This window comes from Lysinibacillus sp. EB271-A1-10B, assembly GCF_058791335.1.
This window is the reverse complement of record NZ_JBYTDL010000001.1, coordinates 519,901-577,571: the sequence shown is the minus strand read 5'-3', so window position 1 is coordinate 577,571 and position 57,671 is coordinate 519,901. Positions and strand designations below refer to the sequence as shown.

Sequence of the window (57,671 nt, the reverse complement as noted above, 5' to 3'; positions counted from 1 at the left end):
TAAATGAAGATATGCAGCAATTATTGATTGACTCTTTAGTTTGAAGTTTATTTCTTCAATCCTCTTTTATTCCCGAAGTGTGAAACCTATTACTGAATCATGTTATATATTTAAGGAGATGTTCGCACAAACGGGCATCTCTTTATCATTTTATAAGTTATCTTAAAAACATCGTAACAGAACAAAAAGCGATTTGTAGGGTATAGTAGAGTAGAGGATTTACCATAACGAGTGGTTGATTTCCGTTCCGACTGGGCGCTTTGCTGCTGCCGCTTCGCTTTCGCGGCAGCAGAGGGTTTTGATTGTGCGAAAGCGCAGCGACAGTAACAACAACAGCACCGATGTTGGTCACGAAGGCGTTATCACAGGATGTGATGCTTTTAGCCTCCGTCCTCTATCGCTGATCCCCAAGGAGTTGCCCAGTCGGAACGAAGTTCAACTATTTATGGCATACGGTTAATAAATGTCATCTCCAACTTTTGGTGAGGAGCTAGTTTTTATTCAGTAAAGGTGAAAAACGGAAACTTTTATCTACAGATTTATCCAATTAGATTGCGGAGATGTTGTAGGATGCTATGTAGTAAAAAAAGGGTTTGCAGAAAAGGCATCATACGCTCTATTATATAAAAGGTAGATTTACGGAATTGCCCGTATTAATGATTTAATGCTCGGAAGGAGGGGACAAGCATGATAGAGGAAAGAAATGAAAGGGATGATGTGCAATTCGACGAGGCTCGTTTGCGAGAAATGCTCGAAGCACATGATATAAACGCATTCCGCGATGAGTTTTTAGAGCTTCATCCATATGATCAGGCAACGTTTTATGAGAAGGTGGAGCCTGATATACGAAAGACCATCTATTCGTTCTTGTCTCCGGCGGAAATGGCTGATATTTTTGAGGCAATCGAAATAGATGATGATGAATACACAGCGTATCTGGCTGAGATGGATCCTTCATATGGTGCAGAAATGCTTTCTCATATGTACGCAGATGATGCAGCAGACGTTTTAAATGAATTGGATACGGAACAACGTGAAAGCTATTTAGGCATGATGGATGAGGAAACAGCTGAAGAGATTAATGAGCTTTTAAGATATGACGAAGGCACAGCTGGTTCTATCATGACGACTGAATATGTAGCGATACCAGAAAATTCTACTGTTCGTTCAGCGATGGCGATTTTACGAAAAGAAGCACCGGATGCTGAAACCATTTATTATATTTTTGTCGTGGATGAAGCACATCGATTAACAGGTGTTATTTCGCTTCGTGATTTAATCATTGCGGATGAAGATACTCGTATACGCTCGATTATGAATGAACGTGTTGTGATGGTGCACGCGGGGGATGACCAAGAAGAGGTTGCCCAAATTATGAAGGACTATAACTTCTTAGCTACACCAGTTATTGACGATAAGGGTGAATTACTAGGGATTATTACAGTCGACGATATTATCGACGTTATTGATGAAGAAGCATCGGAGGATTACTCTAAATTAGCGGGTATTTCCGATATGGATAAATTTGATACAACCTCGTTCCAAGCGGCTAAAAAACGTTTACCATGGCTTGTCATATTATTATTTTTAGGGATGTTGACAGCAAATTTGATGGGACAGTTTGAGGCAACGTTAGAACAGGTAGCGTTACTCGCGGTGTTTATCCCTCTTATTTCAGGTACTTCTGGAAATAGTGGAACACAGGCATTAGCGGTAGCTATTCGAGGAATTGCAACAGGAGATGTTGAAGAACATAGCAAGTTAAAATTACTCCTACGTGAAGCAGGCACGGGTTTAATGTCTGGAATTGTTTGTGGGCTGATTGTGATCGGCATCGTCTATATTTGGAAACAAGAGCTTATTCTTGGAATGCTAGTAGGAGCAGCGCTGTGTGGTTCAATTTTAGTAGCAACACTTGCAGGTTCTTTCATTCCATTGCTTATGCATCGCATGAAAATTGATCCAGCTGTTGCATCAGGTCCATTTATTACAACATTAAATGATATTACAAGTATTTTAATTTACTTAGGTTTGGCGACAACATTCATAAGCAAAATAGGCTGAGAACCAATTTTCTTCCTTTCGCATATTGTATGAAAAAAAGGGAAGTGAGTAATGTGGGTCAAGAGCCACGCTTATTTATAAAGTCACCATCCTATTTTCTGAATATTTCTAAGGCACTACATGAACTTGATTTGGATGAAAGTACGTCAGTGTATCTAAAGGACGGCTATTTCAATGAACAGACAATTGAAGAAAAAGAAGAAGAAGTGGTTGAAGAATTACAAATAGATCCGTATTTACTAAAGCAACTTCAATTTTTAGAAAAGCCATTTCGGCAAAAAGCTTATCAACCGTTAGTCGTAAGTTTAAAGGATGGCCGAAATTTACGAGGTAGTGCGTCTAATGTAGAGACGGATTCATTGATGCTTACTTCTTTTGAATTAAAGACACAAGAAATTATTTATTTTGAGGACATAGAACAAGTATTATGGCGAGGTAAACAATTACCTACTTTATGAAAAAAGTGTACAGCAGAGGATGCTGTACACTTTTTTTTATGTGTAGTGTGTCAAAGGAGAAAAAGATTATTCACAAATCCCTAAGTCTACATCAGCAATACATTGTACAGCACAGAAGCACGATAAATCTACAGTGATACAGCTCTCAGTGGAATTCCAATCATCTACTTTGCATATTTTTTTCATGTTGACACAGCAGCCATCTCGACTTAATAGATCGACTGTACTTTCACTGGAGTCAAATGAACATAAAGGTTCTAAAACACGCAAGGTAGCGCAGCACTCATCAAACATATCTTCTACACGGAAAAATACGGATGTACATATACATGGATCTGCTGTTGGAGAACTGAAAAATGCTTTAAAAGGAGTACCATCTTTTGTAATTAACATAAATACACGTGTATCTGCATGAGAGCGTGCTGGACTTACGATGCCTCCCAGTGGTTCTAGGAAACAGTTAGCTGTACATGGTTGACATTCTTCTCTCACCGCTTGATTCTGAATGTCTAAAATAGCGCGTACTACGTCACAAACGCAGCCTGCTGAATGGATTGGTCCAATAGGATTTGTTGGCTTGCCACAACCCATATTGTCACCTCCTTTCCTTGTTACTACTTCTACAATATGTACTTAAGAAAAATGGACTCGGGCCTTTGTATATATAGTTAAATGAATAGTTTTTTTATGGTTGGAGAAACTTTAAAGAAAAGGAGGGTAAAACTTGAAGCTATTAGGAATGATGTTACCTCTATTAGTCAGTTTATCGCTTTTAAGTGGGTGCGGTGAAAAAGAAAAATTTATTGTCTACGGTTCACCGGAAAATGAAAAAGAAGTTGAATCCATATTAAAAGAGCAGAAATATGTAGACAAAACAACGGTTATCCAATACGACAATAGTATGCTTGTAGCAGTGCAAATTAAACCATGGGATAAATGGAAAAAGGCTAAATTAGAGAAAAAGTTGCAAAAGAAATTTGATGAAAAATATCCAAATAAAAAGGTTTTTGTCTCAACCGATTATAAAATATTTTATGAAGCCAATAAAATAAAAAGGGATCAAGTTGAAGATAATAAACTGAAAGATAAAATTAACGAATTGAAAAAGCTAGCAAAGGAGAAAGCATAGTGGAAAAAGAACAATACCATCAATTAGAACAGAATGTCACGCCGAAACCGCCTTATTTTAAAAATGTTGCAAAGGCATTTTTTGTAGGTGGACTTATTTGTACAATCGGACAGGCCGTTTCACTTTTTTATATCATTTTCTTTAATTTTACTGAAGAGACAGCTGGAAATCCAACAGTTGCAACAATGGTGTTCTTTGCCATGATTTTAACAGGTTTTGGCTTATATAAGAAGATTGGTCAATTTGCTGGAGCTGGATCAGCTGTGCCTGTTACGGGGTTTGGTAATGCTGTTATTTCTGCTGCCATCGAGCACAGATCTGAAGGATTAGTACTTGGTGTTGGTGGGAATATATTCAAATTAGCTGGGTCCGTTGTATTATTTGGTGTTGTCTCCGCTTTTTTTGTTGGACTTATTAAATACATTCTCGTAACGCTAGGAGTGGTTTCATGGTAATTATCTTTCAATCGAAGCCATCCATAATAGCAGCAGGTGTAGTCGCAGGTCCACTAGAGAAACGAAGTATATTTAGTCAACACTTTGATGCGACCTATGATGATGAACGTTGGCAAATGAAAACAAATGAACAAGGTCATCGAAAAATGGTGGAAGAGGCCTGTGAATTTGCCATGAAAAAAGCGGGCGTAAAAAATAAGGACATTGATTACTTTATGGGCGGCGATTTAGTAAATCAAATGACACCGACCAATTTTGCAGCTAGAGACTTAGAAATTCCTTTTATTGGACTCTTCTCAGCATGTGCTACCTCTATATCTTCAGTAATCGTTGCGAGCCTTTTAACTGAGGCAGGTGCCGCAAACTTTTCGCTCGCTGGTGCATCCAGCCAACACAATGCGGTTGAGCGACAATTCCGTTATCCAATCGATTATGGTTCACAAAAGCCCCAAACTGCTCAATGGACGGTAACGGCTGCTGGATATGCTCTAATTGGTAAACATCAAGAGGAATACCCTTCTATTGAAGCAGCAACTGTTGGAAAATCAGTTGATTATGGTATGGATGATCCATTTCACATGGGTGCAGCGATGGCACCAGCCGCTTTTCAGACGATTCAATCACATTTAGAGCAACGTAATCAAAAAATTTACCACTATGATTTAATTTTAACAGGTGATTTGGGTCAACTTGGCTTAAAACTTTTAAAAGGCATGTTTGTTGAAAATGGCATCAAAAGTGAGGATTTAAAACCTTTACGTGATGCAGGTGCCGAGTTTTATGGACAGGATGAGGCATTTCAATCCGGTGCAAGTGGTGCAGGTTGTTCAGCAGCTGTTTTTTTTAGTTATGTAATTCAACAGATGCGAGCAGGTACTTATAAACGAGTTCTTCTTGTAGCGACAGGAGCATTACTGTCTCCGCTTACTTTTCAACAGGGCGAGACGATTCCATGTACGGCACACGCGATTGAAATTACAATGAAATGAGGTAAAAGCTATGGTAATGACATTTGTATTTGCATTTATTGTAGGTGGCATTATTTGTGCCATCGGTCAATTACTAATGGATGTTGGAAAATTAACGCCAGGACATACATTGAGTACTCTAGTCGTAATTGGTGCAATTCTAGACGGAATGGGCTTGTATGAGCCTCTCATTAATTTTGCAGGTGCTGGTGCAACAGTTCCTATTACGTCCTTTGGAAATTCTTTAACGCATGGTGCGCTTGCTGAGGCAGAAAGGCATGGGCTTGTAGGCGTGTTGACTGGGATGTTTGAAGTAACCAGCTCAGGAATCAGTGCTGCCATTGTCTTTGGCTTTATCGGAGCATTACTTTTTAAACCAAAAGGAAATGTTGACTAGACGAATACCCCACCCATTTTTACAACCAAAACATATTATAGGTTGTAGAAGGGAGGGGTATTTTTATGGGATATCAAGGCTGGGGCTCGTATGGAGGGCACTCTGATGGTTGCTACGGAGGAGATTACGGCGGATATTATGGCTGCGGATATTATGGCTATGGACATGGTCAGAGTTCAACGTTTGTTCTAATCGTTGTTCTATTCATTCTCCTAATCATTGTTGGTGCTACTATCATTTAATTTCTTTCAGCATATGTCTTTAGTACCGAAAGGGTAGCGACAGGTACAGAAGTCTTCTGAGATGAAGGGGATTTAAGCTGCTTTTCAGTGAGTGTCCAAATACCTGCTGAAAGAAGTTAAGCCTCCGGCGGATGCCATGGAATCGGAAAGGAGTTCTTTGTGCAGGCACAAAGCCGATTCCTGACGCAATTATGCCGAGGCATAATTGATATGTGACAGTCGATAAGAGGCTTTAGCTTTTCTTCAGAGTGCTTTATTATCTGAATAAAGTTTAAAGCCTTCACTATTTTTTGAATGTTTTGTGCATAAAATATGAATGGAAATAAATTAATTTTAACTGATAGGAGGGGGAACATGAATCGCGGGTTTTTTAATTCAATTGAACAAAAAACTGGGGTATCGATGGATGAGATCTTCGCATTAGCAAATGCAATCCAACATGCTGATTTTAAAAGTGAAAAACAAGTAAGAAAAATCGTACGACGCGTAAGTAAGGTGTCCAATAGACAAATTACGCAAGAGCTTGAAGATAAGTTAGTTCAATCTATTATTCAAGATGGTGCTTCACTAGACTTCGATAAAATTACTAAAATGATGAAATAATTTGATATTTAAAAGGTTGGTTAAATGGACTTTCATTTATAAATCAACCTTTAAAGTTTTGTAGAAAAAATAAAAAAGGTGTTACGATATGCCGTAGCATTTTCGTAACACCGATTTGAGGTGAAAGAAATTAAATCGTTTTTTCCATAGCACGATGTGGGATACCAGCATCCATAAATTCGGGAGATGTTACCGCATAGCCAAGCTTTTCATAAAAAGGAATAGCATAACTTTGTGCGTGGAGTTTTAGTTTTTTCTTATTTATTGAAATAGCGTACTTTTCCATTTCTTTCATAATTAAAGCACCTAGTTTTTTGCCTCGCTGATCTTGTAAAATACAGACACGTTCAATTTTTGCAGCATCGTCCACGATATTACGTAAACGTGCAGCACCTACAGGATCATTGTCTTCGTACATAATAAAATGTGTTGCGGATGCATCCTCAGCATCACATTCTAAATGCAGCGGCACACCTTGTTCTTCAACAAAAACCTGTTTGCGAACTGCGAACGCATCCTCGTGCTCTTTTGCTGTTTCCACAATCTTAACGTTGTACAAGGATTACTCAGCTCCTGACAATCGGAATGTTTCATATGTTGTCCATGAGCCATCTTCCAATTGGTATAAAAGATGAATACGATCAATTGTATCTTTTTCGTCAACGCCTGTCATACGTAATTGCCCAAAGATGTCATCATGCTCGGAATCCGTCATTTTTTGAGCAATCGTGATATGTGGTACAAATACATGTTTTGACTCACCAAAAGGTACTTTTTCTTCAAGTGCTTGGTGGAATGCTGTTAATTGTTCAGTTGGTTCAATGCGGAAATAAATCGCATTTGTTGTAGGGAAAAATGAACTTATGCGTAATGCATGAACGTTTAAAGGTGCATAGTTGGCAACAAGTTCATCTAATTGCTTAATAATAGATTGAATATCATCATCTGTCGCATCAAAGCTGTCCTTTAATGTAATATGCGGAGTAATTTTCGCATAATGAGGATCGTATCGTTTGCGATACGTATTCGCTAAATCTTGCAATTTTTTTGATGGAAATGCCACAATACCGTACTTCATAGGCCATTACCTCCCGAAAGTAAACAATTTTTTATTTAAGTATAACAGAAATTTCCGATTTCGTAATTTGATTCGCCTATATTAATTGAAATTTTCAATTAATGCGCGACGTAGATCAGGTTTCCAATATTTCCATGTATGATTGCCATTAAACTCTTCATAGAATAAAGAAAATCCTTTGTCTAACATGAGATTATGAAGCTGACGATTTGGTGTTAAAAAATCTTTAATGGTTTTATCCATTGTGACAACTTTATCTTCTTCTTTTCCAACAATATGGTAAATAGAGATTGAGCCTGGATCTTTAAAATTCTCTACAGCTTGCAAAACATTTTCATCAACATACGGTGATTGTAAAATAACCTTGCCAAAAATACTTGGATATTTTAATGCGGCCATTAAAGATGCGGTAGCAGCCATTGAGTCACCAATGACTCCACGACCCATTCCCATTTGATAGGTTGCATATTCAGTGTCTAAATAGGGCACAAGCTCGTGTGCTAAAAAACGAAGATATGCTTCATGTTGCTCTCCACTTGGAATATATTTAACACGTCGATCCTTTATGTCCTTATAAGGAACGAATGCAATGATTAAATTTTCGATTTCATAGTCATCGATAAGTTCATCAGCAAGTTTTGTAATACCTCCAAGCTGGAAATAATCTTTGCCGTCTGATGCAATTAAAATATTATATTTATATAGTGGAGAATAATTTGCAGGAACATAAATATAGAGCAATAATTCCTCCTGTAAAGCTTCACTATAGAACTTTAAATCTTGTACAGTTCCCTTATCCACTGATGACACTCCTTCTCATGTTTGTATCGAAATTGTACCATATAGCTAAAGTAAAGGTATAATAGGTTGGGCTAGCACTATTCTAGCAATCAAATCGAAGTGAGGGATAGTTATGCATGATAAAAGTACTCGCATACACTCTGAAGAAGTAGCGAAGGCAGCTCAAGCTGCACTCATTCGTCGTGGTGTATCGCTAGAGGATATTGCTAAAATCGTTTATGAAATGCAAAAATCCTATAATGAAGGTTTAACATTAGACCACTGTATTCATTCTGTCGAGCGTGTATTACGTAAGCGTGAAGTTCAACATGCTTTATTAGTAGGGATTGAATTAGATGAACTTGCAGAGAAAAAGTTATTGTCGGCACCGTTACAGCAAATTATTGAATCCGATGAGGGGTTATTTGGTGTGGATGAAACAATCGCACTTGGATCTGTTTTTACATACGGTAGCATAGCGGTAACAACTTTCGGTCACTTAGATAAGCAAAAAATCGGTATTATTAAGAAGTTGGACACAGAACCTGGACATCATGTAAATACGTTTTTAGATGATTTAGTTGGCAGTATTGCTGCTTCTGCCGCATCACGTATTGCCCATCGTATGCGTGATTTGGAGGAAGAGGGCGAGACCTTTGCAGATATTGAGCCCGAAGATCTAGGACCAAAACCAAAATCACATCATGAAATTTAAAAGAGTATTAATAAAGATAACAGAGCCTTCTCCAATAATATGAGGAGGCTCTGTTTACGTTGTAAATAAAATAGGGCTTTTTGGCAAAGCGAGGGGTTGATTTCCGTTCCGACTGAGCGCTTTCCTGGGGGCGTTCCAATGAGCCGCTTTTGGTGCTGCCGCTACGTTAGCACTACGCTTTCGCACAGAAAACATCCGCTACGCTGCAGGGTCTCGGGCCAACAGATGTCTTTTGCGCGAAAGCGTGAGTGCAACGTAGCGGCAGCAGAGGGTTTTGGTTTTGTTTGTGCGAAAGCGCAGCGACAGCAACAGCACGATGTTGGTCACGAAGGCGTTATCACAGGACGTGATGCTTTTAGCCTTCGTTCCTCTATATCGCTGATCCCCGAGGAGTCGCTCAGTCTCCACTCCAATCAACCACTTCACTCATCATGTACCTTATGACGCGTCCAATTTTAAAGTGATAAGTGATAAATAAAACGGGAATTACAAGACAACATTCAGAAAAATTTCTTAACCATTTTTTAACAATACGAACAGAGCCTCCTCGATAATTTGAGGAGGCTCTGCCTATTTAGTGTCTATGAATTGTTTTGTATACCGATAATTAATCGTTATAGGCTTTTAAATATTCTTTTACCTTTTTACTGTCTGCTTCAAGCTTCAATCCAGTATTAATGAGTGGTGAAACAGTGGATACAGCAGGTTTTTTATTGCCTTGATAATAGCTAATAAATTCATCTTGATTTATAGAGTAAAGAATTGCTTTACGTAGGTCTACTGAAACTGAAACAGGGCGACCAGATGTATTCATTTGTAGGTATGATACGGCATTACTATCAGCAGTATTTAACGTTAGTTTCGTATCAGATTTTACAATGTCTAGCTTTGTTTCTGGTACTGACTGAAGTACATGAATCTCACCATTACGTAATGCTGATAATGCACTATCGTTATCAGCGATAAAACGAACATTAATTTTTGCGATCTTCGGTTCATATTCACTACCTACACGGTAGGCAGGATTTTTCACAAATTGTGCTTCATAATCATTTTTCTTTATAAGAATGTAAGGACCACTAGCGTAAAGATGGTTGTTGTATGTTGCTGTGCCTTCCGTCACCGTAGCTTGGTCACCATAGGCAATATCCTTGTCTGGATTATAGGCTGCTACATCATATGTGTTAATGCTTGTTACTTGTTTTTCAGAAACGATACCACCAGATTGGTGTGCTAAATAATTTAACACTTGTGGGAATGGTGTTGGTGTTGTAATTTTAACGACTTGGTATGCTCCAGCTGCATTATTCACAGTCCCTTTGTCTTTTGCTAATTGCGTTACAGAAGCAGGGAGGTTTTGGGATAATGCATCTAATACAGACTGATCAGAGCCTGCAATTTTTTTCTTTTGTAATTCAGCTAAGTCAGAAACGATTTCGACTGTTTCGATATTTTCATGAAGACTATATGTGCGATGGTCTGGAACTGACTTTGAATCTTTTGCACGATTTAATGAGAATACAACGTCTTCTGCTGAAACCAATTCACCTGTATCAACGGCAGTACCATCTTTTACAGCAGCGAAGTTAAGATCATCACGTAAAATGAAATAATATTCTTGGTTCCCTTCAGCAATAGCATGATTATAAGATAATGAACCATCAGAAATGACTTCATCTGTATCTGTTAAGTTTACAAGTCGTACATACATATTCGTATTTAATGTATTAATAGAACCGTCATTCCCTTTAATAGGATCAAGAGATGTTAACGAATCTATTGTTTGATGTAAAATCAACGGTTCAGTTGCATTTTTGGATGAATCATTGAATTCGATATTTTCCCATACTTGCGCACGGGATTTTGGTAGATGTACAGTTTTTGGGTTTACTAATTCAGAGTAAATGCCTTGATATTTATTTGAAATATATAACGGAGCAATATAAGCTTGATCGAATACTAAAAGCTGTTCTAATTCTTTATATTTTGCAGCGGCTGCATCACCTGTCAACGTACTCGCTTCCTCGATGAGCGCATCTAAACTTGAATCAGATACAATACTATAGTCACCGCCCGTTTTAAACAAACCACGAACAGCATAATCAGGGTTTCCTGTTACTGTTGTCCAGCTAGAAAGAGCTAAATCATAATTGCCAGCATCTTTTTGTGCTGAAAATGAACCATAATCAGGTTGAATATTTAGTTTAACTTCAAAGCCATTTTTAACTAGTTGATCTCGAACAATATTCATATCTTCCTCAGAAGCGGCCATCCCTAATACTTCAACTGTCTTTTTACCTTTCTCTTTTGAATCTTTACTACCTTCTACTTCAGTTTTTGTCTGTACACAGCCTGCTAATGCTAAGACGGCAATGAATAAGAATACAAGTAATCTTTTCATGTAAGAACCTCCATTATTAATTTGATTTTGGATCTAAAGCATCTCGTAACCCATCTCCTAAGAAGTTAAAGGAGAGAACGAGAAGCATAATACAAAGACCTGGGAAAATAGCGACATAGGAATGTGTTTCCAGATACGTACTACCGACTTTTAGGATATTGCCCCATTCAGGAATGTGTGGCTCAATGCCAAGCCCTAAAAAGCTTAAACTACTTGTTGAAATTACAGCACCACCGATGGTTAATGTGGCTTTGACAATCATCGGTGCTAACGAGTTAGGGACAATATGTTTAAAAATGATTGCAGCATCAGATGCTCCTAAAGCTCTGGCTGATTCTACGAATTCGAAATTAGAGAGCTGCATTACATTAGCGCGCATAGTACGAGCATAAGTTGGAATGGCTCCAACACTTAGTGCGATAATTAAATTCATAGTATTGGCACCAAACGCTGCGATAATAGCAATAGCTAGTAGAATTCCAGGAATGGCATATAAAATATCAAGACTTCGCATGATGATGTTGTCAGTCGCTTTCCCGTAATAACCAGAAAATGCTCCAAGGGTTCCGCCGATTAATGCAGGTATAATTGTTGAGAAAAATCCGACAATAAGCGATATTTGTGCACCGAAAACAATGCGAGAAAATAGGTCACGCCCGTAATTATCGGTGCCTAGCGGATATTCTAACGAAGGTGTTTGTAATAATGCCCCATAGTTATTTTCAATAGCGAAGTCATAGTCAAATGTCCAAGAGCTTGTTACGGACAAAGAAAACATTAGCACTATGAAAAATAATCCGAAGACGGCCATCGTATTGCGTAAAATCTTTTCCCAAATTCTTTGCCATTTTTCAATTGTAGAGGGATTCGCCTTTCGAGCTTTTTGAATAAGGCTATACCCTAGCAATGTGGCAAATAGATTGCCAGTCAATGAAGCAATAAGCAACAAAATACCAGGTAACAGCATCCATTTTGGCGCAGCCTCGGAAGTCACAAATTTTGTACATAGCATTAACATCACGATATAAAAGATTGCAAGGAGTAAGAAAAGACCCATTGCAAGTAAATAAGTATCTGTGACGTACGGTTTAAATAAGTTCAGTGCTGAAATACCGATAATAAAAAGCTGAGTGATCAAAGCATAAGCAGCAAAAGTATATTCAGCTGTCTTACTTCTTGAAATAAGTAAAAAAGCAAAAGATGTAGAAAAAATATTACCTGAAACAATTGTTAATAACAGTGGATAACCAAGTAATCGAGTGCTTTTTCGTATGTCACTATAGCTTGCTAAATCCTGTTTAATGCGTAAAGTCAGGAAACCAACATAAGCTGTGGTAATTGCATAAATGACAAAAAAGATTAAGACGATTGGTCGCCAACTTTGAGTAGAAAAATTATAGCTATATGCTAGAAACAATAAAGAAAATAGCAAGGAAAAGACAAGTGTAAAATGTGAATTGACATATTCCTGTGTTATCTTCAAAAGTAGTTTGACATGTAAGCTGTTTTTCACGGGTGATCCCCCCTTTAAGACTTCTTCATTTTCGAGCGAATGCGTGGATCGAAAAAGGCATACATAATATCGATGAATAAATTTACGATCGAAATTGTAATAGCAATATAGACGACCCCACCGAGGATAGCTGGAATGTCCGGAATAAACTGCTTATCAACAATATAGCTACCGATACCACTAATATTGAAAACTTTTTCTGTAACAGATGCCCCACCTAACATTCCACCAAAGAGAAGTCCAATCACTGTAATTATAGGAATCATGGCATTGCGAATAGCATGCTTTGAAATCACCTTAAATTCATTCAAGCCTTTAGCTCTCGCTGTAATAATGTAGTCCTCATGTATCACCTCAAGCATACTGGATCTGGTCATACGGGCAATGGAAGCCGTAATGGATGTCCCTAAGACAATAATCGGCATTATTAAAGAAAGCCAGTTTTGAGGATTATATGTAGCTGGGAACCATTGCAGCTTTAAGGCAAATGTTAAAATAAATAGTAAGCCTTGCCAAAAGCTGGGGATGGATAATCCAATCAAGGCGATGAACATAAATGTATAATCCAAATATGAATTTGGACGAACAGCGGAAATAATGCCGACCGGAATAGCAATAGCGATAGCCATTAATAGTGATAGGATGGCTATTTCAAGTGTGACAGGAAACTTGTTTACAATGCTATGTGTAATAGTTTCTTTCCCTGCAAAGGAAGTACCTAAATCAAATGTGAAGAGACCGGATAGTGCATTCCATAATTGAGATAAATACGGCTGATCCAAACCATGAATATGATTAAAGTTAGCAATTTGCTCAGGCGTTGCCGCAACACCAAGTAAGTTTCTCGCTGGATCGAATGGCGATAAATACAAAATTGTAAACACTAGTGTCGCGACACCTACAATAACAATGAAACTCTGTAGTATTCGTTCAATGATAAATTGTAGAAATGGATTCGCACACAATAGAAGGACTACATAAAATAAAACAGCTGGTAAAAAAGTAAGAGCAACGAAGTTTTTATTTTTAAGTTGCTGACTAAAAAATTGTAAATAGGATGGATCTTCTAAACCATCCTTCAATAAATCTTGCTCTACTAACTGCTGTATTTTTGAATCTGCTAATTTCGAAGCAGTTTTTTGTAATTGTTTTTCTGACACAAATTCATGAAAGAACTTAGCTTTGGCTAATTCTTGCTCAGCAAATTTAAATTGCCATTGTGCGAACAAACCCTTTTCTTTGTAATACTGACTTCGTAGCTCAAAAGCTTGGCGGTATTGATTTGAATGTTTTCTTTTCCAATAAGATAAGTATGTAAAAGGGTGTACTAAAATACTTAAAAGAAAGAGTAGCACATTGTAAGGCTTATGGTGCATGAGCTTTTGATAAACTGAAAAAAAGAATACATGTTCCTTAGTTGTAGAATGATCTTTTGAAATAACCATGCATTTCCTCCAGACGTAAATAAAATAATAGATTCTAAAGTGAGGACAAAACAGCATCAACATACGCGTTGTAGCCGACTCATTTTTGTAAGGCCCTATTGAACAGATTGCAGGATGAAAGATTCAGCTTCTTTCAGTAGAAAGAAGTTAAAGCCTCCGGCGGATGTCACGGAAATCGGAAAGGAGTTCTTTGTGCAAGCACAAAGCCGATTCCGGACGCGATTATGCCGAGGCATAATTGATTATAATTATATTGTATAATTCCTATCAGTATTGTAAAGTATGGATTATACAAATAATTAAGTCAATCACAAAATTTACAAAAGGATGGATTGAATGAGTGAAAAGCTTCTAGAAATAAGCGATCTTCGTGTATCTTTTATTACGGGAGAAACAGAATTTGAAGCCGTTAAAGGCGTTGATTTTCATTTAAATAAAGGTGAAACACTCGGAATTGTAGGAGAGTCAGGTAGTGGGAAAAGTGTAACGGCTCGTTCAATTATGCGTCTATTACCATCACCACCTTCATTTCTAAAGTCAGGAAATATTTTGTTTAAAGGACAAGAGATTACTTCATTGAGCGAAAAACAAATGGAGACAATCCGCGGACAAGATATTAGTATGATTTTTCAAGATCCAATGACATCTACAAATCCAACTATTCGTATTGGAGAGCAAGTAGCTGAAAGTTTAATAAAGCATCAGTCAATGTCCAAAGCTGAGGCCTATAAGCAAACAATAGAGTTATTAAAGCTTGTAGGGATTCGAAATGCAGAGGAACGATATAAACAATATCCGCATGAGTTTTCAGGAGGAATGCGCCAACGTGTTATGATTGCCATGGCACTTGCCTGTCAACCATCTTTACTAATTGCAGATGAACCGACTACAGCCCTTGATGTAACTATTCAAGCGCAAATCTTAAAATTAATGCGAGACATGCAAAAAAAGATGGGTACCTCAATCATATTAATTACCCATGATTTAGGTGTTGTTGCTGGCATGTGTGATCGAATTATTGTTATGAAGGAAGGGGAGATTGTTGAGCAAGGTACAACAGAGGAAATCTTTGAAAATGCTCAACATCCTTATACTAAAAAACTATTGAATGCATTACCAAAGCTCCATGAGAAAAAGCAGCCTAAGCAAATTACGAATGTACAGCTCGAAATAGATAAAAATAAACCATTAATCGAAGTGACACATCTTTCAAAGGAGTTCACATTAGGGCATGGTCAAATGGTAAAGGCTGTCAACGATTTGTCATTTCATATATATCCAGGGGAAACGTTAGGTTTGGTAGGTGAATCGGGCTCAGGAAAATCTACGACAGGTCGAACAATTTTACAGCTTCATCAGCCTACGAATGGAGAAGTTTTATATCAAGGTGTACCAATTACAAGACTAACGAAAAAGCAACTTAAAGCAATGCGGCGTCATATGCAAATTATTTTCCAAGATCCATATTCCTCGTTGAATCCTCGAAAAAAAATAGTAGATATTATTGGGGAAGCTCTAGATATTCATAAACTCGTTAAAAAGAATGAAGAGCGTCATCAGCGTGTGGAGGAATTACTTGAACTTGTAGGCTTAAACAAAGAACATGCAATGCGTTATCCGCATGAATTTTCAGGTGGACAACGCCAACGTATTGGCATCGCAAGAGCATTAGCAGTGGAGCCAAATTTTATCGTTTGTGATGAACCACTTTCAGCCCTTGATGTTTCTATTCAAAAGCAGATTGTAGACTTGTTAAAGGATTTACAGCAGCGCCTAGGATTGACATACTTATTTATTGCTCATGATTTGTCTATGGTTAAACATATTAGCGATCGTGTAGCAGTCATGTATGGAGGGAAGATTGTAGAACTTGCAGAAAGTGAGGAGCTGTACACCAATCCAAAGCATCCGTATACACAAGCTCTATTACACTCAATACCAATTCCAGATCCTGCGATCGAAAAGAAAAAATATATGGATACCGAGCACAAAGACAAACAAACACACTATGAAATAGAAAATAGTCAGCTTGTTGAAGTTTCTCCAAACCATTGGGTTGCTGTTGCAACTACATAGCTTGAATGTAGTAGCCTGATATTTTACAATAGAAACATCGTGAAACTTTTAAGGATTCTTTTAGAATCTTCCTTAAAATGTAATAAAGATGAAGTTGTGAGGGAACTACTACATGAAAATGCAAGATATAAAAACGTTAATTACGAGTGGTACAATCATTATTGCAGTTGCATTGTATATGATTTTTGGCAGATCACCAGCCCAGGAGAAGGATACAACATCAACTAACCAAGATAGTACTATTTCTATTGAACAGGTTGAAGAAAAAACAGGAAATAAGCGCTTTGATGTAGATTATATTAAAGCATATGATGGTGATACGATTCAGACGACAATAAATGGCAAGAAACAAAAAATTCGCCTATTGATGGTAGATACACCAGAAATGAATTATAACAAGGGTGAAGCACAGCCTTATGCTGAAGAGGCAAGGGACTATACGATTAAATTGCTACAAAACGCCAAAAAGATTGAAGCGGTTTACGATGTTGGACCAGAAACAGATCATTATGATCGTTTATTAGCCTATGTCTTTATTGATGATGTAATGCTACAGGAATCCTTACTAAAAGAAGGACTTGCAGCAGTGCGCTTTATCCATAAACCAAACAATACGTTTGAGGATGAATTTAGAGACATTCAGCAAGCTGCAGAAAATGAAAAATTAAATATTTGGTCACGTGAAAATTACTTCCAAAAAGATGGCTTCCATCCTGAAGTATTAAAATAATGGTTAACAAACAAGGGACTGTCCCAAAAGGCTATGAAAAATGCCTTTTGAGGACAGTCCTTTCTCTAATATAAAGAGGTGAAAATAAAGTGAAGCTTGTAGAGTTTGTCAACAGGCTTTACTTTTATTTTTGGTTAAAAAGCTGAATAAATGGATTTTATCTTTACTTCAACTAAATTCTACTTACAACAAAAGCAAAGAACGTTATTAATAATATGAATAAATTAACATCTATATATTTCCGTTAAACTGCAGATGAGAACAGTGATAATATATATTGGATGTCTTTGGAGATATATCAAATTTTTATAATTACGCAGTAAAAAGTTATGTTTACGATGATAACGGATACCCACTCTCAATGATATAAAGGAGTACCTTAACAGTACCTCTCAAACTATCGTGATGATGTGCTAGGCGTGAAAGATGAAAATGGCAGCTTATTGCATCTTACACATATGACGCATGCGTAACATTTTAACGACCAGATATCATGATTAACGGCTATAAATATGCCTACAAAGAGGTGCTGAGTTTGTTTAAAAAGAAAATATTAGTCGGTCATTCAGGAGATAATGTCCAGGCAATTTTTAAACACATAAAGAGCAGTAACATTCCGTTTGAAATAGGAATCAAAGACATTTTAAAGCAATCGTCTAATAGATTCCGCTCGAAAAAAAACGATGAAGTATACATAGTGTTTTATATAATTAAAGTTCGGAAAAAATATGCGGAACAAGTAGAAGCTATCGTTGGGGAGTATGTATCGTTAGAAAATGTGAACCATGACTATAAAGTGTCGAAAAAGAAAAGTAGAAAATTAGAATCGAATGAAAAACCAAGTTTTTCATTTCTGACTCTTATAAACTCATTAGCGTTACTAACAAACGCTATCGGTAAGAATAATGGCACGAACATCGTTTCGTATATATCTTGTGCGCTCTTAATGATGACGGGTGTATTTATGGCGGCAAAATATTACGAAGAGATGCAAAAAGAATCGGGTAATTTGAGAAAAATCACAATGCTGGGGGTATTCATAGGTATTGGTGTGATAGTTTATGCTGTTTCATCCTTTTCATCTTTACTTAGATAATATTTTCAGAACAATAGGAAACAACAAAGTATACGAAAACAGCCAAAAGAAAAAACAGCTTTATGATTTATATTTTTCTTTGGATTATTTGGATGGTTGAGCTTTATTTAATCCATTATAAAAAAATCAATAAAAAAGCAGGCTTATGGGGCTTGATCACCTGTTGATTGTATTGGTGATTTTCACCTTTATTGCGATTCAATTGTATTTAGAGCTTGATCTTTTGAGTTAAAACATCAGGTTTAAAAAGGGAGATTATCACAATGTTAGAAGAACTATTAATAGCTCTACTATCAGGATACATATGCAAAAGGTCTTTACATTATGGATGAAGCTAATATTATTTCGGGTCTACTATTTTCGGTTACATTATTAAGCGTGATAATGGGTATTTTTATGAAAGAGTCGAATTCAGAAAATCCTAACTCAACAATAAGCTGTGCACCTTTTTGGGTGAATATAATTTGGGTAGTCGTTACGTATTTACCTTTTACAATTAGGAAAATAATTTATTCGTTCGTTTTAATGTTGTTAACTATTTTGTTTGGGTATCTATATGTATCTACATTTTAAGTTCGACACAGAAGAATTCCATTCAAAAAAGTAAATAGTTGGTGAAATGAAAATGAAAATGAAAAAATCATTTAAACGATATAATAGGTTATTATGGAAGATTGAGTTTTTAAGTTTGTTTCACTTTAAACAGAAAGCAATAGAACTATTATTGAAACATTTAAAACAACATGAGTATCCAATAGAAATAGAAGCAAGTGGATTAGTTCGATTAGGTCATTTATATGTGGATTTAAAGGATTTCGAACAAGCAGCAGAAATATATCATAAAGCTTATCTTTTAGCTCAGGAGTTGGAATTTCGATATAATTCCACTGAAAAAGAGATCTTAAGTATCTTTCAAAAGGCAGGTCGTCACGACTTATATGCATACTGGTATGAGGATTTTTTGAATAGAGCTAAATATGATAAGAGATTTAAAAAATTACAACGCAAATAAATTAATGCTATTTGAATTGAGTTTATATTTTATTTAGAAGCTAATAAGGAATCGGTCTCAGTGACTACATAAAGTGAGGAAAAATAATTGAAATTAAAATATCATATATATTTGTTGGAGGAGTATTCTTCTGTGAATATTCTTCAGATTCAAGAATTTATTGAGGAATTTCTCAAAAAGAAATTCAATTCAAGATGTGTCGACCCAGATTACTAAAGGTGAAATTATGTACTCTGTTCGTATGGAAACGAATATTTTTGAAGAGTTAGCATCAAAAATGTTGGATCGATTTAAATATGAACTATCTGAATATACTATGTTTCTACACGATCATTATCATATTGATAGAATTACTGATAATTATGAAATCATTCATGCAGTAATAGCTTACCAAGTAAGTGAAACCGTGTGGGAGTTTTATTACCAAGATGGTATTTTAGATGTGGCCAAAAAAACTGGTACTGTAGCAGGGGAAACTTGCTATTTATATAAATTGGAATTAGATTCTTCAGAGGATAACCTAGAAAAAAACTTGGAAAAATCCTTTGATGATTGGCTGAAGACATTCATATGAAATTTATGAAGAGTATATCTTAGCACTTACAAATAACCAAACTAAAAAATCCATCTACGGACTTATACACGAATCAGTGCCTGGAATTGGCACCTTAATCTCTATTGGTATGATGATTATTGGAGGCATCATTGTATCACTCGTTATATTAGGTGTGAAGCGTTTTATATGGAAAAGTAAATAATTTGAACCAAAACGCTTTCATAGAATATGTGCTCCATGCTCAACTTCTCACACAATTGCGATATAAAAAAAGTCGATTCCATATGCTCTGGAAATCGACTTTTTTAGGTGAAATCTGCAAAGGAAATAGGTTTTGATGTTTGACCTAATTCTAAAGATAGAATCTTACGTTCCAATTATCATCAACTAAAGTGCAGAAGGTATTGTTGTTTTAACGCTATTCTTCATATGTAAAATCGCTAGACGAGTTTATAAAACTTGCCATTTGTACTATTTTACATCTTTTGTCCACTCTGAAACTTTATCCTCGTTGTCTTTGATCCATGATTTTGCTGCCTCTTTAGGATCAGCGCCTTTCATAATATCAAACATAACACTTTCAATATCTTCTGAAGTCCAGTGGAAGTTTTTAAGAACACTATACGCTCCCGGATTATCTTCTTTCAATCCGTTACGTGCAAATGTACCAATATATTCTTCAGTTCCGTATATACCTTTAGGATCGTCTAAATATTTTAAATCAAAAGCGTTGAACTTCCAGTGCGGAGACCAACCTGTCACGATGATTTCTTCATTTTTCGCAATCGCTTGAGTAAGAGCTGCTGTCATTGCCCCTCCAGATGAGGTAACTACATTCCAGCCTTCTAGGTTTTTATATTCTTTATAAGCATTTTCCGTAGTAGCTGTCATATTTGCTCCTGGATCAATGCCAGTAATCGTTTTACCAGCTTCATCTGTTAAATCTTCGATAGAATTTACATCCATATAACTAGGGACAACTAGGCCAATTTTTGCACCTTCTAGGTTTTTACCCAAATCGTCTATTTTATCCTTATACTTCTCAACTTGAGGGGCATGCGTTTGTGGTAGCCAAGCAGACACCATGCCATCAACCTCTCCTTTGGCAAGAGCCTCCCACATAATCCCGTTATCTAGTGGTGTTAGTGTTACATCATATCCTAAATCTTCTAGAACTTGTCCAACTACGTTTGTTGAAGCAATTTCAGTATCCCACTCAACATAGGCTAAGTTCACTTCTTTTTTGTCTTTATTTTTCGTGTCTTCACCACCTGAGCCACAAGCAGTTAATACGAACATGACTGCAAAAGCCAATCCTATCTTCATTAATTTATTGAATCTCATAAGATCTCCCTTTCCTTAATATAGGATGATATGTATCTAAAAATTAACAAGTAACAACTTAAAGTTATCAAAAGGTTGTTACTTTTGTCAAATCGACTTCAATAGGTAGATTATCAATTATGCCTCGGCATAATTGCGTCCGAAATGGGCTTTGAGCTTAGGCGCATGAGGGCCGACGCAATGTCGGTTAGCTCGATAATCCACAGGACTTGGCGTTTTTACCGATGCAAAAGAAGTAAAAGTTTAATAGAAAGGAACTTCGTAGATGTTTGATACATTTCACGATATTGAGGTAAATCAAACATCCTTTGAGTTCAAAAGTACAGAATGGGGCTGAAATTGAACGAATTAAAATTTGCAAGAAAAAAGATTATCAAAATATGTTCGGAAACTAACAAATATTGATTTTAATAATTTTATCGATAATGCTATAGTTCGATTTTTAATTTAAGCATACGTATTTTATTTAAGAAAATCTTTGTACTAAAAAAACTTAACATGCTCTCAAATTCCAGCGTTCATGTATCGAGCAATTCCTTTATAATTCATACCAAGAAGGGGATGTATCGGTAATTTGATACGCCTCTTTTTCCATTTTAAACGAACGGGTGAAAGCCTTTTGCTTACTCAAGAGCTATTTGCTTAGCTCACTTTGAAAGTGCTTAGGACGTTCTATTCTACACTTAAGTATAAGGGGTTTTGCTAGTAAAATTTCAGGAAAAAGCGTTGAGAAACAACCTCTTATAATGGATTCCAGTAGATGAACTTGTATGGAGATGAAAATAAAATTTAACTCCCAAAAACAAAGAATTTTGGAATTATCAAAATATGTTCAAAAACGAACAAAAAGTGATTTTGTTTGTTTTAAAATGCCTGATATAGTGTAACTAACCTTGAAAACAAGAGGCTTTTTTCACGGTTGTACAAAATGAGTAAATTTGATGAAAATAAACCACATTTGTTGTTTAAAAGAGTATTTAATGAAAGTGAAATAATCAGTAACAGCTGTCTTATTGGCAGCTCTTATTATCTAGAGTAGTGTTGAAAAAATGTTTTCACATGTTTAGTGTCGTGAAAAACGGGAATTGAATGTATTGAAAGAGTTAAAAAAGCTTATCTAATTTCAAAATTAATAGTTGTGACACTGCTAGGATTTACTGGTGAAGGCATTGAGGTGTTTTTATGTATAATTTTTTGGATCGATTACCTTTGCAAAAGGTGAATATTCTACATCACATTTACGATGAACAGAGGCTTTTTTCAAGTTTAGAATTATCCCAGACGATGGATCTTTCTGAAAGAACAATTTTGAAAATAATGAATGAGATAGCAATTGATTTAGAGTTCATTACTGAATCTGCTGTCATCCAAAAAGAAGAGCATAAGTATTTTCAATTAACTTATAAAGATAATTTTTCTATGAAGACTGTTGAAAGATATTATTTACAAAACTCATTAACCTATAAAGCTTTTAATGAGATTTTTTACAATAAATTTTATGATGTCAATACGTTTGTTTTGGAAAACTTTACAAGCGTTGCATCCATGTATCGAAGAATAAAAAAAGTTAAGCCTTTGTTAGATCAGTTTCAATTGAAGTATACGTCTTATGAAAAAGTGAGTCTTGAAGGGACAGAAAAGCAATTTCGTTATTTTTACTTCTTGTTCTACTGGAATTCGTATTGGGGAGAAGAGTGGCCATTTACTCTAGTTTCAAGAGAAGAAATATTGGAAATAATGAAGGAAGTAGACATAGCCTATTCCGAACAAGTTTTATATTGGCTAGCCATTTGCTTATCACGCGCAAAATTAGGTTGCCTAATCGAATATCATCCAATGTATGCAAACTTTACGAAACATCATCATAACTATGAGCAATTATCGGGAAAATTACAGCATATATTTAGAAAATTTACTGATTTATCAGATGAAGAAATTGAATTAGAAACAATGTTTTTATTCTCCATCTTTAGCTGTATGCGCCGTTATCATAAAACGGATAATGCAGTAAGTTTATTGATGAACTTTGCACAGCATCATAATCAGGAATTATTTGTACAAGCAACTTTATATTGGATAGAAGTATTCATGGAGCATTTCTCCGTTAATTTAGATGTAGAAGTATATGGGGCACTCTTTATAAATTTACTACATCTTCATTATTATATTTTAACCTTTTCTGGTCCAGCTACTTTATTTAAAGAAGATCTTTACCAAAAGAGATTAGAAATGCATGAAACGGCACAAATAGAAATCATGAATCAGTTTTATGATCGTCTAATGGAAAATCAGGCCTTCGACATCGTATTTAAACGCAGGGAAATATTAATTGGCCGATATCATAAATTACTAAAACAAACAATTGATTTTGTCAATAAAGATACCATTAAAATAAAGATATTTTCAATGATAAATGATGCTCCCTATTTATTCAATCAAATACAACGTGTCTTTATCCATGTTGAGTTATGTTCTAAAGATGAAGAGGCGGAGTTAATTATAACGGATCGCTTATACTTAACTATTAAAAAAGACATCGAAGATATATTTGTATGGAATTCAGTTCCTTCAAGAAGCGATTATGAAAGGTTATCTAAAAGACTACACGAAATCTATTTTACTAAGTATCAACACCAAAATAAGTTATTATTGAAAACTTTATTAAGTGAAGTGTAAAGAAAATTAATGGAGGTTGATTCATGTTTTGGAAAAGTAAAAAGAAAGAGATAGAAAACGGCATTATATTACTTGAAAGTACTATAAAAATGGATATTCAAAAGGGTAGTGAAGTAGAGAAACAAATAACAATGCTTCATTTTTCAATAGAAGAGCTACAAGTAATTAAAAACTTACAGCCATTTGTAGAAGAAAAAATCGATGATATTGTTAATCTTTTTTACAAGAATCTCAGTTTGGAAGAATCTCTACTAACACTAATTAATAATAATAGTTCGGTAGATGCTTTGAAGGAGACTTTAAAATCACATATTTTAGAAATGTTTTCAGGAATAATTAATGATAAATATTTTTTGAAAAGGACTAGAATAGCACAAATGCATGTGAAAATTGGTCTCCAGACAAAATGGTATTTATGTGCTTTTCAAAATTTGTTTATAACGATTATTGAGATGATCGAAAAGAATATTTCTGAAAAAGAATTTTATTATGCTAGTGTAAAAGCACTTTCAAAACTATTTAATTTAGAGCAACAAGTTGTTCTTGAAGAATATGATAGAGAGATAAGTAGAATTAAAGAAAAGTTAGATGGACAGGCGGAACAGACTAAAATTCAAGTTATGAATTCTACTGAAAATTTAGCATCAATTTCAGAGCAAACTAACGCAGCATTTCATGAATTACATATTCATTGCACAGAAATGGTGGAGATTACGAATGATGGAAGGGAGTTATCTGCTTTAGCAGAGGAGAGAGCTCAAAATGGGAAATTTCAAATAAGTAGACAGGATAGCAATATGAAGAATGTTCATGAGGCTGTTCAAATAATCTCCAATGATATAGAAGAATTGTTAAAGATAACGAAGGAAGTTCAAGGCATTATTGATATTGTAACGAAAATAGCAGATCAAACTAATTTATTATCTTTAAACGCAGCAATTGAAGCAGCAAGGGCCGGCGAAGATGGAAGAGGATTTGCAGTTGTAGCGGATGAAGTTAAAAAATTATCAGAAGTAACAAAAAAATCAGTCTCAAATGTAGCTCATTTAATTTTATTTACTGTATCTAAGGTAGAAAAGTTATCAGCTTCACTGGACATGATTAATCAATCTGTTCAAGACGGGGAACAAATTATGAAACAAACAGACATATGTTTTGAGCAAATATTACAATCTATGCAAGAAACACAAAAAAATAATGAACATTCACAAGAAGAGATTAATGTTTTTGCTAATGTTGTCAATGAATTAGGTAAAGCATTTGAAGAAGTTGCATTGTCGGCTGACCGACTTGCTAGTTTTGCTAATGAATTAAACAATGGATAAGGGGTCTTCTAAATGTGTGAAAAAATACCGAAGGAATTAACATATTATTTAAAACTAGGTGATGCTGTTGTAATTGTTGATGAAAATCAATTAATTATCGATGTTAATCAACAATATGAAACGATTACCGGCTGTAAAAGAGAATTTCTTATTGGATTACCAGTTGAAAGTTTAAAATCGAGAGTAACGCCATTTGTTATGTATAAATCGATAAAAAGTACATTGAAAAAAGGACTGCCATGGTCTGGGGCAATGGTTCATGTTAACAAATCTTTAGAGCTAAGATACTCATTCATAACGATTACGCCAATTGAAATAGAAGAAATTATTTATTATATAGGAGTTATGCGCTTAGCAGAACAACTAGTGATAGATGAAGTGAATCAGAAGAAAGTAGAGCAAAAGGAGCTATTTCAGTTGTTAGCCCTATCAAGTGAAATGCGCGATGCAAATATAGCAGAACATCTTTTGAACGTGCAAAATTTAGCAGAGGAATTGTTGCTAAGCCTCTTTGAAGATAGAACTTATAATTTATCATTAGCGTATGTTAGTAAAATTATAGAATACAGTGTTTTACATGACATAGGAAAATCGGGAATACCAGAATCAATCCTGTATAAAACTGGACCACTAACATTCTATGAGAAAAAAATAGTGAAGATGCATCCTCTTATGGGTGTAGATGTATTGAATAAACTGTCTAATGAAATGAACAATAAAGTTTTTGATGACAAAAAAATAGCAGAGAATATTATTAAATATCATCATGAGAACTGGGATGGAACAGGCTATCCAATGGGGTTAAAAGGAGAAGAAATTCCTCTTGAAGCGAGAGTAATATCTATAGTAGATGTTTACGACGCTTTAGTTAGTGATAGAGCTTATAAAAAAGCTTGGACAAAGGAAGAAGCTCTTTCTTATTTAAAAGAACAGAAGGGTACTAAGTTTGACCCTAAATTAGTAGAAGTGTTTATCGAAAAAGTTATTCAAAAAGATAGTATTTTTCTGTAATCCGATTTGGATATATAGGGGGAAATGTAACGTATAATTTCCATAATTAATCATTTTTGTTAAAAACAATTAGGTTGATAGAAATTTTAGATGCCATTTATATAAGTTGATTCTCGTTACAACTAGGCGACCCCTTTGGAATTAGCAATAGAGGAAACACCTCCTGTGATAAACGTCCTCTGACCAATATCGTGTTGTTGTTGCTGTCGCTTCGCTTTCGCACAGATAAAATGTGTTGGACCGATACCATAGGGAATCGCACAGTCGGAACGGAACTCAACATTAGGTTATGGCGATCAACCAATTTTATTATCAATATAAATTAAATGTATCTAAGGTGGAGAGATAAATGAAGTTTTATAAAAATGCATCTTTGATTGGGAAGTTCGGAATATTCAATTCGATTGTGTTAGTTGCACTTGTCATTATAGGGTTTACTGGCATAATGGGTGTTGAAAAAATGAATGATAATGCGACATCCTTATATGATGAAAATTTAACTTCTATCTATTTATTAAGTAACATTTCAACGAATCAGCAAAAAATAACGAATCTAAAGTTCAAAATTTTCTTTTACTCACAAGATATAGATGAAAAAATTCAATATTATGAAGAAATCGCAACTATTGAAGAAGAAATTGGTCAATCCTTTAAAGATTTAAAAAAAGTAAACATGGGTAGTGAAGAAAAAAAATTACTCAAGTATTTGGAAGAAGTAAATCAAAGTTATGAAGATATATTAGAATCCAGTTTTCAACAAGTTACCTCTGATGCGACAGAAGTGGATGCCAATGTATTATTAGAACCGCTATTTGAAAAAGAAAGGCAAAGAGATGATTTGATGGAGCAATTAGAAACAACAACTATTAAAAGTGCCGAATTGAGCAATGAAAAAAATAATGGTACATATAAGAGAACGTTGTATCAAAATGGTATTATTATGCTTATCGCTCTACTATTTAGTATAAGTATTCTAATCTATTTAAGTAGGTATGTTAAAAAAGCAATCTCCAATATTCAGGATGTTGTATCTGGGGTTGAAGATGGTGATTTAACGCGACATGCTGAGGTATTATATCCAGATGATCTTGGGAAAATTACGCAAGGTTTGAACCATTCTGTTACACATATTCGGGAACTTGTTTCTAATGTGAATAGTACCTCAACACAAATGGGAAGTTTAAGTGAAAATTTAAGTGCAACTATTGAGGAAATTACTGCTTCAATGAATGAAATTGATACAAACTCAAAGGAAGTCGCAATGGGAAGTACTACATTAGGTGCAACAACTGAGCAAATAAACGCGACTGCAATTGAAGTGCTTGATAGTACGGAAAAATTAAATGAGAAAACCAAATATAGTCTTAATTTCTCACAAGAAGTAAAAGAGAGAGCCATTGATATTAAAGAAACAGCTATTCAAGCATTTAGTACAGCTCGTAATCTATATGATGACAAACAAAAGTTAGTTTTAGAAGCGATTCAAGCCGGACAAATCGTATCTGAAGTAAAAGTAATGTCTGACACAATAGCAGATATTGCAGATCAAACGAATTTGTTAGCATTAAATGCAGCGATCGAGGCTGCCAGAGCAGGAGAGCAAGGTAAAGGTTTTGCAGTTGTTGCTGCCGAAGTACGAAAATTAGCTGAACAATCATCTGAAACCGTTCAAAGAATACAAATTGTTACAAGTGACGTAGAAAAAGCATTTAAGAATGTATCTACTAATGCTCAAGATTTATTACACTTTATAGACGATAAAGTAACACCTGATTATGAACTATTCCAAAACAGTGGAATTCAATATGAAGAAGATGCTATGTACTTTAATACATTAATAACTGAAGTGACAACATTTGTTGGAACGATGAAGTACTCTATGCTAGAAATACAAAAAGCGATTGAAAATGTATCTACAGTCGCGATAGAATCATCAGATCATTCAAATGGAATAGCAAATAGTATTTCAGAAACATTACAAGCTATACAGCATGTAGCAGAATCATCCGTTCAAACTGCAAGTATCGCTGAAAAAATATCTCAACAATTAAATAATTTCAAGCTATAGAATAGGAAATAGTACCCGCGTGACAAGACGTTGAATAAGGTTAATTTAAGTCTCCCGCGGGTAATCCCATTCCCTCCGTAAGCAATTCCATTCAAAGTATGAATGAACAAAAAATTTTTCCTTTCATATCATATGTGAGAATGGATTTTAGTTTATTGAGGAGGAAAGGAATGCATTGGATAGCCATCATTCTTATTGGGATAGCTGCCAACTTAGATAATTTAGGAATTGGTCTCGCTTATGGTATTAAGCGAGTGAAAATACCCGTATTATCCAATGCGGTTATTGCCCTTATTTCAATGATCGTCACATACGTTGCAGTTACAGCTGGGGGCGTAGTTATTGATTATGTCTCTCCAGATTTCGCAAATTTAATAGGAAGTCTTTTGCTTTGTGTTATTGGGATATGGACTTTATTATCTAGTCGCTTATCTAAACAAGGAATATTAGAGAACCCTGAAGTATTTGATGAGGATAAAAATTATATCATTTCATTTAGAGAAGCAATGACGCTCGGCTTTGTCTTATCAGCCAACTGTTTAGCCGGCGGAATAGCACTTGGAGCCAATGGTATTTCTGCAATATGGACAGTAATTTCTATCGGTTTCTTTTCGTTCATAACAGTAGGCGCGGGTGTTCACTTTGGCGGTTTACTGACAAAGACATTCATAGGAAAACACTCAACCGCTATTTCGGGTTGGTTACTAATTATTATAGGGATCATTGAAATGATTTCTTGAATATACTAGATTTCTAGTTGAGATTAATGAATAGAAAGAGGCTTTTCTATTAAAAATAGGAAATATCACATGTTTTTCATGTGATATTTTCTTTTTTAAAGGTAATTTTGACATATTGAGGACAAGTTTGGATTTGTTGTTGACATTCACTGGCATTAACACGTATTCTTGGTAATAGAGATTCAATTGAGAATGATTTTCATTCCGAAGGGTACTTTCAATCATGTTTTTATGGAATTGAATTTTTCTATTATTTTAGAGGAGGCGTACAACACATGAAGAAATTAATGATGTTCGTTATGCTTGTAACTTTGTTTGTATGTAACTTTGCGTTACCGCAAGCGTCTGCCCAACTAGCTGACGGCACACATTCGATACAATATCAGGTCAATAAACCTGAAAGTAACTCTGTATCCATTGCGAATGATTATTTTCTAAAACCAGCAAAGGTCACATTGAAAAATGGGACAGCTACTGTACAAATTACATTGAAAAATAGTGCATGGATTACAAAGTTCCAACCACCAGGTGGAGCAACTGTAGTAAGTGAAGATAAAGCAGCTGATACTCGTACCGTACAATTTACAGTGAAAGATTTAACGAAACCAGTTGTAACTGCTATGAAAATTGATATTGACGATATTAATTATCATCACGAATACAGTGTTTCACTAGTATTTGATGCGGTATCTGCAGGAAGCGCAACAGTAGCAAAAGCATCTGAAACAAAAACGACTGATGCTTCAACGAAATCATCTGATTCGAAAGCGACTAATGCTCCAACAAATTCTTCTGAAAGTCATGTGCCGAACCCACAAACAAGCGATGCAACACCATATGTATTGATTGTTGCATTAGCTGGATCAGCATTTTTACTTTATAGAAAAAAACTACAAACAAAAACGGAGGGTCAATAATGGCTAAAAAACGTCAATCACGCGCAACAAAAATAGTACTAGCTTCATTGTTAGCAGCATCACTTTCAGTACCATCATTTGCATCTGCAAAGGTAGCTGATGTAACGACTACAAATACTGAAGTAAAAGCAGAAGCTACTAAATCTGAGAATACTGGTACTATTGTAGATTTCCAAACTTTTAAGCCTGGAACAACAGAACCACAACCTGCAATTAGTTCTCATCTTGTAACACAAGGTACAATCGTTGAAAAGGATGGGAAATTTGAGGCGAAATTAACGGTAGCAGCAAAATCTGCCCCAATGATCGCAGGTTTACAAACAAAGCAAGGTGATAAGTTTGTAGATGCTACTGAAGTGAAAAATGCAGATGGAACAATTACATATAGTTTTCCAGTGGTAGCTGGCGAAGTATTGTCAGCGAAAATCCACGTTGTCGTAGCTTCAGCTAATATGGACAAGTGGTATGATTTTGATTTAAAAGCAGTAGAAAGTGGTAAGTCTGAAGAGGTTAAAGAAGAAGTTAAAGTAAATGAAGTGGCTGTCACTGTTTACAAAAACGGTACTTCTGAAGAATCGATTATGAAGCAATATATTAAATCAAAAGTAGATGTATCAGTAGTAAATGGTAAAAACATCGTTACTATGACGTTCCCTCAAGGTCAATATGTTAAAGGATTCAAAGTAGAGGGAAAAGAAGCGACTTTAGTAAGTAAAGACGATGCAACAAATACAAGTAAGTACTCATTTGAAGTGGCAGACTTAAAGAAACTTGTGAATGCACAGTTGCATATTGTTGTAAATGAGCCAGACAAAGGCGTGAATTATGACTCGAACCACCAAGTTCAATTTAGTTTTGCTGTGGAAAACGCAGTGAAACCAGTGGTGAATCCATTTAAGGATATTAGTAATGATGCTAATAAAGATGCAATTCTAGCATTATATAGCAAGGGAATTGTTAAGGGTCAAGATTACTTTAAACCAAATGACAATATTACACGCTCTCAATTTGCGTTAATGATTGCTCGTTCATTAAATGTAACTTCTACAAAAGATGCTGGATTTAAAGATACAGCGAAGCTTGACGCAGAACGTGTACAAGCAATTAATGCTTTAACTGAAGCTGGAATTGTTATGAAAGCTGAAAAATTTAATCCAAATGACACACTTACTCGTCAACAAGCTGCAGTGATGATTTACCGAACAGTAACGCATGTTGCAGGAAAAGAAATGAACTATGGTGATCCAAGTTTGTCTTATTATGCTGATGGTGCAACTGTTAAAAGTGAAGAAGCGAGAAAAGCATTTGCGTTTTTATATGCAGGTAAAATCATGACTGGATCTGCCGATGCTAAAGGTAAGACTGTTATTAATGCAAGCAGTCCATTAAAACGCGCGCATATGGCAAAAATTTTAAATGGCTCATTACAATACATGAATAAATAATACGGTTACAGCAACTTCCTTTCTCACTTAATCGAGGAAGGAAGTTACTGTGTTCTTAAAGAAATTGGAGGAATTTACACAGTGATTAACAATAGAAAAATATTTCGAGTATTCGTGTTGAGTACTATTTTACTGATGTTTCTCCCTCCATTTGTATGGCTTCAGGCAAAAGCTGAAGAATCTGTATTAGAAAATGGGAGCTATCAAGTTGAACTAAGTTTTTCATCTCTAGATGGAGGGAAAGACAATATTTTTAGTGAATTGGCGACAATTGATGTGAAGAACGGTCAATATAGCTTGAATTTAACTATAAATCAGCCATTGAGTATAAGAGATATACATATCGAACAGCTGGAAAATGAGCTTTCGTCAAACGTTCAGACTGAAAATTTAGTTCAATTTGATGTCAAGGATTTACATCAGCCTATTTTCATTAAAGGCAAGATGGCACTTTCAGCCTCTGAGAAATATTTCCCTTTTTCCCAGGAGCTTCAATTACAATTAACAACCCTTTCAATAATTGGACCTAAGGATGAGGAAGTTATTCCGGAAAACGATAGTAAAGAATCTCTTTCAGAAGAAGTCTATGATAAGGAATGGTCAATGAATTACGTACTATTAGTAGATGGAAAAAACGAACAATCCATTATGAATACATATGTAAATCCTATTGCAAAAATAAAAGAAAAAAACGGCAAATATTATGCCCACATGACAATTTTAAAATCTAATTGGATAACAGGATTAACTGTAGATCAACAAGGAAATCAAGTGGAACCAAAGCTTATTTCACTTGTAGACAATACAAGAATTGTTGAATTTGAAATTAGTAATTTTGAAAAGCCAATACGACTGTGGGTTAAAGTTGATATACCTGATATTTCTTATCACCATCAATATTTCGTAAATCTAAAGTTCGATCAACAACAAGTAGCAAAGTTTCTAAATAAGCCTTCTACAAAAGAACCCTCTAAGCAAGTAGTGAGTGAAAAGCTACCTGTTATTGTTAAAGAGGAAGTGAAAAAGGCACCTGTTATTGTTAAAGAGGGAATGAAAAAGGTAACAGAGATAACACAACAAGAGACTGCGGTCAAACAGCCTCAGACGTCACGACCACTGCCATCATTTCAGCCTTCATTAACTGTGCCTAAGGAGGAGCGGTTAGCATTTGACCGTACGCTTGATGCGCCTATTGAGGATGAAGAAGACGACAAGAAAGCTGATGTTAAAGAAGAAACCCCCAAAAAAATAACGAAGGATTCTAAAGTCGATCAGCAGCTTGCTCGGCTGAACATTGTAAAGATAATATTGCTAGTAGTAACTTGTCTTTTATCGGGCTTATTGCTCGTTCGCCGTTTTAAAAATTCAAGAAAAGATGTGACGGAACAGAAATAAGTAGGAGATGACTTTATGCGAAAGAATTGGAAATGTAGGTTGCTCATGATGGCGCTTATGACATTACTTTTGGCAGTCGCTGGCTGTAGTGATGGAAATAAGCAAAAAAAGTCAGAGACACCTACGGAAAAAGCACAACCATCAGCTGAAACAACTGATGAGAATGAACACCGTATTATTGCAGGAACGGTCGTTATTGCAGATATTCTAGATAAGCTTGAATTGGACGCTATAGCAGTGCCTGAAACAGAAAAAATATTAGCAAAACGCTTCGATGAACTGCCTACCATCGGTAATGCAATGGAGCCAGATATGGAGATTGTTAAATCATTAAATCCAACAGATGTGTTATCAGTTTCAACGTTGGAGTATGATTTACAAGATAAATTCAAGCAGCTAAAAATACCGGTACACTTTTTAAACTTTCAAAGTGTTGATGCTATGCTTTCCGAAATTAAAACACTTGGCGAACGCTATAATCGTATAGAACAAGCTGAGAAGTTAGTGAATGGATTACAAAAAAATATTGATGCTGTTCAAACAGTTGCAAAGAACAAAGAGGGACCTCGTGTATTAATTTTACTTGGCATTCCGGGTAGTTATTTAGTTGCAACTGAAAACTCCTATGCAGGAGACCTTGTGAAACGTGCAGGTGGTATTAATGTGATGGAGGGGCAGGACGCTGAATACTTGTCTTCGAATACTGAGTACTTGCATAGTAGTAACCCTGATATTATTTTACGTCTATCACACGGTATGCCAGATGAAGTAGTAAAAATGTTTGATGAGGAATTTAAAACGAATGATATATGGAAGCATTTTGACGCAGTAAAAAACGGCAAAGTCTATGATTTAGAGGAAGAATTGTTCGGTACTACAGCTTCATTACAAGTGCCACAGGCTTTAGGACAGCTAATGGAAATCTTCTATCGTAAATAGAAACTAGAAATGTCGCTCGTATCGCAAGCATAGCCTTGTTATAGAGCGCTTTTCTTATATATGTTTTAAGCAAAGTTGTAGATGTACATATAACATGATGGAATTTGAAAAGAAAAGGGAAGTCCGGTATGACAAAAAAAATTGTAAGCTTTTCAATTGTAATTGTATTATTACTTGTTTCAGCAGTTTATGCAGCAACAACAGGTAGCATTAAAATGGGCTTTTTTGAATTTATAGGTGCATTATTTGATGAAGGAAATAGTCAAATGGAGGCTATCCGGGATTTGCGATTTCCACGAATCATTGTTGCATTGTTTGCTGGTGCAGCACTTTCGGTTTCAGGGGTACTATTACAATCAGTGATGCGTAACCCGTTAGCGGATACTGGAGTTATTGGGATATCTTCAGGAGCGGCATTTGTCCAGCTCTTTATTATTTCCTTCTTTCCAGCACTATTTTTTATGACACCTGTATTAGCATTTATGGGTGGGGCATTTGCCTGCGCACTCGTCTTTGCGTTGTCATGGAAGTCAGGTTTAAGTCCGTTGAAGCTTATTTTAGTCGGGATTGCTATAAATGCAATGTTCACGGGGTTAACAGAGACTTTCATTAGTTTAGGAGGCTCATTGAATACTTCTGCTGCCAGCGTTATAGGTTCAAACTTAACGATGCGTACGTGGAAGGACGTATCAACAATTGTTACTTATGGTACTGTCGGATTAATAGCTGCCTTTGCGTTATATAGTTGGTGTAATCTGCTAGTATTACAAGACAAAACAGCGAAAAGTCTAGGCTTTCATGTAGCTCGTGCTCGTCTATTAATAGCAGCTGTCGCGGTACTATTATCAGCTGTTTCCGTTGTCGTAGCAGGAGTTATTTCGTTCGTCGGTCTGTTAGTGCCACATATTTCTCGTCGTTTAGTTGGACATGATCATAAGGTGCTTATACCTTTTACAGCATTAGCTGGAGCTTTATTAATATTAGTGGCAGATACGATTGGTCGCACAATGGCTGCACCCCTTGAAATACCAGCTTCAACCATTATGGCGATTATCGGTGGACCATTCTTAATATTCCTATTACGAAAAGAGTGAGGAAACATGGAAATACAAGATATTATCGTATCGCATGATAATACTCGAAATCATTTAGATGGTGTATCGACGACCATTCAAAAGGGTAAAATCACAACGATTATCGGTCCAAACGGCTGTGGAAAATCAACATTATTAAGTGTTATGTCCCGCAACAATATACCGATATCGGGGAATGCATCTTTAGAAAACAAGGATTTGGTGCACTACAAGCCAAAAGAGTTTGCAAAAAAACTCGCGATTGTCTATCAGCAAAATGATGCGCCAAAAGATTTAACAATAGAAAAATTAGTGAGTTTTGGACGTTTACCACATCGTACTATGTTAAAAAGAAATGAAGAGGAAGATGCCGAAGCTATTGAATGGGCACTTACTTGCACGAACTTACTAGAAAAAAAAGATACCGATTTAGAGGCTTTATCAGGTGGGGAACGTCAGCGAGTGTGGATTGCTATGGCTTTAGCACAGCAATCTGAAATTTTATGTTTGGATGAGCCGACAACATATTTGGATATTTATTATCAAATTGAGTTATTGGAGCTTGTAAAGGCGTTAAATGAGGAACATAGCTTAACAATCGTTATGGTACTTCACGATATAAATCAGGCGATTCGCTATAGCAATCAAATCATTTTGATGAAAGCTGGACAAATAATAGCTGAGGGAGCACCACGTAACGTCATTACAAAGGAAGTTATTAAAGAAGTCTATGGTGTTCAAGCTATTTTCAATGAGGATGAGCAGCATGGATTTTACATGGTCCCTCTTGGAATATAACTGGTGATACGATGAAAAAATGGACATCTAAGTTTTTAACATTTATATATTTAGCTATATTCTTATACTCAGGCTTTGCATTAGCCAAGTACTTATACACGTACTATGAGACTTCAAAATCACTGGAAGAAGTACAAACGATTTATCAATCAACATTGGCTTCTTTAGAAGATGAAGTGGAAGAAAGCTCATCAACGCCATTCACAATCCGTCCACAATTCAATGATTTACTATCGGTAAATAAAAATATTGTTGGTTGGATTTCTGTAGACGGGACAAAGCTCAATAATCCTATCCTACAAGCTGAAAATAATGATTTTTATTTAGATCATAATTTTAAAGATCGAGAAAGTCGTGCAGGCAGTGTATTTATGGACTATCGTAATAATGTGCAGGATCTAAACCAAAATACTATTTTGTACGGCCATGCTATGAAGAATAGTACGATGTTTGGGAGTCTTAAAAATTACTTAAATCAGCAATATGCAGACGAACATCCTGTCATTTATTTAGACACTCTGTATGAAGGCTATGATGTCGAAGTGTTTGCTGCTTATGAAACAACAATTGATTTTTATTATATTGAAACAGAATTTACGAGCAATGATACATTCCTAAAATTCACAGACGAAATTCAAACACGCTCTGCAATCGAAATGAATATAGAGATTGGACCAGAAGACAAAATTCTTACGCTATCCACTTGTAAGGATTCTGTCTTGAGTGACGACCATCGTTTTGTCGTCCAAGGTAAATTAGTGAAACGCTGAGATAAGGAGCTTCCCATTTCATTGGGTGGCTTCTTTTTTATTTATATATTTCCGAGTCGGAGAAATCGCTCAGGTAATACGAAGAACCGCTAAGGTAGAATAATCTTGGAAAATAAATTACTTAACTCAAAAAACGTGATACCTTGAATTTTAAAAAAATTATTAAAAAATAACTTGACGTAAGTAAATTATTAATGTACAGTAAGTTACATAAAGTAATTAATTACTTTTCGTAACTATTATGTATGAAAGAAGTAACTACAAATGTTTATCCGTTAAATTTTGGGGAACATAATTAATGTAGTTGCTTCATATTTTAACATATATCTCGAATTCGAGATAAAAATAATTTTATTGGAGGAATTTAAAATGGCAAAATGGAATATTGATTTAGGACACTCAGCAATTAACTTTCAAGTAAAGCACATGATGGTATCAAAAGTGAAAGGTGTATTCGATACTTATTCAGCAAATATTGAAGCGGCAGATCTTGCAGATTTAACAACAGCAAACATTAGCTTTACAATTGATGCAGCAAGCATTAACACACGTAGTGAAGATCGTGATAATCACTTAAAAGCAGCAGATTTCTTCGATGCTGAAAAATATCCAACAATCACATTCAAATCAACAAACATTACAAAAAAATCGGATGATGAATTTGCGATTACAGGTGATTTAACAATTAAAGACGTAACGAAATCAGTAACATTTAATACTGAATTTAATGGTAAAGGTACAAATCCATGGGGCCAAGAAGTTTATGGCTTTGAATGTGCGACAACAATCAATCGTGAAGAATTTGGCTTAACTTGGAATGCTGCATTAGAAACTGGCGGTGTTCTAGTAGGTAAAGACATCAAAATTGCAGTTGAACTGGAAGTAAGCCCAGCTTAACATTTGTAAAATGTGTTCGATACATATCGGGCACATTTTTTTTGTTCACCACCAAAAGCTCTGGATGACTTTTGTTAAAACGTCTCTTCGTAACGGCTGGGCGACTCCTTGGGGATTAGCGATATAGAGGAACGAAGGCTAAAAGCATCACGTCCTGTGATAACGCCTTCGTGACCAACAACAAATGATTTCTGTAGCGAAAGCAAAGCGCCCAGCTGGAACGGAAATCAACCACACGTTTTGATGATGATACATTTTTTGTATGAGAAATGTTCCCGAAAAATAACACGATAAATATGTTACTTGCATAATTTTAGTAATTACTGCATATAAAACATCATATAGTTTTTGGGGGCGATGGGATGAATGTATTAGTGACAGGTGGATATGGTTTTATTGGTAGTGCAGTCGCAAGGCGTTTTTTTAAAGAAGGTGCAAATGTTTATATTATTGATAATTTAAGTACAGGCCATTTACGTAATGTCGACTTTGAGCATAAATCTTATCTTTTGAATGTGGAAGATGAAGTTTGTGAGCATCTCTTTAGAGAAACATCATTTGATGTGGTCATTCATTGTGCAGCGCAAACGAGTGTCCAAAAATCGATACAAGAACCAGTAAAGGATGTTTTATCGAATATTGTAGGGCTTAGTCAGATGCTCTTCTTATCGTCAAAATATAAGGTAAAGCATTTCGTTTTCGCCTCGTCGGCAGCTGTTTATGGAGATAGTCACTATCCTCCAATAGAAGAAACAGATGTTAGTGAACCGATTTCGATGTATGGATTAAACAAAAGTATTGGTGAGTCTTACTGCGAGAAATGGCAAAAAGATTACCGTTTACCAACATTAATTTATAGATTTGCTAATGTATTCGGTCCAGGACAACGTATGCAGGGCGAAGCAGCGGTTATTCCTTGTATGCTAAAAAGCAGTATAGAAGAAAAGCCCTTTACAATTTATGGAGATGGAGAGCAAACACGAGATTTCATATATGTAGAGGACATTGCGGATGCTATTTACGCCGGTGTACAGGCTAGATTACAAGGCATTTATAATGTATCAACGAATGAGGCATGGTCGATTCATCAAGTCATTTTATTATTGCAGCATTTAAATCATCCTTTAGAAATTCAATATGCTCCTGCAAGAGAGGGAGATATTGAGCATTCGTTTTTAAATAATGAAAAGTTAGCAAAAGCAATAGGGTGGAGGCCAAAAACTTCATTTGCGGAAGGTATAGAGCGTACATTGCAAGCGTTACAAGATGAAAAGATAGTAGAAATATAAAAAGTTGTACACAAAAGCTTAGTAGTTAAAGATCACCAACATGATAAAGGCGATTTACTCTTTCATAAAGGGAAAATCGTCTTTTTATAATTTAAATTACTGGTGAAAACTTATCATTCATCCTAAAGTGTGCATTTTATAATTGGAATTACGCAGGGTCATCAACAAAACGTGGTTGATTTCCGTTCCAGCTGGGCGCTTTGTAGCTGCCGCTACGCTTTCGCACAGATAAAACATTTGTTGTTGCTGTCGCTACGCTTTCGCTACAGAAAACATTTGTTGTTGCTGTCGCTACGCTTTCGCTACAGAAAACATTTGATGTTGGTCACGAAGGTGTTATCACAGGACGTAATGGTTTTAGCCTTGTTCCTCTTTCGCTGATTCCCAAGAATTCGCCCAGCCTCCACTCCATTCAACTTATATGTATAGTATAGGTTTTACCAAAAGTCATCCCAAACTTTTGGTGATGACCATTACACGGAGTAATAGTTGTTTTTTTAGGCTATAGTATAATTATCTTTTAAAAGGAATGTTATGGAATTGAACGGAGGCTTGCAAATATGCTAGTAGATTTTAGAGTGAAAAATTGCCTGAGTTATAAAGAGGAAACACTATTTTCAATGGTTGCGGGAAGCCGTATTCGTAAATTAAAGGACACACATACGATGAAATTTGACTCGATATGCCTTGTGAAAAGTGCCTTTATTTTCGGACCAAATGGAAGTGGGAAATCGAACTTATTCACGGCTATAAAAATTTTACGTTCTTTATTGTTTAACTTTGAAAATCTGAATAATGTTAAACAACTACGTTTGCCCTACCAGCCGTTTAAGTTAGGAGGTCAGCAAGGGAAACCGACTGAATTTATGATTTCATTATTCATAGATGGGGTACTGTACGATTATGAGGTTCAATATAATGCTTCACAAGTACTTTATGAAGGGTTAACTAAAACGACAAAATCTTTGAAAGAACAGCTCTTTAATAGACAATGGGATGGAACAGAATATTTGTATGAAACTGCCGAAAGCACAGCGCAAGAGCTGACAAAATATACGCGTAATAATACAGCGTTCTTATCAGTATTAAATGTCTTTAATGACCCAGATGCTACGAAAATATTTGATTGGTTTTTACATAAAATATTGTTTTTAGATGAAGCGAATCGGTTATCAAGTCATCCACTTATTCGTAAACTTGAAGAGGAGCCCTTTAAAAAAGAAGTGATGAAGTTGCTAAAAGTTGCAGACTTTTCTATTCAAGATGTGACGGCAAGACGCGTTGAGCGTAGAGAGAAAAATACGATTGGCTATGATTTTGACACGCCAGAGGTTATTCAAGAAGTGGATATCGATTTGCACTATTTATCGTTCGATGAAGCAGGTGCGCCAATCGGGACAGAGACGATCAATTGGACGATGGATTCAAAGGGGACAGTCCGTATGCTGCATTTAGCATGTGTCATGGTAGATGCATACAATAAGGGGAAGACTATTTTTATAGATGAATTTGATACAGCATTTCATGTGTCCATCTGCGAATTTTTAATGGCCATTATGAACAGCAAGCGTAACGTTACGAATCAATTTGTTGTCACAAGTCATGAAATTGATTTATTAGACCAGCCATTACGTTCCGATCAAATATGGTTTGTAAATAAAAGCTTTAAAAATGAATCCGAATTATACTCTTTATTTGATTTTGCAGATTTGCAAAAGAAACGTGGAGATATTTCCTATGCCAAGCGTTACTTAAAAGGAGAATTTGGGGCTACACCGGTTATTAATGAATATTTATCAGATCAATATTTAACTTCTTTCAACGGGTATCCAAACACCCCGCTAAAATAGAGGAACTCAGTCGAAGAACGCCAAGTCCGGTGGCAATTTATCTGTGCGACAGCCGAGGCATAATTGATAGGAAGTGGGAGGTGTCTGAGCAGTGAGAGTACGTCAACAAGGGAATCGAACACTGCGTAAAACCATTTTAATTTATTGTGAAGGTGAAACCGAACGCATTTATTTTGAGCAACTGCGTATTTTAAAGCGCTCCAAACTGGTAAGTGTCAAAATAAAAAACGTTAAACGTTCGGCTATTAAGCTTGCGCAGCATGCCTATCGAGATTCAAGCTATCAATATTTTGATGAGGTTTGGATTGTTTTTGATAAGGATGATTTAACCGAAAAGCAATTAGAGGAAGTGAATGACTTTTGTGAGGAGAATAATATTCATATTGCCTATTCAAATGAAGCGTTCGAATTATGGCTACTATTGCATTTTGAAGAGGTCGATATGTCTGAAAAGTATCCTCGTGCAGTATTAAATGACAAAATGGAGCAGCATCTTGGGATAACACGTTATATTCGTCATAAAGCGGATGAATCTGTCATTGCTCCTATCGCACTTCGACATGAGGTTGCTATTAAAAATTGCACAGATATGATGGCACTTCGCAAGACAGAAAGCCGTGATAATCCTTATTGCAACATACATGAAATGATACAATACATATTTTAACTTCTTTCAGCGGGTGCCCAAAAACCTGTTGTTTTTATATTTCAGCACAAAGAGGTGTGAATAACAATTATTAAAAGTATGACATATATTAAGTTGATCTTCGTTACGACTCGGCGACTCCATTCAATGCGACAACGACAATTAAGATTTATTTATCCACAATTCAAAATGTAGATAAATAAATTTGTTGTATTGGGGAATAAATAACACCAGAAGCCATGACAATTAAACAGTACATATGAACGTTCTAAACCTATAAATGATTGAAAAGGGTATTTTGTATTTGATTTAGCCTATCGAACTTGCCTTTTCTCTCTAAACACATTACAATGAAGTTAAGTTAATATAAGGTTTGAGCGATTGAGAGACCATTAAAAACATATGTACATTGTGTACATGTGCTTTTAATGGTCTCTTTTTTTTCGTTCTTAAATTAAGGAGGAATTTTATTATGAGTACGGCTTCAGCAATACAACGTCAACAAACGATTGAAGAATTACAAAATAAAGAATACGATTTATTGGTGATCGGTGGCGGTATTACAGGTTGTGGTATCGCACTTGATGCAATTGCTCGTGGGCTTTCTGTAGCGTTAGTTGAGATGCAAGACTTCGCAGCTGGGACTTCTAGTCGTTCGACAAAATTAGTGCACGGTGGACTTCGTTATTTAAAACAATTTGAAATAAAAGAGGTTGCAGAATTAGGGAAAGAGCGTGCAATCGTTTATGAAAATGGACCACATGTAACAACGCCAGTTTGGATGCTACTGCCATTCCATAAAGGAGGCACATTTGGTAAATTCTCAACGAATGTTGGTTTACGTGTTTATGATTTTTTAGCAGGGGTTAAACGTTCTGAGCGTCGATATATGTTAAATCCTGCAAAAACAATGGAAAAAGAGCCTTTGGTCAAAGCTGAGGAATTACGTGGCGGTGGTGTTTATGTAGAATATCGTACTGATGATGCACGTATGACAGTCGAAGTTGCCAAAGCTGCCATCGAAAAAGGCGCTACACTCATTAACTATACAAAAGCAGAGAACTTTTTATACAATGACGAAAAGAAAATTAATGGTATCGTAGCACAAGATTTGATTGCCCAGAAGGCATTTAATATTCGTGCAAAAAAAGTTGTAAATGCTGCGGGTCCATGGGTAGATGAAGTTCGTACGATCGAAGGGAAACAAAATGGTAAGCATTTAATTTTATCTAAAGGTGTGCATATCGTTTTTGATGAATCTAAATTCCCACTACGTCAAGCTGTCTATTTTGATACACCTGATGGTCGTATGGTGTTTGCAATTCCTCGAAATGGGAAGACATATGTTGGAACGACAGATACATTTTACGAAGGCGATGCACGTGAAATGAATATCCATCAAGAAGATCGTGATTATATTATGAAGGCTATTCATTACATGTTCCCAAAAGTAAAAGTCACAGATGAAGATATCGAATCAAGCTGGGCAGGTGTTCGCCCATTAATTCATGAAGAAGGTAAAAATCCATCTGAAATATCTCGTAAGGACGAAGTATGGGAATCTCCTTCAGGTCTTGTGACAATCGCTGGCGGTAAATTAACAGGTTATCGAAAAATGGCTGAAACAGTTTTAAATAAGATTGCACAAGATTTAGAGCAACGCTTTAGTATTTCATCAAAACCATGTCATACAAAGAATATTCGTATATCTGGTGGTGATGTTGGCGGCTCTGAAAACTTAGATGCCTTCGTATCAAAACGAACAAAAATAGGTGTCGAAATCGGATTATCGGAAGAGGAAGCAAAACATTTAGCGCATCATTACGGTTCTAATGTGGACACTGTTTTTGAATATGCTAAAGAACAGCATCCTGTTTTACCTCAAGGGCTATATGCTCAACTACTGTATGGTATCCATCATGAAATGGTTGTTCATCCAAACGACTTTATGATTCGTCGTACAGCCTATATGTTCTTTAATATCGCCCTTGTTATACAATATAAAGATGCGGTATTAGATGAAATGGCAAAACAATTAAATTGGTCTCCTGAACAACGTACTCAATTTGAAAAAGATTTAAATTTAGAAATAACAAGAGCTACAACTGCATTATAATAAAAAGGAAGGTCGTCTTAATGGCGACCTGACTTTTTAACTTCTTTCAGCTGGTGCCTAAACACCCTGAAATATAGGGAATCAGTCTAAGAACACCACGTCCTGTGGCATATAAAGGGGAAATCAAATGAATTTCAATAATCAACAAATTATTCCCGCTGCACGAACAGTAAAGCAATTTGATGAAATATTAAATAGTCGATTCGAATACATTGTTCTATTAGAAGTGCATATTAGTTTGCTCATGTCAATAAAACGAGAGGCGGATCGGAACGGTAAAAAATTAATTATTCATGCAGATTTAATTCATGGCTTAAAAACGGATAACTTTGCAGCTGATTTTTTATGCAATGATATCCGTCCAGCAGGAATAATTTCCACGCGTTCTAATATGTTAATAAAGGCAAAAGCTCGTGGGATTATTGCTATTCAGCGTGTCTTTTTAATTGATACGATCGCGCTTGAAAAAAGCTTTTCAATGATAGAATCAGCGAAGCCAGATTTTATTGAACTATTACCAGGTGTTATTCCTTCTATGATTTCAGAAGTGCACCAGCGTACAAAAATTCCTGTTATTACAGGTGGGCTAGTTCGCACAGCTGAAAGTATAGAGGAAGCGTTATCAGCTGGAGCAGTAGCGATTACAACATCAAATAAGAACTTGTGGGAAAATTTCCAAAAATATTGTTGACTATGTATGTTATTTTCTCTACAATGTACATAAGTTAAAAAGCGCGTGGTTAGGAAAAGGAACCCACATTTATTCATCTGCATTGAAACTTGCAGTTTGTTTAAGTGTGGGTTTATTTTTTTGCTAGGTGTACTATTTACAAAGGGGGTTTTTGTATGTCAACATTTACAGCTGAACTTGTCGGCACGATGATTCTTATTTTATTCGGTGGTGGCGTTGTTGCAGGTGTATCACTGCACAAATCGAAAGGTTTTGGCGGTGGATGGGTAGTGATTACATTCGCTTGGGGTCTAGCTGTAGCTATGGCTGCATATGCTGTTGGTGGTATTAGTGGGGCTCATTTAAATCCTGCTTTAACAATCGCGCTTGCTACTATCGGTAATTTTCCATGGGAAGACGTACCTACGTATATTGCCGCACAATTGATTGGTGCATTTTTAGGTGGAGTACTCGTTTATTTTATGTATTTACCACATTGGAAGGGTACGAAAGATCCGGAAGCGAAACTAGCTGTATTTTCTACAATGCCAGCTATTAAGCATCCATTATCAAACTTAATTTCAGAAATGATTGGTACATTTATACTTGTTTTAGGTATTCTAGCATTAGGAACAAATACAATTACGGATGGCTTAAATCCATTTCTAGTTGGTATGTTAATTGTAGTCATCGGGATGGCATTAGGAGGTCCTACTGGTTATGCAATAAACCCTGCGCGTGACTTAGGTCCACGTATTGCGCACTTTTTCTTACCAATCCCAGGTAAACGTGACTCAGGGTGGTCATACGCATGGATTCCAGTTGTAGGTCCAATTATCGGTGGTACATTCGGTGCTCTATTTTTCCAACAAATTTTTGAGGGAGAAAATAGCATCGCATTTTGGGTATTAGCAATTATCGTAGTTATTATTTTTATCAGTGCTCAAATGACTGTGAAAAATATTAAAAGTGAAGAGTAATTAAAAAATTATTTGGAGGTATTTCCGATGTCAGAAAAAAAATATATTTTAGCTTTGGACCAAGGTACAACAAGCTCACGTGCTATTTTGTTTGATGAAAAAGGGAGCATTCTCCACGTTGCACAACAAGAATTTCCGCAATATTTCCCACAATCCGGATGGGTTGAACATCATGCAGAAGAAATTTGGTCTTCTATTCTTTCTTGTATCGCTACAGTGCTTTCTGCAAAAAATATTGAATCCAATCAAATTGCTGGGATCGGTATTACAAACCAACGCGAAACAACTGTTGTTTGGGATAAACATTCAGGTAAACCAATTTATAATGCGATTGTCTGGCAATCACGTCAAACGAACGCTATTTGTGAGGAACTGAAAGAAAACGGTTACAATGACTTATTCCGTGATAAAACAGGTTTATTAATCGATGCGTACTTCTCAGGTACAAAAGTAAAATGGATTTTAGACAATGTTGAAGGTGCTCGTGAAAAAGCTGAAGCAGGCGATTTATTATTCGGTACAATTGATACGTGGTTAATATGGAAATTAACAGGTGGTAAAGTCCATGTTACAGATTATTCAAATGCTTCTCGTACATTAATGTACAACATTTATGATTTAAAATGGGATGAAGAAATTTTAGACATTTTAGGCGTTCCTGCATCTATGCTTCCTGAGGTTCGTCCTTCTTCAGAAGTGTATGGCTATACGGAGGAAGCTCTGTTCTTCGGCTCTGCTGTTCCAATTGCAGGGGCTGCAGGTGACCAACAAGCTGCACTATTCGGTCAGGCTTGTTTCGAAGAAGGTATGGTTAAAAACACTTACGGTACGGGCTGCTTTATGTTGATGAATACTGGTGAAAAGGCAGTGAAATCAGAGAATGGCTTATTAACTACGCTTGCATGGGGCTTAAATGGCAAAGTAACTTACGCTTTAGAAGGAAGTATTTTCGTAGCTGGTTCTGCGATTCAATGGTTACGTGATGGCTTACGAATGTTCCGTTCTGCTTCAGAATCTGAGCAATATGCTGAACGTGTAGAGTCAACAGAAGGTGTTTATGTAGTTCCTGCATTCGTTGGCCTTGGAACACCTTATTGGGATTCAGATGTACGAGGCGCAGTCTTCGGTTTAACTCGTGGTACTTCTAAAGAACATTTTGTACGTGCAACATTAGAAGCGTTGGCGTATCAAACAAAAGATGTACTTGGTGCGATGGAAGCTGATGCCAATATTCCGTTGGCGAAATTACGTGTAGATGGTGGGGCAGTTGCAAATAATTTCTTAATGCAATTCCAATCAGATTTATTAAATGTACCTGTTGATCGTCCAGTCGTTAATGAAACAACAGCTTTAGGTGCTGCGTACTTAGCAGGTTTAGCAGTTGGCTTCTGGAACTCGACAGATGAAATTAGTGAGTATTGGAATTTAGATCGTCAGTTCACACCTAATATGGATGACTCACATCGTGAAGAAATCTATGCAGGGTGGAAAAAAGCTGTGGCTGCTGCTCAAGCGTTTAAATAAAGATAACTGAATAGAGATGAAAAAACCTTGATAGGCTGATTTGAAGCGGATCCCGGTTGTTAGATAAAAATCTAACTGGGGGATCACTTCAGTAGCCGATCAAGGTTTTGTTATAGGTAAAGAACTTTCCATATACAAACGTATTCTTAAATAGGATTATATTTCAATTTACTTGGATCTACTACATAGAAAATCTTGTTAATTGTTTCGGATGAAGAATTCCAGTCAAAACAAAAAACGCCTGTTATTTTATCATTTTCAGTAACTACTATTCCATATTGATTATTTATTATAGCTGCAGTAGCGCTTTTTCCAAAGAAAAACTTTTTTGCTATTCCTGAAATAAGAGCTAATACCCGCTCTTTACCTTCAATGATGTTTATTGCCGTTCTTACTTTACCTCCTCCATCAGCTGCAAATAGAATATCATTAGATAACAAATGGGTTATTCCATGAATATCTCCGTTGGATAATGCCCATATAAATTGTTCTATATAAGTTTTCTGAAGATTAACAGTCAAATCTTTTTCGCTTTTTCTTCCCATTTTAATTTGTGCTCTACTCAATATCTTACGGCTGTTAACAGTCGTTGTGTTAAGAACATCGGCAATCTCACTATGCTTTAGCCCTAGAGCATTTCTTAATACGTAAGCTATCCTCTCTTTAGGTAAAAGTTTTTCCATAAGAACCATATATGAATAGCTTAATTGATCTGACTGGATTAGATTCTCAAGAGGCTCACTATTGAAGGTCTGTAGTATAGGTTCGGGTAACCATGCACCTATATAATTTTCTTTCTTTTTTCTACTTGATTTTAGTTCATTCATACAGCGGTTAACGATCATTTTATTTATATAAGCTTTTAAATTAGTAATATCTTTCTCAATATTTTCATGTTCTTTTAATTTCAAAAAAGTATCTTGAACAATATCTTCAGCATCTGTCATTGAACCAAGTAAATAGTATGCTATGGATAAACAATAATTCTTATATTCTTTATATAAGTCTTCTATATTCAAGTCATTGATCAACACGATAAACCCTTCCCTCTCTAATATTATGCATATCATAATCCGAGGAATATTCTACATACATTTTATATTTTATCTATCATTTATCTACAAAAGTAATGAATGTCATAAGTTTATTTATAATCCGTGGAAAAATGTAAGCACAAACCATAGCACACAAAAATGCTTCTCCCCACATTGGTAGCCAATGAATTAAAAATGTATGGCTATATCCTAAGTTTATAGAAACAAGGATAAACGATATGAAACAAGAATTAAAAAGTCCAATTAGAACAGTGTAAATAAAAGACTTATAAATTTTATTTATGTTCATAAATTTAACCTTCTTATATTATAGTTCATTTTATTATTAATAATGATGCAACAATTTAAATCCTTTTGTCCAAGAAGGGTAAATAGGTTCCCAGCCATATTGTTTTTTTGCTTTTTCATTTGATGCTCCTCGTTCCCAAGAATCATATATATCATTTATAGGAGGGAGAGGGGCCCCGATAACTTCAGCAAAATAGGGAAGCCAAATAGAGGTTTTTGCAGGTTCATCATCTACAATGTTTACAGATCCTGACGGCCAATTTAAAGCTAATACAGCTGCTTTTGCTGCGTCTTTTACGTGGATAAAGGATGATATCCCATTTGTTGCGTTTAGTTCCTGACTTTGTAATTGTTTAGCAATTAGACCGTTACCCGAAAGCCAAGTTCCAGGACCATATAATGTACCATAGCGAAGGATAACGAACTCAGGCATTTCTTTTACCTTTTCCTCTAATGAAATAACTCCATCAATTGTTTTTTTGCGAGGGAATACGGCATTAGTATCTAAAGGTGTTTCTTCTATAGCTAGCGTATTCCCAGGCTCATAAGCCCATGAAATACTTTGTGCAATTATCTTTTTTACTCCAACGTATTTAGCTGCATCAACAAGGTTTCTTGTTCCTTCTATTCTTATTTTCGAATTATCATTTATATCACCACTACTTAGTGCAGTTAGTTGATGCATTACAACATCAGGTTGAGTTTCAATTAAGGCTGCATAAACACTATCTCGATCAAACGCATCTGCAATTACTGGTTTTACCCCCATCTCTTGCATTGTTTTAACATGTTTTTCTGACCGAATCATCCCGATTACTTCATGCCCCTCTTCTATTAACATCGGAATCACCACTTTTCCTAATACACCAGTAGAACCAGCAAGTAATATTTTCATAAATAAACCTCCTAATTATTATAAATACAAGATTAATATCTCTAAAAACTAAGACAATTAGGGATTAGGAAGTGTGACACTTTTAAAAGAAATTATAAAAATAGTTATGTACAATATAAGAGAACCGAATCCTTTACTGTTTTTCATGTGTTATGTATAGTTGCACCTTGTATTAAAGAACTGTATAAAAGAGAAGGTTTGTGAAATAAATGTACTTAGTAACGGGGTGCTTTATTTGAAGAACATTGAGCTGTTTTAGACAGCTCTTTTTTCTTATTGTACTAACGGAGCAGGATAGTTTAATAAGGTGTTTGTTTTATCATTAAACAATAAAGATAGATGATCAAAGAAAAGAAGTAATACAATTTAATATTAGTTTCGATGAACCGCAGCGTAAGATAAGAAAAAGCCATTCCCTCCACAAGCGGAGAGAATGACCTTCCTTCATAAATCGCAAAACTACTGATTATAGTTTTGCCCAACGTTCCTCTAACCAGTTCATAAATTGTACACCTTTGTCGCCTTCATACGCATCAAAGACATCTAAACGCATACGTTTTAGTTTATCCGCAAAGTCTGCCACTGTATGGTCCTTAGGCAAGCTCTTTTTCACCCGCAGGAAAATTTTATCTGTACCTTTGATAATATCAAAACGTGCAGGTGATGGCTTCTCTACGTCCTCACCAAACGCCGCGAGTGCTTCATAGGCTGCTAATTGCACCTTGTTGACAGTATCATGCTGCATACGATTTTTTAATAAATCTATGATTTTGTCATGTTGATAAGCCGATAACATTTCGACTGCGTCTAAACGCTCTCGCCAGCTAGACGTATAATTGGCCTGTTTTTTTAATGCTTCATACTGCTCAGGTAATGCTGTTTCAAACTGTTTCAAGTAATTGCACCTCTTTTTTGAACTAGAGGAAAAATGAATTCTTCTTCTGCTTCTCTTATTATACGTTGTCTGGGTGAAAATAGCGATGAATTGCTGGTAAGGATATATATAGAAAATGAAAACTAACTACATTAGTGAACCGTATCATAAGTATGTACTATTCTTTATTAGATTTGCTTTTCTTATTAAACTACCATGAAAGAACTTAATCATCTTTCATTTTCTGTGGTGAAGTTCTGATTTTGGTGCTTCATGGGTGGCTAACGGGGTGCTTTAGTAAAAGATTACAGAGTTGCATAGACGGAAAATATTGTGAAGTTTATAATTTAATTGGGTGATTAAAAGTGACTATACAACTTAAAAAGATAATCGATTTCTATGATAGGCGTATACTGTTCAATAAATACCAACGTAAAAATACACCAAGCGTAATCTTTATTGCAGGGTTAGGCGATAGCCATGAAACATGGAAAAAGGTCCAAGACAGAATATCGGATGAAACGTCAACCTTGTCCTATGACAGGGCGGGTATTGGCAGGAGTCAAGATGTAGCAGTTCCACGGACTTGCTGTGATCTAGTCAAGGAGCTCTCCGAATTGTTGCAAGCGCTTGACGTGGAGAAGCCATATATATTGGTAGGACATTCTTTTGGTGGGTTGGTCGCCAGATTGTATACCAGTCTTTATCCACTGGATATCTGTGGTTTGGTTTTGGTTGACGCTGCACCAGAATATAAAGAACTTGCCTATGAAAAGGCTCTACCAGAAAATCTACTTGCAGGAAATAGGGAATATTTCGAGAATCCTATGTTAAATAGTGAGAAAATTGATAAAATACAGAGTTATAAGCAAATTGTTGAACATTCAAGACAAAGGGACATCCCTCTCTCAATTATTACTAGAGGTTTACCCGATAATATTGAAGACGGATGGCATTCTCAAGAAATATTAAAAATTGAACAAAGTCTACAAGCAGAATTCCAATGGCTGTCAACGTCAAGTAAGTTCCGGATTGCTAGTCGTAGTGGACATTATATACATCATGATGAGCCTGATATTGTGATAGAAGAGATTTTATTGATGTTAAATGGGATGGGAAAGTGAGCACCCTTATTCAACGAACGAGTTACGTTTATTAAAGATCATTGAAATATATGAAATAACAAGTAGAGGTAGGTCTACAGTGATCTGTAACATCCGTATGAACAATTTGAGGTCACACCTGTCTGGGAAGCTATTAATAATGGATTAGATGAAATAAAGATATTGAAGTAACGACAGGCAGAGAATACATAGTCGGCTACCTTTGAGAATTGATAAACGAATTAGTATAGGCTGAATAACAACAATCTTTTAGAAAATAGCTAAAAAAAGCATTCGGTTAACATATTTGTGCCGAATGCTTCTTCTTATTTAAAAATTCTTGTTAATAAAATCTAAAGTGGAAGAATGTTTTTTGATTTCATCCCACCGGGTCATATACACCTTTTTCTAGAAAAATATACTCTATTGAAGCTTTTGGCTTAATCTTCTTTTCGTAAAATGATGCCTGGGTTTTCTTTTGTCATTTTCAGCAAAAATTCTTCTTTTGTATTTACATCCTTCAACTTTTTTATATCTAATGCTAAGGAACCTCTATCATTTAGTTCTCTCGTATCTGAGACAATAATAAGGTCAAATGACGCACCACTTTGTTTTATTAATTTTTGAACTTCGTATAAGCGGTCAAAATCTTTTTCTTCAAAATTCTTAATATCCAAATGAGAAGTAGAATATAAAAAACCCCAAATATCATCTTTCTCTTCGCTAAAAAACACTCTAGGTTCATCATTAAATGATTCGTTAAATTCAAGTTTTTTGATTTCTGGAATAACTTTATCTAATTTGTGTAGTTCCGTATCCGCTGCTAATGCAGTTGAATAATTATCTTTGATTAAATGCTTATTTCTGTAATTCAATTTAGACTCATCTTCCGATGAATACGAATTTACTGTAACAGTAAATTCTAATTCTTGATGGTCAACAGGAGAAACAATGTATAAATCCCTACCTAATTCTAACGAATTTTTATTGGAACTATTTATTACGATGTCGAATCCGTGTGTATCTTTCACATAATCCTTAATTAATTTATCGTTAGAAAGAGAATTACATGCACCTAAAATCATTACTAAAAATAAAGAAAATACCATTAATACTTTTCTCAATTTTTGTACCCCAGAATTAAAGTGTGAAATTACCAAGTAATAATAATTATACATCTTTTTAGAAATGTTTGCGAACATAGCATAGTACATTAAGTATTGATGGAGATTATTCAATTAGGACAGTCGCATCTGGTTCTAACGGAGCAGATTGGAGAAAGATGAATTTGTAAACTTTTACATACAATAAACTAAATAGTTAGGGTGAATATGGTGAAGGATAAAAAGGAACGTTTAAAAGAGTTGCTAGCCAAGCAAAAACAAAAAGAATTAAAAGAAGAGGAAAAAAGGGAATACGAAACGATTTTAAAGGAAGTTTATGCGTTGTTTCCAAATATTGTTTCTAAAGAGGAAGTGGAAATATTATCAAAAGAAGATTCGAAAAAAATTACAGAAGAATTATTTGATGAATTTCCATTTGGTGCTAACGGAATTGAATGGACATTTATGTTTTACAAAACTATATTTTCTAACTTTGTTGATTATGAAGGTGCATTAGCAGAACTAGTCATTAAAAATCATAAAGTGACTAATGAAATTTGCTATATTATTGACCTTAACTCTCAACATGTCATTCAAACAAAACTGATTAGAATTATACATAGAGTTGAAGAAGTTAGAAATTGGGACAGATATATTTACTCACCTCAAATTAAATTGGTAATTGAATTCTCCTCCAATGATATTGCTGTAGGATGGAAGAAATAAGTTTTCACTTCAAATAACGGGGGCGATTTTTGTGCTAAAGGGTTAGAATAGTCATTTTGTCGTAACTCAATATTGAGACAGTTTCTATAGCAACGCCTTGAAGCATGTTTATTCCAGACAATCATATAGTGTATATTGAGAATTATGAGTATTGGAATGAAAGGGGATTGCGTGGATAAATCTAAGTCGAATCAGGGCAAAAATTTAGACGAGAATGCGAAAGATCAGCAGCTAGAGCAGTTTCGTGTCGATAATGAAGGAAAAAAGATGACGACAAATCAGGGGCTAAAAGTTTCGAATGATGAGGATTCGTTGAAGGCTGGTGTTCGTGGGCCAACCATTATGGAGGATTTTCACTTTCGAGAAAAAATGACACATTTTGATCATGAACGTATTCCAGAGCGTGTAGTGCATGCGAGGGGTTTTGCGGCGCATGGAGAGTTTGAGCTGTATGAATCGATGAAAGAATATACTAAAGCAGGCTTTCTACAGGACCCTAATAAGAAAACACCTGTATTTGTCAGATTTTCAACTGTAGTTGGAAGCTTAGGGTCGATGGATACTGCACGTGATGTTCGTGGTTTTGCGACGAAGTTTTACACCGATGAAGGCAATTATGATTTAGTTGGAAATAATATACCTGTCTTTTTTATTCAGGATGCGATTAAGTTTCCTGACTTAATTCATGCGGTAAAGCCTGAGCCTCACAATGAAATGCCACAAGCAGCCTCAGCACACGATACATTTTGGGATTTTGTGGCGAACAATCAGGAAATTGCGCATATGATTATGTGGCATATGTCTGATCGTGCAATACCTAGAAGCTTTCGAATGATGGAAGGGTTCGGTGTTCATGCTTTTCGTTTCGTCAATGACAAAGGAAAGTCGAGATTTGTGAAATTTCATTGGAAGCCTGTGTTAGGTGTACATTCACTCGTTTGGGATGAAGCGCAAATTATTGCTGGGAAGGATCCGGATTTCCAACGACGTGATTTATGGGAATCAATCGAGATCGGTGATTATCCAGAATATGAGCTTGGTGTACAAATGCTTGAGCCAGAGGACGAGTTTAAATTTGATTTTGATATTTTGGACGCAACTAAGCTTTGGCCCGAAGAGATCGTGCCAGTTAAAAAGATTGGGAAAATGACCTTGAATCGTAATGTAGATAATGTTTTCGCAGAAACAGAGCAAGTCGCCTTCCATCCAGGAAATGTTGTGCCGGGCATAGACTTTACAAACGATCCACTTTTACAGGGCCGGCTATTTTCTTATTTAGATACACAGCTAATTCGTCTGGGAGGACCAAACTTTGCAGAAATACCGATTAATCGACCTGTTTGCCCAATTCATAACAATCAGCGCAATGGCTTTAGTCGACAAACGATTAATGTAGGAAAAGTGAGCTATCATAAAAATTCTTTGGCCAACAATTCACCTTCAACATCAACGGCAAGGGAAGGTGGCTTCGTTCATTATGAAGAAAAGGTTGAAGGACGTATTACACGAGCACGTAGTAAATCGTTTGATGATCATTTCTCTCAAGCAAGGCTGTTTTGGAATAGTATGTCGCCCCCTGAAAAACAACATATCATTGACGCCTTTAGTTTTGAGGTAGGGAAGGTGAAAAGTAAGTCTGTTCGACAGCAGGTTGTCGATATGTTTGTCCGTGTAGATAAAGCAATGGCAACGACTGTGGCCGATAATATTGGTGTTAATCGTCCAAAAGGAGAGCAAGTAAATGTCACGTTATCATCACCTGCACTTAGCCAGGCAAATACAATAAAAATGCCACAAACACTTAAAGTAGGCGTGCTTATAGGTGATGGATTTGATGCAAATGAAGTTGGAGAAATGCTGAAATCTTTAACAAGACAAGGTGTTCGATACAGCATTATTTCCGACAAATTAGGGGTTGTTACTAGTAATGATGGCGTACAGTTAACAGCAACTGACACCTTTATAACTACAGATGCGGTACTATTTGACTCGTTATATGTTGTCGGCGTAAAAGCAAAAAATCAGGCAAAGTTCAATTCTTATATCGTTAATTATATCAATGAAGCGTATAGACATTACAAACCAATTGGTATTGCTACAACCGGAACGACATTTTTTAATATGTCCAATGCCAATGTCGGGCCAGGCATTGTGTTAGCCACTGGCGACAAAGACTTCGCTAAAAAATTTGTCAACGCCATAGCTCAACAACGCTTTTGGGAACGTAATATTTATTAACTAATATTATTTTGCCTGTGGGTATGGGGGATACCCGGGGGAGCAGGGTGAATACTCGCGGGCGGGGTGAATACTCGCGGAAGGAGAGGAAATACCCGCGGAAGGAGAGTGAATACCCGCGGAAGCAAGGTGAATACCCGCGGAAGCAGGGCGAATATCCGTGAGCAGGGAGAATACTCGCGAAAGCAAGGTGAATACCCGCGGAAGGAGAGCGAATACCCGCGGAAGGAGAGCGAATACCCGCGGAAGCAAGGTGAATACCCGCGGAAGCAGGGTGAATACCCGCGGAAGCAGAGGAAATACTCGCGAAAGCAAAGCGAATACAATGATCACAACGTATAATGAAAATCTCTCCTTGTTCTATTAAGAATAAGGAGAGATTTTTATCTTACTGCACGTAAAATTCAATTGTAGCTGATGGTTTGTACTCTGTTTTTTGTTCATTTGGGTCTTCTGTGTAAAAGTCAGTACTTCCTTTTACGATATAATGTCCTTTTGGAAAATGACCTTTCATTGTTTGTTTCATAAATTCAACGAGTTTAGGTTCTGAAAATTCGTTATAACCGCCGCCGCTCGTGTAGAACTCTTCGTAGGGCACATTTCGTTCAAGAATACGTGTAATTAGTGGAGTATCCATTGCACTAGGTATTTCAAAATTTCGGGTCGTTTCCTGCAAATTAAATAAAAATGGGGAGCCTCCATGGTAAATTGTTACGTTTTGTGCCTGCCCTACATATGTGAGTTTAGCCGTTATCTTTATGGGTTCTCCCTCTGTGAAGGTAGGTTTTGCAATCGAAAGTTCATAAAGAAAGTCTTCCTGTTGTGTAGTAGCCGTTTGTGAATAGTTCTTACTTGGTGGGGGCTTTAATGCGTCTTTGTCCTGACAGGCGGCAACTAGTAGTAGCATAGAAAATAGCAATAATAATGATTTATGCATACCAATCCTCCTTTTACATTAGCTGACGATGGGGCAGCTGAAATGTTACTAAAATCCCTGTAACATTTATGGCATTGCATTCAAATTTTGTAAATGCTATGGTGGTAAATGAGGTGATTTTTCGTGGAAAAATTTGATATTGCAATTATTGGTGCGGGGCCTGGGGGCTATGTAGCAGCTATTCATGCAGCAAAAAGTGGCAAGAAAGTTGCTTTAGTAGAGCGCGATAAAGTTGGAGGGGCTTGCTATAATGTCGGCTGTATTCCTTCGAAAATTATGTTAGAGCACAGTAAGCTTATTCAAGAAATAAACAGTGGTAATGACTGGGGCATTGAAACTCCTACAGTAAACGTGAATTTTCCACGATTGATGCAACGTAAGGACGCTATTATTGACGAGCTTTTAACAAATATTGAAGGCTTTATTTTGAGCAATCAAATTACTTTTTATCGAGGAGAAGCGGTAGTATCTAGTGACTTGACTGTAACAGTTGATAATGATGCATTTACAGCTACGGATGTTATTTTAGCAACTGGAAGTAAACCATTTGTACCACCATTTGAAGGGTTAGAAACGTCTTCCTACTATACTACGGATACATTTTTTAGTCTTGAAGAACTGCCGAAGCAATTAACAATTATCGGTGGTGGTGTTATTGCAGTCGAGATGGCATTTAGTTTAGCGCCACTTGGAACAAAGGTGACGATGCTAAATCATAGTGAAGATATTTTACAGACGGAAGAGCCAGATGCGCGACCACTTATTCGTGAACAGATGAAAAAGCTTGGTATTGAGCTTGTAACGGATTTCCACTTTAAACATTTTAATGGCAATGAGATTCATACCTCTAAAGGAATTTATACATATGAAAATCTTTTGTTTGCAACAGGTCGACGTCCAAATACAGAGATAGCTCAGCAGCTTGGTCTAGCATTTGATGGTCGATTGATTGCTGTCAATGAGCATCTTGAAACGAGTCAGCCACATATTTATGCGATAGGTGACTTAGTAGGTGGTTACCAGCTAGCTCATTCAGCGAGTGCAGAAGGAATGCATGTTGTGGATCATATTTTAGGAAGTAAGCCAGCACTGATTGATCAAACTTCGATTCCTCGCTGTGTTTATACACATCCTGAAATTGCGACATTTGGTTTGTTGGAAGAGCAGGTGAAAGAACCTTGTATGGTTTCTCAGATGCCTTTACATACAAACCCTAAGGCATTAATGGAAGGTAATACAGTGGGCTTTATAAAGCTTATTGCGACGAAAGAGGAAGGACGTATTTTAGGGGCTTGTGTTGTTGCTGATGGGGCAACAGAAATGTTAAATGCTATTTTAGCTACTAAAAATGCTGGCGGCACTGCCCACACTCTCGCAAATATGATTTTCCCACATCCTACAGTATCAGAGCATATAGGGGATGCTGCCAAAGCTATTTTTGGTAAAGCCATTCATCAATAAAGATTTTGAAAACTACATTCATCAGCGGAAGGCTATCCTTCTCGTTGGGAGAATGTAGTTTTTTCTTTTCATTAAAGTATCCATAACAATATTGTAAAGCTTAAAATAATTAGTCCAAATAAAATGGAGAGCGTTTTAAAAATAACAATATGATACTTTTGGGGAGCGAATTTATCAGAAAATAATAATACAACAGCTAATACCAAATCAATTAAAAAGAATGTTTCAGCCCCTCCCGAAAAATCATCATCTTCTTCGTACTTTTTAAAAGCAATATAAAAAGCGTTCCCAGCAAAAAATAATAAAACTAATGAGCATGCAAACAGCATTAATTTACTCATACAATTACATCTCTCCTAATGATTCAGCTGCACAATAAAGTCCTCAACGCCTTCTTTGAAGCGAGTTTCTCGCATGTCATTGCTCCAATATAAGGTCGCCTGCCCAAATGTTTGTTCCTATGCTGATTATAATAAGTATTTTTACAGGTTTCAAATAGCGAAATTTACCTTTGATTGAACAATCTAAAAATTCTGTTGACTTTGTGTTTTATTATGTTATGTTAATTCTATAAGAATACTTGGTTTTAAATTCGAGTTGACTAGAAGGCTTCTTTTTACGTAACGGATATTCTACGAACTAAAACATAGGAGCTTTTTTTATCTTTATGCTGTGAAAATTCATAAGGACTTAAGGAGGATGGAATATGAGATTAGGATTTTGGCTACCGATTTTCGGAGGATGGTTACGTAATGTAGAAAATGAGAATATGCCTGCGACCTTTGATTATGCAAAACAGG

55 protein-coding genes (2 of these 55 only partly in view) are annotated in these 57,671 nt (G+C 35.9%); 40 read left to right on the top strand and 15 right to left on the bottom strand.

The window, feature by feature from the left end; translation table 11 throughout:
* The 3 genes from AC3WSK_RS02690 to AC3WSK_RS02680 all read left to right on the top strand — a co-directional run.
* On the top strand, nucleotides 1-44 hold the 3' portion of the coding sequence (locus tag AC3WSK_RS02690) for an RluA family pseudouridine synthase (protein WP_492411728.1). The gene continues 892 nt to the left of window position 1, outside the view; 44 of the gene's 936 nt are visible here — the last part of the coding sequence; the start codon falls outside the window, past its left edge; its stop codon occupies nucleotides 42-44.
* 643 nt (nucleotides 45-687) lie between these two features.
* Nucleotides 688-2,064 (top strand): magnesium transporter, encoded by a 1,377-nt coding sequence (gene mgtE, locus AC3WSK_RS02685; RefSeq protein ID WP_079559571.1) that lies wholly within the window; start codon nucleotides 688-690, stop codon nucleotides 2,062-2,064.
* A gap of 53 nt (nucleotides 2,065-2,117) precedes the next feature.
* On the top strand, nucleotides 2,118-2,522 hold the full coding sequence (locus tag AC3WSK_RS02680) for a hypothetical protein (protein ID WP_240518162.1): 405 nt from the start codon (nucleotides 2,118-2,120) through the stop codon (nucleotides 2,520-2,522).
* Between the two features lie 66 nt (nucleotides 2,523-2,588).
* Here AC3WSK_RS02680 and AC3WSK_RS02675 read toward each other — a convergent pair whose 3' ends face one another.
* Entirely contained in the window at nucleotides 2,589-3,113 is a 525-nt protein-coding gene (locus tag AC3WSK_RS02675) for a CotY/CotZ family spore coat protein (protein WP_079559573.1), read from the bottom strand.
* A 133-nt stretch (nucleotides 3,114-3,246) separates the two neighbouring features.
* On the opposite strand from AC3WSK_RS02675, the gene AC3WSK_RS02670 reads away from it, so the two are divergent.
* The 6 genes from AC3WSK_RS02670 to AC3WSK_RS02645 all read left to right on the top strand — a co-directional run bounded on the left by AC3WSK_RS02670 (nucleotide 3,247) and on the right by AC3WSK_RS02645 (nucleotide 6,316).
* A complete protein-coding gene (locus AC3WSK_RS02670; protein ID WP_240518163.1) occupies nucleotides 3,247-3,651 on the top strand; it encodes a YhcN/YlaJ family sporulation lipoprotein in 405 nt (134 codons plus the stop codon).
* Nucleotides 3,651-4,106, top strand: a complete 456-nt coding sequence (gene spoVAC, locus AC3WSK_RS02665; protein WP_079559574.1) for a stage V sporulation protein AC — start codon at nucleotides 3,651-3,653, stop codon at nucleotides 4,104-4,106. Before AC3WSK_RS02670 ends, spoVAC begins: the two co-directional genes overlap by 1 nt.
* Nucleotides 4,100-5,095: a stage V sporulation protein AD gene (locus AC3WSK_RS02660; protein ID WP_079559575.1), complete on the top strand. Its 996-nt coding sequence runs from the start codon at nucleotides 4,100-4,102 to the stop codon at nucleotides 5,093-5,095. Before spoVAC ends, AC3WSK_RS02660 begins: the two co-directional genes overlap by 7 nt.
* A 16-nt stretch (nucleotides 5,096-5,111) precedes the next feature.
* A complete protein-coding gene (gene spoVAE, locus AC3WSK_RS02655; protein ID WP_170938878.1) occupies nucleotides 5,112-5,471 on the top strand; it encodes a stage V sporulation protein AE in 360 nt (119 codons plus the stop codon).
* A gap of 65 nt (nucleotides 5,472-5,536) precedes the next feature.
* Nucleotides 5,537-5,713: a YjcZ family sporulation protein gene (locus AC3WSK_RS02650; RefSeq protein ID WP_079559577.1), complete on the top strand. Its 177-nt coding sequence runs from the start codon at nucleotides 5,537-5,539 to the stop codon at nucleotides 5,711-5,713.
* Nucleotides 5,714-6,067: 354 nt separating this feature from the next.
* The gene (locus AC3WSK_RS02645; protein ID WP_386827010.1) at nucleotides 6,068-6,316 is read left to right on the top strand and encodes a stage VI sporulation protein F; all 249 of its coding nucleotides are present in this window, start codon (nucleotides 6,068-6,070) and stop codon (nucleotides 6,314-6,316) included.
* 130 nt (nucleotides 6,317-6,446) lie between these two features.
* On the opposite strand, the gene AC3WSK_RS02640 is transcribed toward AC3WSK_RS02645, so the two are convergent.
* From AC3WSK_RS02640 to AC3WSK_RS02630, 3 genes are all read right to left on the bottom strand, one after another.
* Nucleotides 6,447-6,875: a GNAT family N-acetyltransferase gene (locus AC3WSK_RS02640; RefSeq protein WP_079559579.1), complete on the bottom strand. Its 429-nt coding sequence runs from the start codon at nucleotides 6,873-6,875 to the stop codon at nucleotides 6,447-6,449.
* Nucleotides 6,876-6,878: 3 nt separating this feature from the next.
* Complete coding sequence (locus AC3WSK_RS02635) at nucleotides 6,879-7,394, bottom strand: YjcG family protein (protein WP_079559580.1); 516 nt, start codon at nucleotides 7,392-7,394, stop codon at nucleotides 6,879-6,881.
* A gap of 81 nt (nucleotides 7,395-7,475) precedes the next feature.
* Complete coding sequence (locus tag AC3WSK_RS02630) at nucleotides 7,476-8,195, bottom strand: alpha/beta hydrolase (protein WP_079559581.1); 720 nt, start codon at nucleotides 8,193-8,195, stop codon at nucleotides 7,476-7,478.
* Nucleotides 8,196-8,307: 112 nt separating this feature from the next.
* Between AC3WSK_RS02630 and AC3WSK_RS02625 the strand changes: the two genes are divergently transcribed.
* Nucleotides 8,308-8,889 (top strand): phosphatidylglycerophosphatase A family protein, encoded by a 582-nt coding sequence (locus AC3WSK_RS02625; protein ID WP_079559582.1) that lies wholly within the window; start codon nucleotides 8,308-8,310, stop codon nucleotides 8,887-8,889.
* A gap of 607 nt (nucleotides 8,890-9,496) precedes the next feature.
* Here the strand turns inward: AC3WSK_RS02625 and AC3WSK_RS02620 are convergent.
* Genes AC3WSK_RS02620 through AC3WSK_RS02610 form a run of 3 tightly spaced genes read right to left on the bottom strand, consistent with a single transcriptional unit; the run spans nucleotide 9,497 to nucleotide 14,248 of the window.
* Nucleotides 9,497-11,290 (bottom strand): ABC transporter substrate-binding protein, encoded by a 1,794-nt coding sequence (locus tag AC3WSK_RS02620; RefSeq protein ID WP_079559583.1) that lies wholly within the window; start codon nucleotides 11,288-11,290, stop codon nucleotides 9,497-9,499.
* A gap of 16 nt (nucleotides 11,291-11,306) precedes the next feature.
* Complete coding sequence (locus AC3WSK_RS02615) at nucleotides 11,307-12,803, bottom strand: ABC transporter permease (protein WP_427481867.1); 1,497 nt, start codon at nucleotides 12,801-12,803, stop codon at nucleotides 11,307-11,309.
* Nucleotides 12,804-12,817: 14 nt separating this feature from the next.
* Nucleotides 12,818-14,248, bottom strand: coding sequence for an ABC transporter permease (locus tag AC3WSK_RS02610; protein ID WP_492411722.1), 1,431 nt, complete (start codon nucleotides 14,246-14,248; stop codon nucleotides 12,818-12,820).
* A 336-nt stretch (nucleotides 14,249-14,584) separates the two neighbouring features.
* On the opposite strand from AC3WSK_RS02610, the gene AC3WSK_RS02605 reads away from it, so the two are divergent.
* The 5 genes from AC3WSK_RS02605 (at nucleotide 14,585) to AC3WSK_RS02585 (ending at nucleotide 19,736) form a co-directional block, all read left to right on the top strand.
* Complete coding sequence (locus AC3WSK_RS02605) at nucleotides 14,585-16,324, top strand: ABC transporter ATP-binding protein (protein ID WP_427481871.1); 1,740 nt, start codon at nucleotides 14,585-14,587, stop codon at nucleotides 16,322-16,324.
* A 112-nt stretch (nucleotides 16,325-16,436) separates the two neighbouring features.
* Nucleotides 16,437-17,054: a thermonuclease family protein gene (locus AC3WSK_RS02600; RefSeq protein WP_079559587.1), complete on the top strand. Its 618-nt coding sequence runs from the start codon at nucleotides 16,437-16,439 to the stop codon at nucleotides 17,052-17,054.
* 535 nt (nucleotides 17,055-17,589) lie between these two features.
* Nucleotides 17,590-18,150 (top strand): hypothetical protein, encoded by a 561-nt coding sequence (locus tag AC3WSK_RS02595; RefSeq protein WP_427481874.1) that lies wholly within the window; start codon nucleotides 17,590-17,592, stop codon nucleotides 18,148-18,150.
* A gap of 625 nt (nucleotides 18,151-18,775) precedes the next feature.
* Nucleotides 18,776-19,162 carry a hypothetical protein gene (locus AC3WSK_RS02590; protein WP_427481876.1) on the top strand — a complete coding sequence of 129 codons (387 nt, stop codon included), beginning with the start codon at nucleotides 18,776-18,778 and terminating at the stop codon, nucleotides 19,160-19,162.
* A gap of 226 nt (nucleotides 19,163-19,388) precedes the next feature.
* Entirely contained in the window at nucleotides 19,389-19,736 is a 348-nt protein-coding gene (locus AC3WSK_RS02585) for a hypothetical protein (protein WP_492411719.1), read from the top strand.
* A 453-nt stretch (nucleotides 19,737-20,189) separates the two neighbouring features.
* Here AC3WSK_RS02585 and AC3WSK_RS02580 read toward each other — a convergent pair whose 3' ends face one another.
* Complete coding sequence (locus AC3WSK_RS02580) at nucleotides 20,190-21,062, bottom strand: glycine betaine ABC transporter substrate-binding protein (RefSeq protein ID WP_079559592.1); 873 nt, start codon at nucleotides 21,060-21,062, stop codon at nucleotides 20,190-20,192.
* A gap of 1,182 nt (nucleotides 21,063-22,244) precedes the next feature.
* On the opposite strand from AC3WSK_RS02580, the gene AC3WSK_RS02575 reads away from it, so the two are divergent.
* The 20 genes from AC3WSK_RS02575 (at nucleotide 22,245) to glpK (ending at nucleotide 46,191) form a co-directional block, all read left to right on the top strand.
* Entirely contained in the window at nucleotides 22,245-23,738 is a 1,494-nt protein-coding gene (locus AC3WSK_RS02575; RefSeq protein ID WP_079559593.1) for a helix-turn-helix domain-containing protein, read from the top strand.
* A 23-nt stretch (nucleotides 23,739-23,761) separates the two neighbouring features.
* Entirely contained in the window at nucleotides 23,762-25,063 is a 1,302-nt protein-coding gene (locus AC3WSK_RS02570; RefSeq protein WP_492411716.1) for a protoglobin domain-containing protein, read from the top strand.
* Nucleotides 25,064-25,075: 12 nt separating this feature from the next.
* Nucleotides 25,076-26,074 (top strand): HD-GYP domain-containing protein, encoded by a 999-nt coding sequence (locus tag AC3WSK_RS02565; RefSeq protein WP_492411714.1) that lies wholly within the window; start codon nucleotides 25,076-25,078, stop codon nucleotides 26,072-26,074.
* 349 nt (nucleotides 26,075-26,423) lie between these two features.
* A complete protein-coding gene (locus tag AC3WSK_RS02560) occupies nucleotides 26,424-28,142 on the top strand; it encodes a methyl-accepting chemotaxis protein (protein ID WP_427481887.1) in 1,719 nt (572 codons plus the stop codon).
* Nucleotides 28,143-28,312: 170 nt separating this feature from the next.
* Nucleotides 28,313-28,882 (top strand): manganese efflux pump, encoded by a 570-nt coding sequence (locus AC3WSK_RS02555; protein ID WP_079559596.1) that lies wholly within the window; start codon nucleotides 28,313-28,315, stop codon nucleotides 28,880-28,882.
* A 275-nt stretch (nucleotides 28,883-29,157) separates the two neighbouring features.
* Complete coding sequence (gene isdC, locus AC3WSK_RS02550) at nucleotides 29,158-29,799, top strand: heme uptake protein IsdC (protein ID WP_427481890.1); 642 nt, start codon at nucleotides 29,158-29,160, stop codon at nucleotides 29,797-29,799.
* Complete coding sequence (locus AC3WSK_RS02545) at nucleotides 29,799-31,244, top strand: NEAT domain-containing protein (RefSeq protein WP_427481892.1); 1,446 nt, start codon at nucleotides 29,799-29,801, stop codon at nucleotides 31,242-31,244. The genes isdC and AC3WSK_RS02545 overlap by 1 nt, the downstream gene beginning before the upstream one ends.
* An 81-nt stretch (nucleotides 31,245-31,325) precedes the next feature.
* A complete protein-coding gene (locus tag AC3WSK_RS02540) occupies nucleotides 31,326-32,639 on the top strand; it encodes an NEAT domain-containing protein (RefSeq protein ID WP_492411711.1) in 1,314 nt (437 codons plus the stop codon).
* 15 nt (nucleotides 32,640-32,654) lie between these two features.
* Complete coding sequence (gene isdE, locus AC3WSK_RS02535; RefSeq protein WP_492411709.1) at nucleotides 32,655-33,578, top strand: heme ABC transporter substrate-binding protein IsdE; 924 nt, start codon at nucleotides 32,655-32,657, stop codon at nucleotides 33,576-33,578.
* 128 nt (nucleotides 33,579-33,706) lie between these two features.
* The gene (locus tag AC3WSK_RS02530) at nucleotides 33,707-34,672 is read left to right on the top strand and encodes a FecCD family ABC transporter permease (protein ID WP_492411707.1); all 966 of its coding nucleotides are present in this window, start codon (nucleotides 33,707-33,709) and stop codon (nucleotides 34,670-34,672) included.
* 6 nt (nucleotides 34,673-34,678) lie between these two features.
* Nucleotides 34,679-35,449, top strand: a complete 771-nt coding sequence (locus AC3WSK_RS02525) for an ABC transporter ATP-binding protein (protein ID WP_079559602.1) — start codon at nucleotides 34,679-34,681, stop codon at nucleotides 35,447-35,449.
* A gap of 11 nt (nucleotides 35,450-35,460) precedes the next feature.
* Nucleotides 35,461-36,219 (top strand): class B sortase, encoded by a 759-nt coding sequence (gene srtB, locus AC3WSK_RS02520; protein WP_427481899.1) that lies wholly within the window; start codon nucleotides 35,461-35,463, stop codon nucleotides 36,217-36,219.
* 369 nt (nucleotides 36,220-36,588) lie between these two features.
* Nucleotides 36,589-37,116: a YceI family protein gene (locus AC3WSK_RS02515; protein ID WP_492411704.1), complete on the top strand. Its 528-nt coding sequence runs from the start codon at nucleotides 36,589-36,591 to the stop codon at nucleotides 37,114-37,116.
* Between the two features lie 362 nt (nucleotides 37,117-37,478).
* Complete coding sequence (locus tag AC3WSK_RS02510) at nucleotides 37,479-38,405, top strand: NAD-dependent epimerase/dehydratase family protein (RefSeq protein ID WP_079559605.1); 927 nt, start codon at nucleotides 37,479-37,481, stop codon at nucleotides 38,403-38,405.
* A 560-nt stretch (nucleotides 38,406-38,965) separates the two neighbouring features.
* On the top strand, nucleotides 38,966-40,255 hold the full coding sequence (locus AC3WSK_RS02505; RefSeq protein WP_079559606.1) for an AAA family ATPase: 1,290 nt from the start codon (nucleotides 38,966-38,968) through the stop codon (nucleotides 40,253-40,255).
* A gap of 91 nt (nucleotides 40,256-40,346) precedes the next feature.
* A complete protein-coding gene (locus AC3WSK_RS02500; protein WP_079559607.1) occupies nucleotides 40,347-40,922 on the top strand; it encodes an RloB family protein in 576 nt (191 codons plus the stop codon).
* 451 nt (nucleotides 40,923-41,373) lie between these two features.
* Complete coding sequence (locus AC3WSK_RS02495; RefSeq protein WP_079559608.1) at nucleotides 41,374-43,017, top strand: glycerol-3-phosphate dehydrogenase/oxidase; 1,644 nt, start codon at nucleotides 41,374-41,376, stop codon at nucleotides 43,015-43,017.
* Between the two features lie 127 nt (nucleotides 43,018-43,144).
* Nucleotides 43,145-43,708 carry a glycerol-3-phosphate responsive antiterminator gene (locus AC3WSK_RS02490; RefSeq protein ID WP_079559609.1) on the top strand — a complete coding sequence of 188 codons (564 nt, stop codon included), beginning with the start codon at nucleotides 43,145-43,147 and terminating at the stop codon, nucleotides 43,706-43,708.
* A gap of 155 nt (nucleotides 43,709-43,863) precedes the next feature.
* A complete protein-coding gene (locus AC3WSK_RS02485; protein ID WP_079559610.1) occupies nucleotides 43,864-44,667 on the top strand; it encodes an MIP/aquaporin family protein in 804 nt (267 codons plus the stop codon).
* A 27-nt stretch (nucleotides 44,668-44,694) separates the two neighbouring features.
* Entirely contained in the window at nucleotides 44,695-46,191 is a 1,497-nt protein-coding gene (glpK, locus tag AC3WSK_RS02480; RefSeq protein ID WP_079559611.1) for a glycerol kinase GlpK, read from the top strand.
* A 146-nt stretch (nucleotides 46,192-46,337) separates the two neighbouring features.
* Here the strand turns inward: glpK and AC3WSK_RS02475 are convergent, their stop codons facing one another.
* The 4 genes from AC3WSK_RS02475 to AC3WSK_RS02460 form a co-directional block, all read right to left on the bottom strand.
* Complete coding sequence (locus AC3WSK_RS02475) at nucleotides 46,338-47,225, bottom strand: sigma-70 family RNA polymerase sigma factor (RefSeq protein ID WP_492411699.1); 888 nt, start codon at nucleotides 47,223-47,225, stop codon at nucleotides 46,338-46,340.
* A gap of 76 nt (nucleotides 47,226-47,301) precedes the next feature.
* A complete protein-coding gene (locus AC3WSK_RS02470; RefSeq protein WP_079559613.1) occupies nucleotides 47,302-47,535 on the bottom strand; it encodes a DUF2798 domain-containing protein in 234 nt (77 codons plus the stop codon).
* A 36-nt stretch (nucleotides 47,536-47,571) separates the two neighbouring features.
* Nucleotides 47,572-48,429 carry an NAD-dependent epimerase/dehydratase family protein gene (locus AC3WSK_RS02465; RefSeq protein WP_492411697.1) on the bottom strand — a complete coding sequence of 286 codons (858 nt, stop codon included), beginning with the start codon at nucleotides 48,427-48,429 and terminating at the stop codon, nucleotides 47,572-47,574.
* Nucleotides 48,430-48,895: 466 nt separating this feature from the next.
* Nucleotides 48,896-49,324, bottom strand: a complete 429-nt coding sequence (locus AC3WSK_RS02460) for a HEAT repeat domain-containing protein (protein ID WP_079559615.1) — start codon at nucleotides 49,322-49,324, stop codon at nucleotides 48,896-48,898.
* Between the two features lie 344 nt (nucleotides 49,325-49,668).
* On the opposite strand from AC3WSK_RS02460, the gene AC3WSK_RS02455 reads away from it, so the two are divergent.
* Nucleotides 49,669-50,427 carry an alpha/beta fold hydrolase gene (locus tag AC3WSK_RS02455; RefSeq protein ID WP_492411694.1) on the top strand — a complete coding sequence of 253 codons (759 nt, stop codon included), beginning with the start codon at nucleotides 49,669-49,671 and terminating at the stop codon, nucleotides 50,425-50,427.
* Nucleotides 50,428-50,846: 419 nt separating this feature from the next.
* Here AC3WSK_RS02455 and AC3WSK_RS02450 read toward each other — a convergent pair whose 3' ends face one another.
* The gene (locus AC3WSK_RS02450) at nucleotides 50,847-51,530 is read right to left on the bottom strand and encodes a hypothetical protein (protein WP_492411692.1); all 684 of its coding nucleotides are present in this window, start codon (nucleotides 51,528-51,530) and stop codon (nucleotides 50,847-50,849) included.
* Between the two features lie 210 nt (nucleotides 51,531-51,740).
* Between AC3WSK_RS02450 and AC3WSK_RS02445 the strand changes: the two genes are divergently transcribed.
* Together AC3WSK_RS02445 and AC3WSK_RS02440 are read left to right on the top strand one after the other, a co-directional pair.
* The gene (locus tag AC3WSK_RS02445; protein WP_492534770.1) at nucleotides 51,741-52,235 is read left to right on the top strand and encodes a CDI toxin immunity protein; all 495 of its coding nucleotides are present in this window, start codon (nucleotides 51,741-51,743) and stop codon (nucleotides 52,233-52,235) included.
* A gap of 156 nt (nucleotides 52,236-52,391) precedes the next feature.
* Nucleotides 52,392-54,473, top strand: a complete 2,082-nt coding sequence (locus tag AC3WSK_RS02440) for a catalase (RefSeq protein WP_492411690.1) — start codon at nucleotides 52,392-52,394, stop codon at nucleotides 54,471-54,473.
* A 388-nt stretch (nucleotides 54,474-54,861) separates the two neighbouring features.
* Here the strand turns inward: AC3WSK_RS02440 and AC3WSK_RS02435 are convergent, their stop codons facing one another.
* Nucleotides 54,862-55,410, bottom strand: a complete 549-nt coding sequence (locus AC3WSK_RS02435) for a hypothetical protein (RefSeq protein WP_492411688.1) — start codon at nucleotides 55,408-55,410, stop codon at nucleotides 54,862-54,864.
* 123 nt (nucleotides 55,411-55,533) lie between these two features.
* Here AC3WSK_RS02435 and lpdA point away from each other — a divergent pair, with 123 nt between their 5' ends.
* Nucleotides 55,534-56,871, top strand: a complete 1,338-nt coding sequence (gene lpdA, locus AC3WSK_RS02430) for a dihydrolipoyl dehydrogenase (RefSeq protein ID WP_492411686.1) — start codon at nucleotides 55,534-55,536, stop codon at nucleotides 56,869-56,871.
* 71 nt (nucleotides 56,872-56,942) lie between these two features.
* On the opposite strand, the gene AC3WSK_RS02425 is transcribed toward lpdA, so the two are convergent.
* Complete coding sequence (locus AC3WSK_RS02425; RefSeq protein WP_492411684.1) at nucleotides 56,943-57,212, bottom strand: hypothetical protein; 270 nt, start codon at nucleotides 57,210-57,212, stop codon at nucleotides 56,943-56,945.
* A gap of 365 nt (nucleotides 57,213-57,577) precedes the next feature.
* Between AC3WSK_RS02425 and AC3WSK_RS02420 the strand changes: the two genes are divergently transcribed.
* Nucleotides 57,578-57,671, top strand: the 5' portion of a protein-coding gene (locus AC3WSK_RS02420) for an LLM class flavin-dependent oxidoreductase (protein ID WP_427481924.1). Its footprint extends 953 nt past the window's final position; the window shows 94 of its 1,047 coding nt (coding positions 1-94); it begins with the start codon at nucleotides 57,578-57,580; the stop codon falls past the right edge of the window.

Bases quoted from the DNA above. Each gene is read 5' to 3' on its own strand.
- mgtE (WP_079559571.1), top strand. From the start codon at position 688: ATGATAGAGGAAAGAAATGAAAGGGATGATGTGCAATTCGACGAGGCT.
- AC3WSK_RS02675 (WP_079559573.1), bottom strand. From the start codon at position 3,113: ATGGGTTGTGGCAAGCCAACAAATCCTATTGGACCAATCCATTCAGCA.
- AC3WSK_RS02660 (WP_079559575.1), top strand. From the start codon at position 4,100: ATGGTAATTATCTTTCAATCGAAGCCATCCATAATAGCAGCAGGTGTA.
- spoVAE (WP_170938878.1), top strand. From the start codon at position 5,112: ATGACATTTGTATTTGCATTTATTGTAGGTGGCATTATTTGTGCCATC.
- AC3WSK_RS02650 (WP_079559577.1), top strand. From the start codon at position 5,537: ATGGGATATCAAGGCTGGGGCTCGTATGGAGGGCACTCTGATGGTTGC.
- AC3WSK_RS02645 (WP_386827010.1), top strand. From the start codon at position 6,068: ATGAATCGCGGGTTTTTTAATTCAATTGAACAAAAAACTGGGGTATCG.
- AC3WSK_RS02635 (WP_079559580.1), bottom strand. From the start codon at position 7,394: ATGAAGTACGGTATTGTGGCATTTCCATCAAAAAAATTGCAAGATTTA.
- AC3WSK_RS02625 (WP_079559582.1), top strand. From the start codon at position 8,308: ATGCATGATAAAAGTACTCGCATACACTCTGAAGAAGTAGCGAAGGCA.
- AC3WSK_RS02620 (WP_079559583.1), bottom strand. From the start codon at position 11,290: ATGAAAAGATTACTTGTATTCTTATTCATTGCCGTCTTAGCATTAGCA.
- AC3WSK_RS02610 (WP_492411722.1), bottom strand. From the start codon at position 14,248: ATGGTTATTTCAAAAGATCATTCTACAACTAAGGAACATGTATTCTTT.
- AC3WSK_RS02605 (WP_427481871.1), top strand. From the start codon at position 14,585: ATGAGTGAAAAGCTTCTAGAAATAAGCGATCTTCGTGTATCTTTTATT.
- AC3WSK_RS02600 (WP_079559587.1), top strand. From the start codon at position 16,437: ATGAAAATGCAAGATATAAAAACGTTAATTACGAGTGGTACAATCATT.
- AC3WSK_RS02590 (WP_427481876.1), top strand. From the start codon at position 18,776: ATGAAAATGAAAAAATCATTTAAACGATATAATAGGTTATTATGGAAG.
- AC3WSK_RS02585 (WP_492411719.1), top strand. From the start codon at position 19,389: ATGTACTCTGTTCGTATGGAAACGAATATTTTTGAAGAGTTAGCATCA.
- AC3WSK_RS02580 (WP_079559592.1), bottom strand. From the start codon at position 21,062: ATGAGATTCAATAAATTAATGAAGATAGGATTGGCTTTTGCAGTCATG.
- AC3WSK_RS02575 (WP_079559593.1), top strand. From the start codon at position 22,245: ATGTATAATTTTTTGGATCGATTACCTTTGCAAAAGGTGAATATTCTA.
- AC3WSK_RS02570 (WP_492411716.1), top strand. From the start codon at position 23,762: ATGTTTTGGAAAAGTAAAAAGAAAGAGATAGAAAACGGCATTATATTA.
- AC3WSK_RS02565 (WP_492411714.1), top strand. From the start codon at position 25,076: ATGTGTGAAAAAATACCGAAGGAATTAACATATTATTTAAAACTAGGT.
- AC3WSK_RS02560 (WP_427481887.1), top strand. From the start codon at position 26,424: ATGAAGTTTTATAAAAATGCATCTTTGATTGGGAAGTTCGGAATATTC.
- AC3WSK_RS02555 (WP_079559596.1), top strand. From the start codon at position 28,313: ATGCATTGGATAGCCATCATTCTTATTGGGATAGCTGCCAACTTAGAT.
- isdC (WP_427481890.1), top strand. From the start codon at position 29,158: ATGAAGAAATTAATGATGTTCGTTATGCTTGTAACTTTGTTTGTATGT.
- AC3WSK_RS02545 (WP_427481892.1), top strand. From the start codon at position 29,799: ATGGCTAAAAAACGTCAATCACGCGCAACAAAAATAGTACTAGCTTCA.
- isdE (WP_492411709.1), top strand. From the start codon at position 32,655: ATGCGAAAGAATTGGAAATGTAGGTTGCTCATGATGGCGCTTATGACA.
- AC3WSK_RS02530 (WP_492411707.1), top strand. From the start codon at position 33,707: ATGACAAAAAAAATTGTAAGCTTTTCAATTGTAATTGTATTATTACTT.
- AC3WSK_RS02525 (WP_079559602.1), top strand. From the start codon at position 34,679: ATGGAAATACAAGATATTATCGTATCGCATGATAATACTCGAAATCAT.
- srtB (WP_427481899.1), top strand. From the start codon at position 35,461: ATGAAAAAATGGACATCTAAGTTTTTAACATTTATATATTTAGCTATA.
- AC3WSK_RS02515 (WP_492411704.1), top strand. From the start codon at position 36,589: ATGGCAAAATGGAATATTGATTTAGGACACTCAGCAATTAACTTTCAA.
- AC3WSK_RS02510 (WP_079559605.1), top strand. From the start codon at position 37,479: ATGAATGTATTAGTGACAGGTGGATATGGTTTTATTGGTAGTGCAGTC.
- AC3WSK_RS02505 (WP_079559606.1), top strand. From the start codon at position 38,966: ATGCTAGTAGATTTTAGAGTGAAAAATTGCCTGAGTTATAAAGAGGAA.
- AC3WSK_RS02495 (WP_079559608.1), top strand. From the start codon at position 41,374: ATGAGTACGGCTTCAGCAATACAACGTCAACAAACGATTGAAGAATTA.
- AC3WSK_RS02490 (WP_079559609.1), top strand. From the start codon at position 43,145: ATGAATTTCAATAATCAACAAATTATTCCCGCTGCACGAACAGTAAAG.
- AC3WSK_RS02485 (WP_079559610.1), top strand. From the start codon at position 43,864: ATGTCAACATTTACAGCTGAACTTGTCGGCACGATGATTCTTATTTTA.
- glpK (WP_079559611.1), top strand. From the start codon at position 44,695: ATGTCAGAAAAAAAATATATTTTAGCTTTGGACCAAGGTACAACAAGC.
- AC3WSK_RS02470 (WP_079559613.1), bottom strand. From the start codon at position 47,535: ATGAACATAAATAAAATTTATAAGTCTTTTATTTACACTGTTCTAATT.
- AC3WSK_RS02465 (WP_492411697.1), bottom strand. From the start codon at position 48,429: ATGAAAATATTACTTGCTGGTTCTACTGGTGTATTAGGAAAAGTGGTG.
- AC3WSK_RS02440 (WP_492411690.1), top strand. From the start codon at position 52,392: ATGAAAGGGGATTGCGTGGATAAATCTAAGTCGAATCAGGGCAAAAAT.
- AC3WSK_RS02435 (WP_492411688.1), bottom strand. From the start codon at position 55,410: ATGCATAAATCATTATTATTGCTATTTTCTATGCTACTACTAGTTGCC.
- AC3WSK_RS02425 (WP_492411684.1), bottom strand. From the start codon at position 57,212: ATGAGTAAATTAATGCTGTTTGCATGCTCATTAGTTTTATTATTTTTT.